The sequence below is a fragment of the Sphingomonas sp. SP5 genome (assembly GCF_058313455.1).
Map to the genome: position 1 here is coordinate 1 of NZ_JBZFLF010000008.1, position 57,671 is coordinate 57,671.

48 protein-coding genes and 3 pseudogenes (1 of these 51 running past the window's edge) are annotated in these 57,671 nt (G+C 66.0%); 13 read left to right on the forward strand and 38 right to left on the reverse strand.

Going from position 1 to position 57,671, the window contains the following annotated elements; genetic code table 11:
• Positions 1-100, forward strand: a pseudogene (locus tag AC4GY7_RS16415) (IS5/IS1182 family transposase); the annotation flags it as partial.
• Between the two features lie 58 nt (positions 101-158).
• Positions 159-692: an EAL domain-containing protein gene (locus AC4GY7_RS16420; protein WP_491116053.1), complete on the forward strand. Its 534-nt coding sequence runs from the start codon at positions 159-161 to the stop codon at positions 690-692.
• A gap of 226 nt (positions 693-918) precedes the next feature.
• Here AC4GY7_RS16420 and AC4GY7_RS16425 read toward each other — a convergent pair whose 3' ends face one another.
• The gene (locus AC4GY7_RS16425; RefSeq protein WP_491116055.1) at positions 919-1,272 is read right to left on the reverse strand and encodes a hypothetical protein; all 354 of its coding nucleotides are present in this window, start codon (positions 1,270-1,272) and stop codon (positions 919-921) included.
• 186 nt (positions 1,273-1,458) lie between these two features.
• Between AC4GY7_RS16425 and AC4GY7_RS16430 the strand changes: the two genes are divergently transcribed.
• Positions 1,459-1,884 (forward strand): hypothetical protein, encoded by a 426-nt coding sequence (locus AC4GY7_RS16430; protein WP_491116057.1) that lies wholly within the window; start codon positions 1,459-1,461, stop codon positions 1,882-1,884.
• Positions 1,885-2,038: 154 nt separating this feature from the next.
• On the opposite strand, the gene AC4GY7_RS16435 is transcribed toward AC4GY7_RS16430, so the two are convergent.
• On the reverse strand, positions 2,039-2,386 hold the full coding sequence (locus tag AC4GY7_RS16435; protein ID WP_491116059.1) for a lysozyme inhibitor LprI family protein: 348 nt from the start codon (positions 2,384-2,386) through the stop codon (positions 2,039-2,041).
• Positions 2,387-2,508: 122 nt separating this feature from the next.
• Entirely contained in the window at positions 2,509-3,354 is an 846-nt protein-coding gene (locus AC4GY7_RS16440) for a helix-turn-helix transcriptional regulator (RefSeq protein WP_491116061.1), read from the reverse strand.
• A 95-nt stretch (positions 3,355-3,449) separates the two neighbouring features.
• Between AC4GY7_RS16440 and AC4GY7_RS16445 the strand changes: the two genes are divergently transcribed.
• A complete protein-coding gene (locus AC4GY7_RS16445; RefSeq protein WP_309658604.1) occupies positions 3,450-4,352 on the forward strand; it encodes an SDR family oxidoreductase in 903 nt (300 codons plus the stop codon).
• Here AC4GY7_RS16445 and AC4GY7_RS16450 read toward each other — a convergent pair.
• The 5 genes from AC4GY7_RS16450 to AC4GY7_RS16470 form a co-directional block, all read right to left on the reverse strand.
• A complete protein-coding gene (locus AC4GY7_RS16450; RefSeq protein WP_491116063.1) occupies positions 4,328-5,896 on the reverse strand; it encodes an FAD-dependent monooxygenase in 1,569 nt (522 codons plus the stop codon). The two genes, AC4GY7_RS16445 and AC4GY7_RS16450, sit on opposite strands and share 25 nt — an antisense overlap.
• A 400-nt stretch (positions 5,897-6,296) precedes the next feature.
• Positions 6,297-7,091 carry an NmrA family NAD(P)-binding protein gene (locus AC4GY7_RS16455; RefSeq protein WP_491116189.1) on the reverse strand — a complete coding sequence of 265 codons (795 nt, stop codon included), beginning with the start codon at positions 7,089-7,091 and terminating at the stop codon, positions 6,297-6,299.
• Between the two features lie 260 nt (positions 7,092-7,351).
• Entirely contained in the window at positions 7,352-8,830 is a 1,479-nt protein-coding gene (locus AC4GY7_RS16460; RefSeq protein ID WP_491116065.1) for an aminotransferase class I/II-fold pyridoxal phosphate-dependent enzyme, read from the reverse strand.
• 156 nt (positions 8,831-8,986) lie between these two features.
• A complete protein-coding gene (locus AC4GY7_RS16465; protein ID WP_491116067.1) occupies positions 8,987-9,385 on the reverse strand; it encodes a LuxR C-terminal-related transcriptional regulator in 399 nt (132 codons plus the stop codon).
• 487 nt (positions 9,386-9,872) lie between these two features.
• On the reverse strand, positions 9,873-10,652 hold the full coding sequence (locus AC4GY7_RS16470) for an SDR family oxidoreductase (RefSeq protein ID WP_491116069.1): 780 nt from the start codon (positions 10,650-10,652) through the stop codon (positions 9,873-9,875).
• Positions 10,653-10,880: 228 nt separating this feature from the next.
• On the opposite strand from AC4GY7_RS16470, the gene AC4GY7_RS16475 reads away from it, so the two are divergent.
• A complete protein-coding gene (locus AC4GY7_RS16475; RefSeq protein WP_491116070.1) occupies positions 10,881-11,438 on the forward strand; it encodes a DUF1993 family protein in 558 nt (185 codons plus the stop codon).
• 281 nt (positions 11,439-11,719) lie between these two features.
• Here the strand turns inward: AC4GY7_RS16475 and AC4GY7_RS16480 are convergent, their stop codons facing one another.
• The 3 genes from AC4GY7_RS16480 to AC4GY7_RS16490 all read right to left on the reverse strand — a co-directional run bounded on the left by AC4GY7_RS16480 (position 11,720) and on the right by AC4GY7_RS16490 (position 13,396).
• The gene (locus tag AC4GY7_RS16480; RefSeq protein ID WP_491116072.1) at positions 11,720-12,124 is read right to left on the reverse strand and encodes a hypothetical protein; all 405 of its coding nucleotides are present in this window, start codon (positions 12,122-12,124) and stop codon (positions 11,720-11,722) included.
• Complete coding sequence (locus tag AC4GY7_RS16485; protein ID WP_491116074.1) at positions 12,121-12,885, reverse strand: spermidine synthase family protein; 765 nt, start codon at positions 12,883-12,885, stop codon at positions 12,121-12,123. Before AC4GY7_RS16485 ends, AC4GY7_RS16480 begins: the two co-directional genes overlap by 4 nt.
• A 304-nt stretch (positions 12,886-13,189) precedes the next feature.
• Positions 13,190-13,396, reverse strand: coding sequence for a cold-shock protein (locus tag AC4GY7_RS16490; RefSeq protein WP_491116076.1), 207 nt, complete (start codon positions 13,394-13,396; stop codon positions 13,190-13,192).
• Between the two features lie 218 nt (positions 13,397-13,614).
• Here AC4GY7_RS16490 and AC4GY7_RS16495 point away from each other — a divergent pair, with 218 nt between their 5' ends.
• Positions 13,615-14,469, forward strand: coding sequence for a transglutaminase family protein (locus AC4GY7_RS16495; RefSeq protein WP_491116078.1), 855 nt, complete (start codon positions 13,615-13,617; stop codon positions 14,467-14,469).
• 579 nt (positions 14,470-15,048) lie between these two features.
• Here AC4GY7_RS16495 and AC4GY7_RS16500 read toward each other — a convergent pair.
• Positions 15,049-15,222, reverse strand: coding sequence for a hypothetical protein (locus AC4GY7_RS16500; protein WP_491116080.1), 174 nt, complete (start codon positions 15,220-15,222; stop codon positions 15,049-15,051).
• A 642-nt stretch (positions 15,223-15,864) separates the two neighbouring features.
• Positions 15,865-16,638 (reverse strand): alpha/beta fold hydrolase, encoded by a 774-nt coding sequence (locus AC4GY7_RS16505; RefSeq protein ID WP_491116082.1) that lies wholly within the window; start codon positions 16,636-16,638, stop codon positions 15,865-15,867.
• A 346-nt stretch (positions 16,639-16,984) separates the two neighbouring features.
• Here AC4GY7_RS16505 and AC4GY7_RS16510 point away from each other — a divergent pair, with 346 nt between their 5' ends.
• The 3 genes from AC4GY7_RS16510 (at position 16,985) to AC4GY7_RS16520 (ending at position 20,177) form a co-directional block, all read left to right on the forward strand.
• Complete coding sequence (locus tag AC4GY7_RS16510) at positions 16,985-17,500, forward strand: hypothetical protein (RefSeq protein WP_491116083.1); 516 nt, start codon at positions 16,985-16,987, stop codon at positions 17,498-17,500.
• Positions 17,501-17,823: 323 nt separating this feature from the next.
• Positions 17,824-19,359, forward strand: coding sequence for a cation:proton antiporter (locus tag AC4GY7_RS16515; protein ID WP_491116085.1), 1,536 nt, complete (start codon positions 17,824-17,826; stop codon positions 19,357-19,359).
• 281 nt (positions 19,360-19,640) lie between these two features.
• Positions 19,641-20,177, forward strand: coding sequence for a J domain-containing protein (locus tag AC4GY7_RS16520; protein ID WP_491116087.1), 537 nt, complete (start codon positions 19,641-19,643; stop codon positions 20,175-20,177).
• Positions 20,178-20,319: 142 nt separating this feature from the next.
• Here the strand turns inward: AC4GY7_RS16520 and AC4GY7_RS16525 are convergent, their stop codons facing one another.
• On the reverse strand, positions 20,320-20,709 hold the full coding sequence (locus AC4GY7_RS16525; RefSeq protein ID WP_491116089.1) for a barstar family protein: 390 nt from the start codon (positions 20,707-20,709) through the stop codon (positions 20,320-20,322).
• Positions 20,710-20,718: 9 nt separating this feature from the next.
• Positions 20,719-21,207 carry a DUF4232 domain-containing protein gene (locus AC4GY7_RS16530; RefSeq protein ID WP_491116091.1) on the reverse strand — a complete coding sequence of 163 codons (489 nt, stop codon included), beginning with the start codon at positions 21,205-21,207 and terminating at the stop codon, positions 20,719-20,721.
• Positions 21,208-21,399: 192 nt separating this feature from the next.
• Here AC4GY7_RS16530 and AC4GY7_RS16535 point away from each other — a divergent pair, with 192 nt between their 5' ends.
• Positions 21,400-22,512, forward strand: coding sequence for an AI-2E family transporter (locus tag AC4GY7_RS16535; RefSeq protein WP_491116092.1), 1,113 nt, complete (start codon positions 21,400-21,402; stop codon positions 22,510-22,512).
• Between the two features lie 38 nt (positions 22,513-22,550).
• Here the strand turns inward: AC4GY7_RS16535 and AC4GY7_RS16540 are convergent, their stop codons facing one another.
• From AC4GY7_RS16540 to AC4GY7_RS16575, 8 genes and pseudogenes are all read right to left on the reverse strand, one after another.
• A complete protein-coding gene (locus AC4GY7_RS16540) occupies positions 22,551-22,844 on the reverse strand; it encodes a hypothetical protein (RefSeq protein ID WP_491116094.1) in 294 nt (97 codons plus the stop codon).
• A gap of 330 nt (positions 22,845-23,174) precedes the next feature.
• On the reverse strand, positions 23,175-24,527 hold the full coding sequence (locus tag AC4GY7_RS16545; protein ID WP_491116095.1) for a DUF4403 family protein: 1,353 nt from the start codon (positions 24,525-24,527) through the stop codon (positions 23,175-23,177).
• A gap of 207 nt (positions 24,528-24,734) precedes the next feature.
• Positions 24,735-25,076: an SWIB/MDM2 domain-containing protein gene (locus AC4GY7_RS16550; protein ID WP_491116097.1), complete on the reverse strand. Its 342-nt coding sequence runs from the start codon at positions 25,074-25,076 to the stop codon at positions 24,735-24,737.
• A 144-nt stretch (positions 25,077-25,220) separates the two neighbouring features.
• Entirely contained in the window at positions 25,221-25,598 is a 378-nt protein-coding gene (locus tag AC4GY7_RS16555; protein WP_491116099.1) for a hypothetical protein, read from the reverse strand.
• 168 nt (positions 25,599-25,766) lie between these two features.
• On the reverse strand, positions 25,767-29,348 hold the full coding sequence (locus AC4GY7_RS16560; protein ID WP_491116101.1) for an ABC transporter permease/M1 family aminopeptidase: 3,582 nt from the start codon (positions 29,346-29,348) through the stop codon (positions 25,767-25,769).
• A 6-nt stretch (positions 29,349-29,354) separates the two neighbouring features.
• A complete protein-coding gene (locus AC4GY7_RS16565) occupies positions 29,355-30,245 on the reverse strand; it encodes an ABC transporter ATP-binding protein (protein ID WP_491116103.1) in 891 nt (296 codons plus the stop codon).
• A gap of 184 nt (positions 30,246-30,429) precedes the next feature.
• Positions 30,430-31,061, reverse strand: a pseudogene (locus tag AC4GY7_RS16570) (tyrosine-type recombinase/integrase).
• Between the two features lie 343 nt (positions 31,062-31,404).
• Positions 31,405-32,070: a PilZ domain-containing protein gene (locus AC4GY7_RS16575; protein WP_491116105.1), complete on the reverse strand. Its 666-nt coding sequence runs from the start codon at positions 32,068-32,070 to the stop codon at positions 31,405-31,407.
• 62 nt (positions 32,071-32,132) lie between these two features.
• Between AC4GY7_RS16575 and AC4GY7_RS16580 the strand changes: the two genes are divergently transcribed.
• The gene (locus tag AC4GY7_RS16580) at positions 32,133-32,387 is read left to right on the forward strand and encodes a hypothetical protein (protein ID WP_491116107.1); all 255 of its coding nucleotides are present in this window, start codon (positions 32,133-32,135) and stop codon (positions 32,385-32,387) included.
• A 179-nt stretch (positions 32,388-32,566) separates the two neighbouring features.
• On the opposite strand, the gene AC4GY7_RS16585 is transcribed toward AC4GY7_RS16580, so the two are convergent.
• Positions 32,567-32,848 (reverse strand): HU family DNA-binding protein, encoded by a 282-nt coding sequence (locus AC4GY7_RS16585; protein ID WP_491116109.1) that lies wholly within the window; start codon positions 32,846-32,848, stop codon positions 32,567-32,569.
• Positions 32,849-33,069: 221 nt separating this feature from the next.
• Between AC4GY7_RS16585 and AC4GY7_RS16590 the strand changes: the two genes are divergently transcribed.
• Both AC4GY7_RS16590 and AC4GY7_RS16595 read left to right on the forward strand, forming a co-directional pair.
• Positions 33,070-33,666 (forward strand): PEPxxWA-CTERM sorting domain-containing protein, encoded by a 597-nt coding sequence (locus tag AC4GY7_RS16590; RefSeq protein WP_491116111.1) that lies wholly within the window; start codon positions 33,070-33,072, stop codon positions 33,664-33,666.
• Between the two features lie 181 nt (positions 33,667-33,847).
• Positions 33,848-34,563: pseudogene (locus tag AC4GY7_RS16595) on the forward strand (IS6 family transposase).
• Between the two features lie 478 nt (positions 34,564-35,041).
• Here AC4GY7_RS16595 and AC4GY7_RS16600 read toward each other — a convergent pair.
• The 14 genes from AC4GY7_RS16600 to AC4GY7_RS16665 all read right to left on the reverse strand — a co-directional run.
• Positions 35,042-36,967, reverse strand: coding sequence for an AI-2E family transporter (locus tag AC4GY7_RS16600; protein WP_491116112.1), 1,926 nt, complete (start codon positions 36,965-36,967; stop codon positions 35,042-35,044).
• Positions 36,968-37,167: 200 nt separating this feature from the next.
• Positions 37,168-37,752: a methyltransferase gene (locus AC4GY7_RS16605; protein ID WP_491116114.1), complete on the reverse strand. Its 585-nt coding sequence runs from the start codon at positions 37,750-37,752 to the stop codon at positions 37,168-37,170.
• Positions 37,749-38,366, reverse strand: coding sequence for a PIG-L deacetylase family protein (locus tag AC4GY7_RS16610; protein WP_491116191.1), 618 nt, complete (start codon positions 38,364-38,366; stop codon positions 37,749-37,751). The genes AC4GY7_RS16605 and AC4GY7_RS16610 overlap by 4 nt, the downstream gene beginning before the upstream one ends.
• Positions 38,367-38,398: 32 nt before the next feature.
• Positions 38,399-39,373, reverse strand: coding sequence for an acyl-CoA dehydrogenase (locus tag AC4GY7_RS16615; RefSeq protein WP_491116116.1), 975 nt, complete (start codon positions 39,371-39,373; stop codon positions 38,399-38,401).
• A complete protein-coding gene (locus AC4GY7_RS16620; RefSeq protein ID WP_491116117.1) occupies positions 39,370-40,413 on the reverse strand; it encodes a glycosyltransferase family 2 protein in 1,044 nt (347 codons plus the stop codon). The genes AC4GY7_RS16615 and AC4GY7_RS16620 overlap by 4 nt, the downstream gene beginning before the upstream one ends.
• Complete coding sequence (locus AC4GY7_RS16625) at positions 40,410-40,844, reverse strand: pyridoxamine 5'-phosphate oxidase family protein (RefSeq protein WP_443585722.1); 435 nt, start codon at positions 40,842-40,844, stop codon at positions 40,410-40,412. Before AC4GY7_RS16625 ends, AC4GY7_RS16620 begins: the two co-directional genes overlap by 4 nt.
• A gap of 278 nt (positions 40,845-41,122) precedes the next feature.
• Complete coding sequence (locus AC4GY7_RS16630; protein ID WP_491116119.1) at positions 41,123-41,956, reverse strand: Brp/Blh family beta-carotene 15,15'-dioxygenase; 834 nt, start codon at positions 41,954-41,956, stop codon at positions 41,123-41,125.
• Positions 41,953-42,666: a bacteriorhodopsin gene (locus AC4GY7_RS16635; protein ID WP_491116121.1), complete on the reverse strand. Its 714-nt coding sequence runs from the start codon at positions 42,664-42,666 to the stop codon at positions 41,953-41,955. The genes AC4GY7_RS16630 and AC4GY7_RS16635 overlap by 4 nt, the downstream gene beginning before the upstream one ends.
• 173 nt (positions 42,667-42,839) lie before the next feature.
• Positions 42,840-44,063, reverse strand: coding sequence for a DUF2254 domain-containing protein (locus AC4GY7_RS16640; protein WP_491116123.1), 1,224 nt, complete (start codon positions 44,061-44,063; stop codon positions 42,840-42,842).
• 459 nt (positions 44,064-44,522) lie between these two features.
• Positions 44,523-44,972 carry a MarR family winged helix-turn-helix transcriptional regulator gene (locus tag AC4GY7_RS16645; protein ID WP_491116125.1) on the reverse strand — a complete coding sequence of 150 codons (450 nt, stop codon included), beginning with the start codon at positions 44,970-44,972 and terminating at the stop codon, positions 44,523-44,525.
• On the reverse strand, positions 44,969-46,156 hold the full coding sequence (locus AC4GY7_RS16650; RefSeq protein ID WP_491116127.1) for an HlyD family type I secretion periplasmic adaptor subunit: 1,188 nt from the start codon (positions 46,154-46,156) through the stop codon (positions 44,969-44,971). The genes AC4GY7_RS16645 and AC4GY7_RS16650 overlap by 4 nt, the downstream gene beginning before the upstream one ends.
• On the reverse strand, positions 46,153-48,291 hold the full coding sequence (locus AC4GY7_RS16655) for a type I secretion system permease/ATPase (RefSeq protein ID WP_491116129.1): 2,139 nt from the start codon (positions 48,289-48,291) through the stop codon (positions 46,153-46,155). The genes AC4GY7_RS16650 and AC4GY7_RS16655 overlap by 4 nt, the downstream gene beginning before the upstream one ends.
• Positions 48,288-49,607, reverse strand: a complete 1,320-nt coding sequence (locus AC4GY7_RS16660) for a TolC family protein (RefSeq protein WP_491116131.1) — start codon at positions 49,605-49,607, stop codon at positions 48,288-48,290. Before AC4GY7_RS16660 ends, AC4GY7_RS16655 begins: the two co-directional genes overlap by 4 nt.
• Before the next feature lie 112 nt (positions 49,608-49,719).
• Positions 49,720-57,671, reverse strand: the 3' portion of a protein-coding gene (locus tag AC4GY7_RS16665) for a BapA/Bap/LapF family large adhesin (protein WP_491116133.1). It continues 736 nt past the right edge of the window; the window shows 7,952 of its 8,688 coding nt (coding positions 737-8,688); its start codon lies off the right edge, out of view — the gene reads right to left on this strand; its stop codon occupies positions 49,720-49,722.

The window sequence follows — 57,671 nt, forward strand, 5'->3', positions numbered from 1 at the left end:
CCTCAAAGACTGGCGCCGGGTTGCTACCCGCTACGATCGATGCCCGACCGCCTTCCTCTCCGCTATTGCCCTCGCTGCCACCGTCATCTTCTGGCTGTGATCAACGAGTCCTGACCCTAGGTAAATGGGTTCTCGAGACGGCTTGCGCACAAGCGGCATTGTGGCCGGACGAACTTAGCATCGCCGTCAACCTGTCCCCTGTTCAGTTCCGCGAGTCAGCTCTGGTCGAAATGGTTGCCGCCGCTTTGTCGCAAGCCGGGTTGGAGGCTAACCGTCTGGAGTTGGAGATCACCGAGGGCGTGCTACTCAACGATGAAGTGCGCACGTTGGAGGTGCTGGGCGCACTCCGGAGCCTTGGTGTTCGGATTTCGATGGATGACTTTGGGACAGGATATTCGTCGCTCAGCTATCTCCGCAAGTTCCCATTCGACAAGATCAAAATCGATCAATCGTTCGTGCGACAGGTTCCTCACGACGCCGAAAGCGCAGCCATTGTTCGTGCGATCATTACGATGGGATCGTGCTTGGGCATGTCGACAACAGTCGAAGGCGTCGAGACGGATGCGCAGTTTGACTTCTCAGTCGCTGAAGGCTGCGATACCATTCAAGGATATCTGATCAGCCGCCCACTCAGCGGCCAGGACTTCGCAAACCTCCTTACCGGCGACGCGCGCACCGCCGCAGCCGCATGAGTGAGGTCTCGCTACTCTGCCGCGGGCCGGTAGGCGCGGCGAGAGAGACTTCTATTCCCTCACCTGCGTAAAATCGACGGCCCTATGCCGAGCAGCCCTATCCTTCCGGCCACAGCGGCTTTGGACCTATTCATCGCTATCGCTATCGAATCGCGTGATTCACCAGCAGCGCACCGCCGACGAAGTTCCTCATGGTCAGAGTCCTGCCAGACGCGGTAGCCGGGCCTCATTGCGCCGCTTCCAGCTGCTCAAGTGCAGCAACGTGTTCCAGATAGGCTTCGGTGATAGACAAACCCTTCGCGGTCAGACGGGCATATCGCGATCGTCTGTCGGCAACGTCGGCTGCAAACGCAACCCAGCCTCGACGTGCCAGATGATTGAGGTGCCGCATGCATGTCGTCCTTGGGGCAAGCCCGGCGTGACAGGTTTCACCGATGTTCGTGTCGCGGTGCTGCTCTGCAAATAGGAACATCAGGATGTTCCAAGCTGGATCGTCGAGGGCTTCAGAGCCGAAAAACCTAGCACGGGCTGAACGTCTGGCCATCTCTGACCGAGCTGCTGATGCTGCGATTTCAGACACATCCTGGCCCTCCGTACAGTGCGACCGGCCACTGTCGGTGCAATAAGGTGGAATACAACATTTTTGGTTTGGCTTTACGAATAATTGGGGATCCTAGGGCAGAGCATTTTTCTACACCTTCTTGTTAGGGTCAGGACCATTGATGCGGGCGTTGCGAGCTGATTCAGGCTCCGCACGAAGACCGGAATGGGCGACGTGTTTTGGCTGGCGGATGAGCAGATCGAGCGGCTGCGACCGCTCGTTCCCAAGAGCGAGGAAGCAAGCATTCGGATCGCGCTGAACGATGCGGCGCCCTTCTACCGCGATGCGCCCGAAGCGGCGGAAAACCATGCCGAGAGCGCTCACATCGTGCACGCCTTCCTTTTGGAAAGTGCGCCGCATGCCGATGATACGCAGTGCTCGCTTGCGGGCGATCTTATCAAGACGACGCTGAGTGCGGTCGGCAGTAGTCTCTCAGCGGTTCCGCGAACGCTGGAGGGAATCCATGCCTATGTCGATCCACTGGCGGACATGCTGTGCGCGTGTTTAGAGCGCTTGGCGGAAGTTCCGTTAGATCAGACACGGGATTGGTTTGAAAATAGTCGCCGTGGCACTGGACGGCGGATCGTATGATCAGGTTAGCATCCCCTACATCCCATTTTCTTGCCGCGGATAGATTGAGGAAAGTCGAGAGCTGAACGAGCGGCCGCTGTCGTAATGGGTGAAGGCGCAGCTGAACAGCCAATAGTGGTCCGTCGCGTCTGGCCATAGGTGGGCCTCGGCGACGTTAACGGAAGCGCGGCAGCCACAAGGTCCGGCGTGCGGTCTGCTTTGTCAGGCACGCAGGATGGTTCAATATTTCGATCGTGCCAGCGCCGACACGGTCGTCGAGGGGACAAGCCGCATCGCGCGTTTTGATCCATGCGCGTTGCGATGCGCGCAGAGCGGCCCGACGGGCGACCGGAATGCGCTTCATCACCGCAATATATGTGGCGTTCAGTTGCGCGTCGGCTCGCTGGTAGTCCGCAACGTAACAGGTCGACATGGCGGGGGTCACGCCGCGCGCCGCCTCGCCTTGATTAAGGCATCGATCGAGTTGGGTGGTGGCGGCAAGAGCAAGTGCGAGGGCTAGCATCGGCAATCTCCGTAACGCCGTAAACGTCGGGCCGCAGCCGCAGTTGCTCCATCAATGGCTGAAAAGCCGATGATATGGGGGAACGGCGCGGGTTTGAGATCGGCCAAGCCGTGCAGCGCTCGTCAGAATCTCTCACCTTGGCGCACGTCCAGTAACATGTGCAGGCGATCGGCGTCGTCGGGGGAAGCGGGATTGTAGATAATCATCCCGAGTTCCGGCCTGCCTTCGACGGCGAAGGAGGAGAATTCCATCGCAAGTAGCCCTGCGTCGGGATGATGGATGCGCTTCACGCCTTCCCCGTGTGCGACGACGTCATTGTCCTCCCACAACGCCTGGAATTCGGCACTGACCCGGCAGAGCTCGGCGACCAGCTTTGTTGCCTCTGCGCTGTTGTTGGCCCCCGCGCGCGCCACGTCGGCGCGGAAGGCGCCAACCACGAAGCGGGCGATGCTGTCCCAATCCTCGTTCCGTGCGCGGACATGGTCGTTGCCGAACATTAGCCGGAGAATGTTGCGCCCCTCGCGTGGCAGCTTGGCATAGTCGGTCAGCAGGATCGCAGCGGCACGGTTCCAGCCGACGACATCCCACATTGCCGTCTTGATGACCGCGGGACTCAGCGCCATCCCGTCGAGAACACGCTGCAGTCGCGGAGTGATACCGTCGACCGGCTGATAGCGCGCCTCGGGCAAACGACCGAGACCGAGCATGTAGAGGTGCTCGCGCTCGGGCTCGGTCAGCATCAGGCCCTTGGCGATGCGATCGAGCACGTCGGCCGATGGGGCGCCGCCGCGTCCCTGTTCCAGCCAGGTGTACCACGTCGGACTAATGTTCGCCCGGCTCGCCACCTCTTCGCGGCGGAGGCCGGGGGTGCGCCTGCGGCCGCCGCCAAACCCGAACGCTGCCGGATCGAGCCGAATGCGCCGATCGCGCAGATACGTGCCGAGCTGGTTGGGTGCCTTGCTGGCCATGATCGATCCTGTTGCAGATTATACCACGATAACGTCACTACTTTAACAGGGTGCACAGGGTCGCGAAATAGCCGAGGACAAGAAGGAGACTTTCCATGCGCGTGTTCCTGACCGGTGCGACCGGTTTCATCGGTTCGCATATCATCCCCGAACTGCTCGCCCGCGGCCATGGAGTGCTGGGCCTCACTCGATCCGATGCCGGCGCCCGAAAACTCGAAGCGGCTGGCGTCGAGGTCCATCGCGGGGACCTGGAGAGTCCCGAAACGCTGGCTAGCGGCGCAGCGGCGGCTGATGCCGTGATCCACTGTGCGTTCGACCACAATTTCGAGACCTTCTTCGAAAACACGAAAAAGGACGAGCGCAACATCGCCGCGATCGGCGAGGTTCTGGCGGGGACGCACAAGCCGCTGCTGATTACGTCCGGGGTGGGCATCGGCACGCCGCTCCAGGGCGGACCGGCAATCGAAGATGTGCTCAACCCGCACCACGCCAATCCGCGCATCGCGACCGAACTCGCCGGCGCCGCGCTGATCGGGCAACGGATAGACGTGCGCACCATCCGACTTCCGCAGGTGCACGATACCACGAAGGCCGGGCTGATTACCCCGCTAGTCGCCCAAGCGCGCCGCGCCGGAGCGGTGGCGTACGTGGGTGAAGGGCAGACGTGCTGGTCTGCGGCGCATGTCAGCGACGTGGCAAAGCTTTACGTCCTGGCCCTTGAAAAAGGCGAGCCGGGTGCGCGCTATCATGCTTCGGTCGAGGAGGGCGTCCCCGCACGTGCCATCGCCGAGGCGATCGGAAGGGGAGCCGGGCTCCCCGTCCGCTCGGTCGCGGCCGATGAGGTCGAGCGATACTTCGGTTGGATGGCACCGTTCGCGGCACTCGACATGACCGCGTCCAATGCTTGGACGCGGGCACGATTGGGCTGGGACCCTTCAGGCCCCGATCTGCTCACCGACCTTGCCGCGATGGACTATTCCGCGGGCGGTACGGCCTGATCTTTCTCCGGCCGCTGTCGGGCGGGCTCGCCAAGCCAGCGGTCAATGGCTAGCTGCAACTCGTCGCGATCGGCTTCCCCGCCGGCCCAGGCGACCACGCCGTCGGGCCTCACCAGTATAGCGGCGCAATCCAAGTCCGGCGTCATAGTGCTAGCGAGGTAGCCCAGCTGCCCGGCCCACTCGGCAGCGACCGCGCGCAGCGGCGCGGCGGGGTCAAGATCGAGCAGCCATGCTCGCCCGTCGCGTAGAACGTTGTTCAGCCGCTGGCCGTTCGCGAGCGCAATGTCGGGCACATTCCGGCCGAGCAGTGGATGAGCTGCCGCGTCGTCGTCGTATTGCAGCCCGGCGCCCCAGACCCGCCCGGCAAAGTAAGTGGCGCCATCGCGCGTCTCCATGAGCTCCCGGACGATCGACCGCAGTGCGGCGGCTCCCGGATCCGGTCGCAACAGAGAGACTTGTGCGCGCGACCAATCGAGCACCTGCTCGGCCACCGGTCGTCGCTCTTCTTGATAGCTGTCGAGCAGCGCCGGGGGCGCCAGCCCGCAGATCGTCGCAGCGAGCTTCCATCCGAGGTTCATTGCGTCGCCCAGCCCCAGGTTGAGGCCCTGCCCGCCGAGTGGGGCGTGAACGTGCGCGGCGTCGCCGGCGAGCAGCACGCGACCCTTGCGGTACTCGGCCGCGAGGAAGGCCCGGTCGGTCCATGTCGTCGCCAGATCGAGCGCCGTCACGATCACGTCCGTACCCGAGATGCGGCGGAGCACCGCCTCGACATGCTCTCGCGACAGCGGCCCTGCGCGGTGCCGCGTGCCGCCGTCGAAATCCACCATCGTGACCGTGCCGGGCGGGGCAAAAGTGTACATGCCCGGGGCGGTGTGCTGACGGCCCGGCCGCAATGGGTTCGGCTCGGCGAGGCGAAGCGACATCGAATAACCGGTGAACTCCGGCTCGGTGCCGGTAAAGCCGATCCCCGCGGCCTTGCGTACCGTGCTGCGGCCGCCGTCGCAGCCAACCAGCCACCCGGCACGAAGCCGCTCGGTTCCGGTATGGACGACCACGCCGTCCTCGACCTGCTCGAGCCCGTCGACCCCACTATTGTAGCGGATCGTGACGCCGAGCGCTGTCGCCCGTGCCGCCAGCACCGCTTCGATGTCCGCCAAAGCGACGGCCAGCATCTCGGACGAACCCGCCGGTCGCCACGGCCATGCCGTATCGTCGACCCGATCGCGGAAAAACTGCAAGCCAGCGAAATGGCCGGCGGGACGGCGCGCTCCAGCTGTCCAGGGCGCCGCGGCTGCCGTGCCTCTTGCGCTCATCCGGGCCTTCAAAGGCGCGAGAAGGTCATGGCGGTCGAGGCTGGCGATTGTCGGCAGCGTCAGGCCGCGCAACCCGAACGGCAGCGCTTTCAGCGGAGATTGCGGCTCAGGAGCGCGCTCGAGTACGAGCACCGAGCAGCCAGCGAGCCGCAGCTCGCACGCAAGAAACAGGCCGACGGGGCCAGCGCCAGCAATGATGACGCTGTGTTTGGAATGATGATCGGAAGACATAGCAGGCGCTCCTCAGTCGAGTGTTCGACCGGAGCGTTCCTCGTCCAGGCACCCTCGCAGACGAACTGCCGAACGCCCGTCTTGGACGTCCGCTGTTCGTCGTGGGGATCCCGGCCAAGGCCAAAGACCAGAGCTTCCGTTACCAGAAGGGCTTGGGCTGACCACACCAAGCCTGCCTTTTCCGACATGTCCGGTTTAGCGGGACTGAGGCGACTTTCAATCGCGTCGAAAGCCGTCGACGACTTTGTGTCTGACACCTGGACAAGGCTGTCCGATGGATCGTCAGCGGATTAACGAGTGACCGAAGTTGGGAGGCCAGTGAGGCAGCCTGAATGGCGGGTTGTGGGTCCACCTGTCGCCGGACGATGCCAGCACAGGTGGACGGATTCATGGTGGAAGCTCAGGCGCCGGCGATCCGCGACGCGGTCTCGCGATAGCTGTGAAGCGGGCGGCCCAGCAACGTGGTTAGGCGCTCGACGTCGCCAGCCTCGGGGATCATGCCGTCGCTGACGTAGCGCTCGGCCATCAGCCGCATTTCATAGGCGGTCCATTTGGGCATGAACGTCGCCATGTTGGCCTCGAACCCGCTGGGATCGTCGCCGCCGTAGGCAACCGGGCGGCCGAGCACGTCCGACCAGATCGCGGCCACCGTCTCGCCGGTCAGCGTGTGCGGCCCGACGACATTGATCGTCTCGATCGGCAGAGCCGTCTCCGCTGTGTCGCGGCGGATCAGCTCAATCGCGGCGACCTCGGCGATGTCGCGGGCATCGACCATCGCGACACCCTTGCCCCCGATCGGCATTGGGTAGACGCCATGGTTGAGGATCACGTCCTTCACCATCACCTCGTTGTCGATGAAGTAGGTCGGGCGGAGAATGGTTGCGCCGAAGCCCATGGCCTCCAGCATCCGCTCGGCGCCGTACTTCACCGCAAAGTGCGGCACGTTGACGGCCCGGTCGGCCTCGAAGACCGAAAGGTAGACCATGCGCTCGATCCCGGCCTCGCGTGCCAGGTTGAGCGTGATGATCGCCTGGGTGAACTCGTCGCCGGTGACGGCATTGAGGAGGAACAGCGTGCGGACGCCAGTGAGAGCGGAACGCACCGCGTCGATGTCGAGCAGCTCGCCTTGCGCCACCTCTACGCCGGCGGGAACGGACGCCTTGGGGCGACGTGGCGGGCTCCGACATCGCGCTATGGGCTCTTTATCCGAGCCGCAGGCTGCTCAACGCCAGGGTGGCTGCATTACTGACTTTTCTGCGGCGGTCGTTCCCCACCGGGACGCCGGAAGAGCTTGCCGCCTACATCGAGGGGTGAAGGCAATCGCGGCACCGTTCAAGATGGGAAAGCTATACGCAAGGAGAGAGCAGGCTTTGTGGAGCCTAGGCGTTGCCGTCGACATTAACGAGCGGTTGAAGTTGGGCAGTCAATCTTGGGCGGCGAATGGCTACAAGTGGGTCAAAGCGCAGATGAAGCGCCTCCGGAGGTACATCGGATCGTCCTCTCTGTAGGGTCGATCGGGTCGAGCAGGAACATGCCGAGTGAGCGGTTCGCCGTCAGCCACGCAATGTGTTCTGCGGTGATCCGCTGGCCGGGTACGAGGCGAGGCACGCCGGGCGGCGCTGGCGCGATGGTCTCTGCCGCTATGCGACCCGCCGCGTCTCTCAGCGCGACCTGCTCAACACACCCGAAGAAAGCGTCCGCCGGATCCGCCGCCATCTCCGTTGCTAGCGTCGCAATGCGCGGAGCGTTCGCGGCGAACGGCAGTTCCAATTCGCCAGACCGAAGCCGTGCAACGCAGTCGGCAAGCCCCTTGGCCAGCGCGCGAACGTCGCCGGACGTGGTGCCGACGGTGATGATCGCCAGAAGGTGGCGCGCGTCGGAGAGGCCGACGCAAATACGGTAATGCTCGTTCAGCCAGTCGTCGATCGCGTAGCCCGAAACGCCAAGCGACGACACGTCGATCAGCACTTTGGTGCGGTCGAGCTCCGCCCCCGCCGGGATGTCGGGTTCGCCGAAGACGCGCAGACCATCGATCGCTGCCAGACGTCCGCGCAGGTCCTCCGCCCGCGCGATCGTCGCGCGCCATGTTGCCTCGCCGTCTAGGGCGTGGTCGCGTCGCGCGGCATCGAGACTGGCGAGGATTGGCACTGACGGGCTGGTCGTCTCGTACAACTCGTAGGCCATCCACAGCCGCTGCCGATCGACCAGATCTCCGCGCGCGAGTAGCGCCGAGCCCTGCGTCAGCGCGCCCATCGTCTTGTGCAGGCTGTAGACCGCGACGTCGGCACCCTTAATCAGCGCATCGTGCGGCAGCGCCTCACAAAAGGCGAACGCGCCGCCCCAAGCAGCATCGCAAATCAGGGGCACGCCGCGGCGATGGCACAGGTCGGCCAGGGCAGCGATGTCGCTGGTGACGCCATAGTAGGTGGGGGATACGACGACGAATGCCTTGGCGTCTGGGTTCGCGTCCAGCGCGGCGGCGAGCGCGGCTGGATCAACGCCGTGCTCGATGTCCCAGCCGTCGTCAACCATCACCGGCACGACGCGGGCGTCCACCCCCGCCGCCAACGCGTGCGCGCGCTCTGCCTTGTGGACGTTGGCAGCGAAGAGGACGGTGTCGCCGGCCCGGGCGACCGCGGCTAGAGCCATATGAAGGCTGAGCGTTGAACCCCCAGTGACAAACCTGCAGAAGTCCGCTTTCCACGCCTCTGCCGCGATCTCGTGCGCGCGCTGGACGACGTGGCCAGCTTCCGTTCGGTCATCGAGCCCCTTGGGCGTGATGACGTCCGCCTCGAAGACGCGCGACCCGAGCAGCCTACGGACGTCGCGCGCAGCGCCCCTACCCAGATTGTGGCCGGGAGCGCCGAAGCCGCGGACCGGCCGCCGCTCCATCGTCGTGAGCGCCTCGATGATGGGTGTCTGCTTCTGATCCATGCCTCTTCAAACGCGCGATTGCGCCTGACGCCTCATCTTGAAGCAGCTGCCGCACCAACGGCCAAGATGAACAGGCGTCCGCTTCGGACAAGCGATCGTGTGACCCCGAACGCCTGGTTCTGGATCCAAACCGCCAATGCTCGTAGTGCCGCCCGCCTACGACTTGGTCCCCATTCCACGCTCACGGCCCCATACCACCGCCCCGCTACGCCGGTTGACTCGGATCTTGGCGTAAAGCCGGGCGACATGGTTGCGCACCGTGTTGCGCGCGATCGACAGCCGCGCGGCGATCGCCGCGTCGTCTAGGTCGTCGCAGATCAGGTCCAGGATCTCGCGCTCTCGCGGACTCAGCTCAGTCGCAGGCGGGTGATGTCCGGGACGACGCAGGTTCGCCAACCGATCGAGGATCGAACGGCTGAGCCAGCTTGCGTCCTTGAGCACCTCGTCGATCGCTGCGCCGAGTTCGGCCTCGCTGCGCCGCCGCTCGGTTACGTCCTGATAGACCCACAGCACACACGGCGCGCCCTGGACGTCGATCGTCTCCGCCGAGACCATGCAGTCGATGGACGTGCGGTCCTTCGCTGCCAGCCGGCCCTCGCGGGCGCGGATGCGACCCGCCCGCGCGACCTCTGCCTCCAGCGCCGCGCGCTCCTCGGAACGTTACGGCGACACGCTCGGCCGTGGCGGCGTCCTCGTCTCGGTGGACACGAGCGCCGGCACCGTCTCCGCGGAGACGGCGTCCGATATCCTTTACCGCAACGGCGGCCACAACTCGCGACGGTCTCGCGCAACCGCTTACTGAAGCGTTTGACAGGTTCGCGGCCGGCAAGCGCGATTGCTTGCCGGCCCTTCTTTGTAAGCTGGTCCTGTACTTGCCGTCAGGACACCACGCCGAGCAGCTGAACGGATGTCCCATCTTGGGAAGCCCGGATGAACTCCTCACTGTCGTCTTCTGGGTCAACCGGCACGGGAGGTCAGATGGGTCGTCTTATGCCGGCCCATCTAGGAACCGTTCGTGGCCGACTACCTAATGGCAGCACGATCAGCTCAGTCGGTTAGCCTCCTCACGCTGCTTGGCGGCGCGCTCCGTCAGCGTCTTCAAGGTCTCGTCAAAGCGGCCTTCACGTTCGGCCTGACGAAGAAACTGTACCTCCTCGACGAGAATTTCGGAAGGCGTCGGTTGCTGAGCAAATTGCGCGGCGACAGCGTCGGCGAACGCGTCGAGCGGCATATAGCCCGGTCGGTTCGCTTGTCCCGGCGTCAGGTCGGTCTGCACGCCCGGAGGCGCCAGCTCGATCACCTCGATCTTGCCGGCTAGCTGCGTCCGGAGCGAGACGGTGTACGAGTGGATCGCCGCCTTGGTCGCCGAGTAGGTCGGCGCTGCCACCAGCGGCACATATGCGAGGCCCGAAGTGACGGTAACGATCGCGGCATCTGGCTGGCCCTTGAGATGATCGATCAGCGCGTTCGTCAGCCGGATCGGGCCAAGTATGTTGATCGCCAGCGTTGCTTCGGCGTCCGCGAGGTCGCGCCGCCCCGTCAGGTCCTCTAACCTCATGATGCCGGCGTTGTTGAACAGCACATTCAGCGATGGGAAGTCGGCGACGACCTGCTTGGCGAACTCGTCGACTGCCGCGGCGTCCTCCACGTCGAGCGTCATGACATGAATGCGGTCGCGCCCCTCGGCCGCCTGCTGGAGGGGCTCCAGACGCCTCCCGGCGATGATGATGGTGTCGCCACGATCGTGGAAGCGGTGAGCCAGCGTTTCACCGATGCCGCTGCCTCCGCCAGTCATCAGGATCGTATTGCCGCTGGTCTTCATGGTTGATTGCTCCGCGCCGATATGAAGTCGTTGGCTCACAATGATCGTCGCGTCTGAACGTTCATTGCTGGATGGACGAGTGCGGCAACAACCCTGAACGAGCAACCGAACCCATGAACGCGGCAAGGCCATCATCAAGCATCGCCACTGGATCGACGTCGCTGCCTTGGTCAGATGCGCGCTCCGGGCCTGCTTGACGCATTTGGCTAAACCCGGAAAGCAACCCCCATGATGCTGTCAGACATGCTCCTGCCCACCTACGTCCAAATGCTTGGCGCGTTGTCCTCCTGGCTGATCAAGGCAGAGGCACAACGGCCTGAAGTCGAGGCGAACGCGCTTCTCGCAGCGCGGCTTGCGCCCGACATGTTCCCGCTATCGACGCAGGCGCGCTTTGCGTGCCGGCAGGCGCAGGAGGGCGTATTCCGGTTGCAGGGGCGTGACTTCCCGGCGTCGCTCGAAACTTTGCTCGAAGAGGGACGCAATGGCGGGGACGCGCCCGGTACTATGGCCGCAGCGCAAGGGAGGATAGCCGAGACGCTGGCGGTGATGGCAGCGGCTGAGGCAGAAGGCATCGCGATCGACCCGGCAAGCGGCATCGCCCACGCACTGCCAATCGACATGGTGCTCGACGTGACGGCGGAGCGGTACGCGCGCGACTGGGCGCTCCCGCAGTTCTATTTTCACATTGTAACCTCCTACGCGATCCTCCGCGCCCAAGGGATCGAACTGGGCAAGGCTGATTATGCCGCGCACATGCTCGCTCATCTGCGCCAGCCTGACACCTGAACCAGTGTTCGATTGAAAGGACTGCTTCGAAGGCTCGGAACGTCGCCTTGTGGGGCAGCGCCCTGAAAGGCTCAGGGGTGTCGTCGAAAGCACGAAGTGGTAGCTGGGACGGTGCTATTTAACGTATCGCGCCATTCCAAACCGTCCATGCATCTCGATCATGCAGCGGATGGGCTATCGCATTCAAATGAACGAATGGCAGAAGTTGGGAAGCGCGGAGGGGGCGTCTAGCGACCGCATCTGGGTCAAGTAGGCTGAGGCGGCTTAACGTCGATAGTCGGTCAACGGCGCCCACGTAAGCGCGTTGCATTCCCGGTCGCCGCAGCATGTATCGGTTCCAGTGCTCGTCCGGCAGCCCCAATGGCATGGTGCCCAATGCGGGCTGATGAGGCGGCAGCGCTCCCCGCTGATCGCGTCGACCTCATGATCTCGGCCTGGATCGCCTGCATGTCGCGCGTGATCGACAGGCCCGCCTGTGTGAACGCTTCGGTCTTCTCGGCCACCATCGTGTAGAGCTCGGGCCAGTCGCCCGTCAGAGGACTGACGGCAGCCGCCCCGATCATCGGCATGCGGGCGTTCACGACCGCCGGCACAGCGGCCATTGTCTCAAACATGCGAAGGGCGGTCGTGCAACTCTCCATCCACATGTCGAACCACAGGAACGACGAAGGCGTGCGTTTCGTCATACCTCAACTCCTACACAGGAACCGGCCGCGGCCGTGCCGCTCGACCTATTGCCTGATTGACCCGCCGTTACGAGCCAGATCGTGTGGTCCGGGTTGCCGTCCCCTCCGTCTGTGTCGATGCTGAACTCTTCGACTTCGAAGCCGGCCGCACGGACGCGATAGGAGAAGCTGTCGTCCGGGTAAGCCGACCAGATCGCGAGCACGCCGCCCGGCCGTAGCGCCGCGCTCGCCGCGCGCAGGCCCCAGTCGGAGTAAAGCCGCTCGTTGGCGAGGCTGATCAGCCCGTCCGGGCCATTGTCGACATCGAGGAGAATGGCGTCGAAGCCGGCAGGTTGCTCGACGATCAGGTCGTGTACGTCCCGCACCTCGACGGATACCCTCGGATCAACGAGCGAGCTGCCGAACAGATGGCGCAGGTGTCCGCCAGCCCATGCCACGATCGTGGGCACGAGCTCCGCGACGATGATGCTGGCGTCGCTCGGGAGAGTGGCTCGCGCTGCTGCGAGGGTGAACCCCATGCCCAAACCGCCGATCAGGACGCGCGGCGCTTCACCCAGTCTGCCGAGGGCAAGGGTCGCGAGCGCCTGCTCCGACCGATAGGACCAGCTTCCCATCAGTTGTTCGTTCCCGAACATGATCTCGTAGTGCGGTCCATGACGCAGGAGGCGCAGCTCGCCTCCGCCGGGTATCTCGGCCGTGTCGACGAGCAAGCCTGCTCGCGTCCGACCGCGGCTGCTGATGGCGGGGTCGATGGTCGTCAAGCTCAGCTGCCGCGACGATCGGGTGCGACAAACCCGCGGTCCGGGTTCTCGCTCGTGTCGGCCAGCAGCTTGTCAGAAACTGCCTTGATGCGAGCTGCGTCGGCTCGCTCGCTGCGGACGGCGAGTGCATCCCAGGCCTGCGCTGCACGCTCGCACCGCTCGCGTACGTTTTGGAGGGGCGATGCCTCGGCGGCCAACCGTTGTCGAGCAGCCTCGCCGCGATAAAGAGGTAGTGATGACATGGCGGCTCCTGAGCTGTGAGAGTTCGGCGGTGACCGTGCTGGCCACCGCCGATCGACCCTGCTCAGGCAGTCTGGAGGTTCACCGCAGATGTTTTGACACGACGATCCGTCTCCAGCTCGTAGGAAACGCGCTCGTCCGCGTTGAGCGTGCGCATTCCGGCGCGCTCTACCGCGGTGATATGGACGAAGGCGTCGGTGCTGCCGTCCTCAGGCGCGATGAAGCCATAGCCCTTGTCGGCGTTAAAGAATTTGACGGTGCCGGTAATCATATGGGTATCCTCTGTCCCATGCGTGGTCGGGCATGCGCCAACAGAGGCGCATCCCGGCTTCGTGAGGCTAGAAAGGGACAAGGGGAGCCTAAGCGGCCCAATATCCGTCGCAGGCGACGTTTAGCTGTCCGAATATAGGTGATCGGTGCCGGAAAGATAGTCCGGCATCCAGAATATCTCCGTAGCTCCTGCATGCCGTCTGATGCGTTCACCCCGGCATGAAGTTTCGCATTCGTCATAGCACCACCTATCGCTACCACCGTCCGGTGACGCTCGGGGCCCATCGATTGCTGCTGACGCCGCGTGGCGATCATGACCTGCGGGTGCTCGAAAGCGAGCTCAACTGCGTGCCGACAACTGATCTGGTATGGACGCAGGACGTGTTCGGCAACGTCGTCGTCACCGCCCGCTTCACCGAGCCGGCCTCCGAGCTCGTCATTGCGGTCGATAGCTTGGTCGAACAATCGGCGCCGGAATGGCCTGTGTTCCGGATCGCGCCGACCGCGCATGCCTACCCGTTTCGCTATTCGGACGATGAGGCTGCCGACCTTGGTGCGTTACTACGTCCCATCCACGCCGACGAGGACGGCGCGCTGGCACGCTGGGCCGAAGGTTTCGTCCTCAGCTCGCCGACCGACACGCTCTCTCTGCTGAAGGACATCAACGCTGGCATCACCGCCGCGGTCGCCTACCGCACGCGCGACGAGGAAGGCACGCAGGCGCCGCTCGAGACGCTCTCCGCCGGCAGCGGCTCCTGCAGGGATATCGCCGCGCTGTTCATCGACGCGGTCCGACACCTTCGCTTCGGCGCGCGAGCCGTGTCCGGCTACCTCTTCGATCCCGATGCAGCGAGCGACGATGGCGGGTCCACTCACGCCTGGGCGGAAGTCTACCTGCCCTGCGCGGGGTGGATCGCGTTTGATCCGACGCATCAGCGGGTTGGATCGGCCAACCTGATCCCCGTTGCCGTGGGTCGCTGCAACGGACAGATCATGCCGGTTACCGGTGGCTACACTGGTGATGTCGGCGACTTTGCTGGGATGGAGGTTTCGGTAACGGTCAAGCAGGAGTGATGCACCACGACCCGTCGACGACTATGTGGATGCCATATCGGATGGTGCAGCCGAAGAGCTGTCGCACCATCCATCGGCCCGCTGGCGGGCACATCGCAGGCGCGCCGTAACCAACTACCACCTACGCGGATGGCAGCAGCCATAGCCCCGCTGCTACGACGACGTACTCGCTCAAGAATGTGCGTGCGCCGTAGCGCCATCAGCGCGCGTTTTTTTGGTTTGGGCTACGTTGCCCTCTTCACTGCGCAGGCAGCTGCGCGCTTCATCCTGTAGGTGACGGCCGCCGAGGTGGCGCGGATCCCTGCGTTCTGGAGCGCCTCTATCGACTCCAGGTTCTCAGCGGAGCGCGCTGGACCTGGCCCGTGAGAACCCGCTTGCCGAACGCCTTACGCATCGTTTCTGCCGCTGCACTGCTCATCAGGACGACTCTCGTCCCGCCGGACTGAAGCACCTCTATGGCGCTGATCGTGGCTCCATGATTGGCACAGGCGGCACGCACATTTTTCTCGTCCATGCCCAGGTTGATCGCGCGCGAGGTAGAAGGTCGGTCGCCTGCGCTGCTCGTTGCTTGGCGCCAGCTCATGCAATCGGTGCCGAGTTGGCAGTGGCACCTGCGTCCTGCTGGAACCTGCGGATGCGCGCGGCATAGCCTTGAGCGAGACCGAGATGAGCGGCACGAGCTTCAGAGCCAGCGGCAGTTTCTGCTGCGACCAGCGACAGCTGATGGCGGCTCAGGATGTAGTTCAGGTCCACGAGTGGTCTCCCGTTCGTAAGCGGGAGCGCGATAGTCTCTCAGCCGGCAGCGCCTACAATGGGGTTGCTGCAGATGGGATCATTTAACACGCCTTCGCCGGGAAAGCGACAACTGAATGAAATCGGCTGCAATTGCCTAAGATCGTGGATTGCCGCGCCATGCGGCACACGTACGGAACTTGGTCGAACGCCGGAGTGTCAGGATAAAGCTCGGCTTGGAATAGACCGGGGTCGATCTTCGTGCGGGCGAACTTCTGACTGCGGAGCCAGCCCCTACCAGCAGGTTACTCCTCCGTACTCTCGGCCAGAATCGTGACATGGCCGATCAGACCGTTGCCGAACATCACCAAGCGAACGTCGAGAAGGAGCGGTGATATGCTACGGAGGTGACAATGGCGAACATACGAGCGTTCCACACCCGCGCCGCCGGCCGCAGATGGCGGCGAGAGCGGAGAAAGCGGGGTTACGGTAATTGCGGGGCTCAGTCGCCCCGTTTGTAGCAAATCTTAGCACAGATTTGTCGGGCCGTGAAAGGACCTTAGCGGACGGCCGATTCTGGGTTCGCTTTCCTGCGGCCTTAACGACCGGAGCTGGGTCGATGCTGCCATCATTGCGCAAACGAGTCGTCCAGCGGGTGGGGCATCACCTCGTTGCGTTGAGAATGACGGCAACTGTCTCCTCCGGCGTGTCCCACATTGGGAAGTGCCCGCTAGCATCAAACCAGTGGAGCTCGGCGCCGGGAAAGGCTGCCTGCGCGCGCGCAGCCTGTCTGGGGAGACAGAGCCGGTCGTGCCTGCCCCACCCAATGACGACACGGCCGGTGCCGGCAGCGGCGGGACCGGACTGCTCAGGTCCCGTGGCAAGGCTCCGGACCAGCGCATCGAACGTCGGCGTTTTACTGAGACCTTCCAGCTCGGTCGCGACGGTCTCCCCGTCAAGCGCCCAAGGACGCGCGGAGAGCTGAGCGAGCAGCGCCGTGCGCGACGCTGGGTTTCGGCTCAACGCCGGCAAGCCGGGCCGGATGGCCCGCAGAAAGCGACCGGAGGCGCCGATGGTAGTTCTGAAGAAGTTGCGCTCCCAGCCTCGCCAGAAGCCGCCAGGATCAAGCGCGACGACGTTGCCGACGAGCCCGCGCCGCGCGAGCTCAAGCACAATCCGCGCGCCCATGGAACTGCCGACGACATCGACGCCAGACAAGCCAGCCTCCGCGATGTAGCGCTCGACGCTGCCGACCAAGCCATCGAACGTCTCGCTGTCGGGCTCGGCAAGGGTGGCCCCATGGCCGGGAAGGTCGACCGCGATGACCTTCCGCGAGGCGCTGAGTGGGTCCAAGACGGTGCTCCACGATCGCCAACTCCCGCCCAGGCCGTGGATCAGAAGCAGCGTGCGGCCAGTGCCGCGCTCAATCGTGTTCATGCCGTCACCGCCTCGTCATTGTGAGAAGCTCAACGAGCACGGTCGCTTCGCGGGCCCGGCCTTTATTGGCTGACTGCGGTACAGATCGGCCCCTATGCCCACGCCGAAAGGCGGTGGGGCCGGGTAAGGCTACCTGTTCAGAAAAGGGTCTTTGGCATGAACGAGCGGCCGCTTTCGGGCAGCGTCTGCCTCACTGCGAATGTCGGCTTCTGGGTCTGGCCAGCCGCAGAATGCACAGCCGTTTACGCCCATGAGCGGACATTCGGTATAACAGCGCGACGCTGCAATCACCGGTGCACTTGCCGTCTACTTCCTGATGCCTCAGTCTCGCAGAATGGCAAGAATGATGAACGCGATCGCTTTTCTCGTGGCGTGCACGCCCGTGTCGATGTCGATGGCGCAAAAGCCTGTCGAAATGGCCGCGCGCGCAGAGCATCCCGGGGATGCTCTGCGTTCAAGGTTAGGCATTGCTCTGCCGCCGTCCGACACGATGATCATTGTGTACGGGGTTGCACAGCATCACACCAGGACGGAATGGAGTGTAGTAGCGTCGCGGAGCAAGGACGGAAGCTGGACGATCCAACGAGCCGGTGAAGAAGGTCCGGGTTTGCTCCAGATCGAACCTCATTCCCTTCCAAAGTCCAGCTCTACGCTATCTGCTGCGGACGCCGGCAAGCTCGACCGCCTGCTGAAAGATCGAGGTGTTTTTCGGGAGAAGCCGACTGGTGGAGAACTAACCATTGGCGGCTATGGGTCTACAATGGAGATCATTACGCTAAAGCGCAGCCGCACAGTCGATTGGGCTGGCAGGCTGACAAGAAAACTTGGAGAGGTCGCCAATCTGGTAATTGGTACTGGTTAGTAGGCGCGGCGAATGTCCGCTTTCACACCCAGAAGCCACCATTCGCTCAGCCTGGCGAGGCAGGAGCTTCTGTGCCGTCATTAACATGAACGGATGGTAGAAATTGGGAAGCGGACAGGGCGTGTCGAATGACCACTTCTGGGTCGACTGCGACGTATCTCATCTATTGTGGCAGATGCGCATCTAGGTTGACCTTGCGGTAGCAACGCACACCGATGCGAAGATCCAGCGAGCACGCTATCGCTTTTCGCCGTCCTTGGCTCTGCAGGTGTCTGACCCACGGCGCTACTAACGCTGTATCCATGTTGATGGTACTCTCGGCCATGACCTTCTTCGAGAGCCTGCTGGCGCTGTTATTGGTTGCCATCCTCCTGCTGCAGATCGCTCGCCGCATCGGGCTACCCTACCCGGCGATGCTTGCCATTGCGGGCATGGCTGTGGCGTTTGTGCCAGGGGTCGCCGCGATCCGACTGGATCCGGGCACCGCACTGGCACTGTTTATCGCTCCGGTACTGCTTGACGCGGCGTTCGACTTCCCGCTCGTGACGGCCGGGCGGCTGTGGCGCCCGCTGGTGATCCTGATCGTCGGCGCGGTACTCGCGACGACCGCGATAGTCGCATGGATCGGATGGGTGGTGGCCGGGCTGCCCATCGCAGCGGCTATCGTGCTCGGTGCGATCGTGGCGCCGCCCGATGCCGCGGCCGCGACCGCGGTGATCGGCGCATTGGCCCTGCCGCGAACGACGGTGTCCGTCCTGAAAGGCGAGAGCCTACTCAACGACGCCACCGCACTGCTGTTATTTTCGGGCGCGCTCGCGTTTCAAATGGCGGAGGGATCGCTCGGCGCAATCGGACTGCACGTGGCGATTGCGGTACCCGGTGGGATCTTGCTCGGCATCGCGCTCTCATGGCCGGTGCGGTGGATCCAGCGCTTCGCGGGCAAGACGCTCGGCGCCAACCTCCTCCAGTTCGTCACCGCCTGGGTGATCTGGCTGATCGCGGACCATCTCGATTTGTCGGCTGTGCTGGCAGTCGTCGCGTTCGCGGTGACGGCGGCCCATTCGCCAAATGCCGGCTCGTCGCCGCGGATGCGCGTTCACTCCTTCGCGGTCTGGGCAGCAGTGGTCTTCCTGCTCAACGTTACCGCGTTTCTGGTGATGGGGATGCAGGCGCGCTCGATCCTGGAGCGGCTGCCAGGCGATGGGATCTGGCCTGCGCTACGGTTCGCAGGACTGATCGTGCTGGCAGTGATCGGGACGCGCTTCGTTGTGGTGATGGCGTGGGGTCAGGTCGCTCGTCGATCGAGAAGCGCGCGCGGCACGCTGCCGCCCCCGACGATCGGGCAAAGCGTCCTTGTCGGCTGGTGCGGGATGCGCGGGCTTGTCACGCTGGCGACGGCCTTCGCCCTCCCCGCGACGTTTCCTCAGCGCGACCTTGCGGTTCTGACGGCGTTCGCGGTCGTGCTGGCGACGTTGGTGGGGCAGGGGCTGACGCTCGCACCGCTAATTCGATGGCTAGGGTTGGACCAGATGGAGAATCCCGCGGACGAAATGTGGGTCGCCCGTAACCGACTGGTTAATGTCGCGCTCGACGAACTGCGGCTCCATCCCCAGGCCGAGGATCTCGCTCGGTTGTTCAAGGCCAAACGAGATAAACACGACCGTCCAGAATTGTTGGACTGGATCAAGGGGCAGCACAGCGCCGGGCTTGCCGTGGTGTCGGCACAACGGGCGGAGCTAGCCCGGCTACTGGATGGCGAAAAGGTCGGGATCGACAGCTTCTACCTACTGCAAGAGGAACTCGACTGGAGGGAGCTAACGTTATTGCCTGAGGAGGAGCGGCGTATCGCTGAGACGTGAACGTCTCTGTTCACCGAGATGTGTTGGATTCGGCTCACACGTATTCACCCCTAAACGAATGGCTGTTTTCGAAGCCCGAATGCGACGCCGTGAATGTCGTCTATTGGGTCAGCTCCGAGGGGGCGGCATGGTGTCGTCGGCACCAGGAAGTTGCGGATAGGAAGGGTAGTCACCTGACCGTTGGCGCGTAAAGCCGCTCTTCGGATCACCGGGACGGCCGATTAAGATCGTGCGCTAGGCAGACTTTCCTTTTTCGTGTTTTAGTTGCAAGTAACGGCTAGATGGCTCTCTCACCCGACTATTATTCTGTTTTAGGGGTGCCCTCGACGGCAAGTCGCGACACTATCCACGCCGCGTGGAAAGCGCTACTCCGTCAATATCACCCTGATGCCAATCATGGTGTGGATGTTTCTGCTCGTGCGAAAGAGATCAACGAGGCATATTCCGTTTTGGGAAAGAAGGAAGCACGCGCCGCCTATGATCGGTCGCAGATCAGGCCGTCTGCCCACCGAGCGACGGCGGACCGCCCGTTTCACCCCAGGAGAGCCGGCAGACGCCAGATGCGACCTAGCCCGTCAATGCAGCCCAGCGGTAGCTTCTCGCAGCCGCTAGAGACCAACGAATGGCTGATGGGCCTTTTCCTGCTGATCCTTACCGCCGCACCGATCGCTACAATCCTGGTTCTATGGAATGAGGACTCCGGATCGGCACCTACGGTCCGACGTAGCGGCACCGCTCATCCCGCGCCTGAGCCTCGTGCAAAAGCCGTCCGCATCTCATCGGGCACAAAACTCGGACTTGGGCAGCCTGCTTCCTAAACTAACGCCCGCCCGCGACATTCAAATTTGCAGAGTCTGGCGGCAAAAGCGGCCGTGACGCGGAGATGAACGAGCGGCCGAAGTCGGGAAGCTGGGGAGGGGGCGGGAACGTCTGATAATGGGTCAGGGCAGCCTGCTGACGTTACCGTCTTTTCAACTCCAAGTTGGGATGATCGCGGATAATGTCGAGGATCGTGTCGAAGTAGGTCGACCCTTCGCCCTCCTCCAGCTGATCCAACTGCCGCTGGATGATTGTCCCGCTGTACAGCTCGGGCTGCCGCAGCTTCGCCGAAAGGTGCGCACGGGTCGTCTCGATGCCGAGCGCAACCCTGCTCGCTTCGATGTCCTCCCAGACGAGATCAACGGGCTCCAGTCCCGAGATTGCACCATAGCCTCCGAACAGAAGGTCGTTGAAGGCGTCGAGGCTCTCACCGAGCTTCCAAGCCTCGTCCGCCATGAAGACGCGGTTGATCTCGGTGTAGAACGAGGGGATGTCGCGGATGTAGCGCCCCCTGATCGTCAGTGTCTTCATCGCAATGGGTCAGTTGGCAGGCATGCCTTCGACGGCCCGCAGTGGAGGCTGCTCAAACGTGAGGCGTTGGCCGCGCTCTCCATTGAGGGTGGCGGCCATCCGCGACGTGAGTGTCCCTGCCCCGATCTTGATCCGCAACTTCGTGGCTCGCACGCTCTGGTTCTGGTTGAAGACGGGTCCCGCGACCCAGCGGATGGCGGTCGCCGCCTGGTGGCCCGCGGCAAGCCGGATCGGAACGATCACGGGACCTGGGTGCATTCCGAGGGGCGACTGACGGACCGCTGGCAATGGACGGTTGTGCGCATCGAGAAGCTGCACGATAGGAAGTGCGTTCAACGTGCAGTCCGGTCCGATATTCCTGATCGAGAGCTCCGTGCCGGAATGCGACATGCCGTTGAATTCGCCGTCCCGGCCATCGAGCGTCAGGCGGAGGCGATCCGCTCGACAGGGTGGCAGCGATGGCGAAGGTGCGGCGAGAAGCATGGCGAGGATCAGCATCGTTCGTCTCCGGGAGGCGCTTGGTTTTCGTATCATTGAAATGAACTGCCGATGACGCTGTCCAACGGCCGACGTACGATGACCACCTCTCCCATTTCGATCTTCTAAATAGCGAAAGACCGTCGCGTCGCTTGTGGACCCGTGCCGGCTATCGGCGTAGCGTCTATGCATAACGGATGGATGCAGAATTGCATGACTTTGAGAGGCGGCGATCCAACTTCCGATCCAGTTGCTCTCGACGATCGTATCCGTCAGCGGCAGGTTTGGCTCACCATCGTCATCGTCGGGCTGTCGATATGGGTGGCGTTGGAGTTCCTGACCCCAATCGCCTGGGCGGCCGTGCTCGCCATCGCGGAGTGGCCGTTGTTCCGACGCGCGCTCAACCGGTATCCAGGCAAGGCAGGCCGGCTCGCCCTCGGCTTCACGATCGCGACCGCGCTCCTCGTGATCCTGCCGCTCTCGCTTGCGGCGGTGTCCCTCGCCCAGGAGAGCGATAGCGCGCTCGCCTGGCTGAACCATGCTCAGCAATACGGCATCCAGATGCCGACCTGGTTGCCGGGCCTGCCGCTGATCGGCAGTCGCGTCGCTGCTTATTGGCAGCAGCATGTCGGTGATGCGAAGGCTGCGCATGCCCTCCTTGGCACGATCAGTGCGGCCTCCGTGATCGCCTGGATCCGGTCGATCGGCGGCGAGGTCGCGCGCGAGTCGGCTCTGTTCCTGGTGACGCTCCTCGCCTTGGTGTCGCTGCTCGCCCGAGGCGCGCAGATCGCTGAGAAGGCGAAGCTGATCGCCGTCGGCATGTTCGGCGGGTTCGGTGGCGAGTTCGTCGAGCGCATCACCGGCGCCGTCCGAGCGACGGTGAACGGCACCATCCTGGTATCCGTCCTCGAAGGGTCGATCATCGGCGTCGGCTATGCCGTCGCCAGCGTGCCCCAGCCGTTGCTCTTCGCGACGTTTACGATCATTCTCGCTTTGGTCCCGTTCGGCGCTTGGGCAGCCTTCGGTCTGGCGAGCCTGATCCTGATGGGTACAGGCCATATCCTCGCTGGAGGGCTGCTGTTTGGCTTTGCTGCCTTCGTCATGACGATCGGGGACAACGTCGTGCAGCCGAGCGTGATCGGCAGCGCCGTCGAACTGCCGTTCCTCATGGCGTTGGTCGGCGCGTTCGGCGGGCTTGCCGAGATGGGGCTGGTCGGATTGTTTGTAGGCCCCGTGATCATGGCTGCCCTGCTGCTGGTCACCAGGGAATGGCTGGAAAGATCGCCGTCATCGCGCTTTGGCGACCGAGGCACCGGTCATCGGTGATCTTCGCCCTGCGACGTGGAACCCTTATCGAATGGGTTTCACTTCGCGCGGCTCAGTCGCCGGTGGTTGGCCGCAACCTTGCCTCGGTAATGCCGTACGATCCCTTTGGAGCCGCTGAGCGGCGTCGATCCTAGCGTTCCGGTCATAAGCTTGAGTTGAAGGTCCAGGACCGCGCGCACCTTTTCGACCACCATCAGTTCTGCCTCGGCCGCTCCTGTCGGGCCGCCGCCGGCGATGCGCTCCATTCGAAGCGTCATTACGGTGACGGCCTCCGTACCCAGCCTCCAGTAATCGAGGTAGAGGCCCAGCCATGCTTTCGACAGGTCGCTCATGCGTCGGGGTCGTGTCGACGTCGGTTCCGCCTGTCTGCGGTAGCGACCAGATGGGCCAGCATTGCCACGGCTTCACGTCGATCTCGGTAGACGACATCGATCCAGCATTGTTTCCCGTCCGACCACAGGCTCCAACATCTGGAACCGCCGGAATCAGTCCGCTCTGCGACCCGATACGCGTCTATCGGCATGGCTTCGCCTCCGGCCTCGGAGCATCGGCATGTGAGCCCAGCACGAGCCTAGCATGGTGTCCGCGGAGACGCGATGGGCGTCGTTGCCGGCCGGCGCATGATGGCTGAACCTCCCGCAACGATCGAAGTCGGTTCGATCCTACCCCCGCGGGCGGTACGCAATCGTCGCGGTCCCACTCGCATTAACGGGTAGGAACAATCCTTTACCGGTTGCGACGATGCTTCCGTTCCGTACGTCGTCGATGGTGGTGTAGAACACGAAGTCGCCTTCGCGGCGCTCGCCGATCTCCTTTCGCACGTCGACGAGGAGCCGCGTGAAGTCGGTGCCGAAATCATGCGTGAGCGATTGCTGGATGCTGTCCTGGACGCCGGAGTCGCCGAACAGCGTCAGTAGCAGGTTGGCGACACCGCTGTCCGTATCGCCGGCGATGCGGACGTCCCGCGCCTTCACGACCTGGGAGTTCGGTTCGTTGTGCGGGATCGCGGTCAACCATATCGTCCCTTTGGTGGTGAGAGCGGCGCTGCCTTGCTTTCGCACCTTGGCGGCGACGCCGACGGCGAGATGGTTGTTGGACGTCGCATATACGGTGACCTTGCCGAACTCGGCGTCGACGGGGCCGACGCCCGGAAGCGTGATCCCCTTAACGGCGAGCCTGTGGAGGGCTCGCGCGATCACGGGTTCAAGTTGCGCGTAATCCGCCAGCACCGGGATGAAGAAGCGCAATCCCTTGGGGCCGAGGCGAGAACTCGGCGGCGGGAGGGGAGTGGGTTGCGTCGGTTCGGGGCGAGCTCCGATGAACGTCTCCGTCACGGCTTCCGCGGCCAGGACCATCTCGATCCTGTTGCCGGTCACCCGGTATCCACCGAAGCCAAGCCGCTTGGGGGTGAGTCGCATCCAGGCGGGAGGGTCATCGCGATTGAGCGAGACCGACGTGAACCCCTGGCGCCAGGCGACTGCAAGCTGCTGCTGCAACCGCAGCTTCGCCAATTCGCGGGGCAGGGTGCGCTCCAGATCGGCGATGATCGGCTTGAGCCGTTTGTCGGCCATGCCGACGAATTCGATGCGTTGACGGAGGATGTCGATGCCGGGAGGCGTCGACCAGTCGTAGTTGATCGCGATCCGTGCCTTTGGTGACCAATTCGAAGCGATGGAGAGATGCGCCACGGCGTGCACCATCGCTGCGCCCGTCGCCGTCTCGCTCACGATGCCGCCCACCTTGCGTGCCGAGATGCTGGCCTTGACGGGGAGGTCGATGAGAAGAACGTTGTCTCGCCCGGATAACGAGATGCGCCCGCGGGTCACCTGTCCCATGATCCTGCAGCCGAGCTTCGGGACGACCTTCAGCCTGGCGAAACCAACATCAACGCGCTTGGCGGCGACGCAGTCCGGCTTGCGCTCGTCGATCGACCAGAGCTTCTTGGGGAGCTTGGCATCGAGGACGCTGGAAACCGAAGCCAGAGACGCGGTCACCGGCACGACGATGGTGGACATTTGCTGTGGGAACTCGGCTGCCTGTTCGACCCTTGGGGGAGCCTCGTTTCCACTGCTTCGACTGCACGCCGAGGCGGCGAGGCAAAGGCATATCGCCGAACCCCAAGGCCTTCTGCGGCGTATACTCGGATCACGCACTTGCGCGATCCGCCACCGACCTTGCTGCCGTGTCAGCCGATCGTGCCTGAGCACCGAACCAAGCCAAAATCAGCCTTTCGGAGCGGCGAGGTGGCGGCTCAGATGCTTGTTCATCTCGAACATGCTGGCCGACTTTTTCCCGAACACCTTCTCGAGCTTCTCGTCCGCGTTGATCTGGCGCCGGTCCTTGGCATCCTGCAGTTCGTGCTTCTTGATGTAATCCCAGACCTTGCTGACGACCTCGCTGCGAGGCAAGTTCTTGGTCCCGACGATCTCGGCCAGTTCCGGCGACGGCGTCACCGGCGCCGTGATGCCGCCGCGCGCGCCGCGCGCCGACTTGCCGGTCTTCTCGACCTTCTTCCCGGCTGCCTTGGTTTCGTCCTTGCCGCGCTTCGTCGCCGTACGTGCCATCTGCCTGACTCCCTCGATCTCGAAGCCGCAATAGCGACCGACATTTCCGCGAAAGGTGAACCGCGCTGTTCATCGTTGTCAATTGGAATGATGCCGAGCTTCGGCAGCTTACTGGTTTAATAGCTCCTCCCCGCTTATGGAGGTTCAGTCAATCGGCCGCCATGCCGATACTTCCGCAAGGTGCTTACGCATGGCGACTACAAGGTCGTGACAGCCGCTGCAATATCCTGTCCAGTCTGCCTTGATCGTCGAAGCGGAGTACAGGCCGATATGCTCTGAATACTTTGCGCGAAGCGCAACTACCTTCTTGTGAGCCTCTTTCCAGAGCCGCAACTGCGGATCACCGCCGGCAGGCTCAACAATCGATCCGAGATAGGCGATGTAAGCATTGACGCATTGCACAAGAACGACCCTGGCTCTGCCTAGCGTCTCGAAATCGGCAGGCGTCTCGGTCGCTACTAGGTGCTCGAACGAGCCGATAGTCGTGCTAACCTGTTTCGCAAGCTGACGGTACTGGCTCATCCGCTCGGTTTATCATGATCATTGTCACCAAAACGTTAGGTTAAAACGCGGCTTGCTGTGTCGCCTACGACCTACCGTGGAGCCCTCCGCCGCGATGAGTCTAGAAAAGATGAACAAGTGTCCGCTTCGTGAAGTTGGGCATACCGGTGCTGAACGACCGCAAATGGGTCAGGAAGGTGCCACTAAATTGTCGTCGCTATTTCGGTCGATATACTTGTTGTACGGGTCGACCCCGACGAACGCCGGCCGCGCCGCGGTGACGATCCGCACCTGCTGCCCGCCGCTGCGGAGCGGGCGGCGCTCCATCGCCAGCACGTCCGCCCTTGAGAAGGCGGCGAGCCCCGGCCGCGACGCGAACGCGCCGACGTCGATCGTGTCGGCGAAGGGAACGGGCGTCTCGATCCCTTGGCCGTTGGCGGTGAACTTGGCGGCGTTCACGGTCAGCAGCGTCTCCCACCTTCCGTCGGGCAGGCGGCGGGTGGTCGCGTCTTTCGCCTCGAAGTCCCACATCACAATCCGCTCGAACAGGTCGGCGACCAGCTGCCGTTCCTGCCCGTCGCGCGCCAGCGACGCGAAGCCGGCGACGAGGTCGGTCGAGCGCGCATAAGGCCGCCCCTTGAACCGGTAGCGGTCGAGCAGCCCGCGCAGCATCGCGTTGACCCGTGCCTCGCCCAGCCGGTCCTGGAGCAGGTACAGCGCCACCGATCCCTTGTTGTAGTGGATGTAGGGCTGGTTCTCGACGCGGGCGAGCGGCAGCTCCTCCACCGCCTCGCCGCGGCGGCCACGCAGATAGTCGTCCAGCTCGTACTTCAGGAACCGCCTGATCTTGTCGGGGCCGTAGAGCCGCTTCATCACCATGAGCGCCGAATATTGCGCCATGGTCTCCACCCACACGGTGCCGCCCTGCATGTCGGCGCTGATCACCTGGTGCGCCCAGTATTGATGCCCTAGCTCGTGCGCGGTGATGTAGGTGACGTAGTCGATCCGGTCGGCCGAGCGCGCGTCGGCGATGAAGCCGATCCGCTCGGAATAGGGCACCGTCCCCGCGAACGCCTGCGCGAAGCTGGCATAGCCGGGGAACTCGACGATCCGGGCATACGGGAACTGGTAAGGCCCGAAATTTTCCCGGTAATAGCCAAGCGCGGCCTTCATCGCAGCCAGCATCCGGTCGACGTTGTAGGCATGGGCGGGGTGGTAAAGGACCGACAGGCGGACCCCGTCGGCGACCCGCGCCTTTTCGGCATAACGCGCCGACTGGATCGAGAAGAAGGACAGGATTGGCGCGCCAGACACAAAGCGCGCGGTGCGGCGGCCGTTAGCGACCGCGTCCGCCACCTTGCGGCCCGGCGCAATCGGCACCTGGTCGGCATCGGTCGACAAGGTGACATCCGACCGGACCCAGTCGGTGTGAACGTAGTTGCTCCACTGTGCGGAAATATCCTCCAGCTTGGCTGGGCGCAGTTCCGCCGGGAGGCCGTACCTGCGGCGCTTGGTCCGATCCTGGAGCAGCCCACTGCGGTCCATGCCGAGGGTCGGCGCGAACTCGCGGTTGTTGAGGAAGGTGCCGTTGGCGACCAGGCGCGTGTCGTCGTCGTTGGCCGCGAAGCCGCGGTCGACCCGCTCGGTACGGAAGCCGAGCGTGCCGATCGCCCCCGGTGCGACCGGCCGGTCGAAGCGGTAGATACGGTACTGGTTGTCGTCGTCGTCGCTGACCAGCCGCGCACCGGGGATCGTCACCGCGACCAGCCGGGTGCGGTCGTCCTGCAGGCGGACGTGCAGGTCGCGGAGCGGCGCGCCGGTGTCGTTGACCCAGGCGTAGCTGCCCTCCGCTTCCATCCGCCGCGCGGCGGGGTGGAGCGCGATGGTCAGCCGGATGTCGGTCAGCGTCGGCTGGCGCAGCCCCGCATAGCGGAGATACTTCTTCTCATAGGCCGCCGCCCGCGCGTCCTGATCGGGGGCGCTGCGATAGGTGTTGAGGACGTCCATTTGCCGCCAGGCACAAGCCCCGCTCGCCGCGACGGTGACCAGCGCGACCGCTAGCACCACCCCCGGCGTCCCCTTCAGCCGCCGCGGCGCGAGGCGGAGCCGGTGGCCGAGCTTCACGTCGGTCCCGCGCCGCCAGAGAAGGTGCGCCGCCACCGCCAGCGCCAGCGCCCACCCGCCCCAGTAGAGCCGCAGCCACCAGCCGCGTGCTGCGCCGATTTGGTCGCCGTTCATGTCCGACAGCCGCAGCGTCCCGGTCGAGCCGTACAGGTAGAGCGGGTGGTCCCAGCCGATCGTCGTGAACACGCTGGTCGCGACTAGGTAGACCACCATCAGCGCCCAGCCGACATATTTGTTGGGGCTGAGCGCCTGGATGAACACCGCCAACACAGCGAGGATCACGAAGTCCGCCGCGAACGGCAGGACGTACCAGGCGAGATACTCACCGAGCGCCGGCGTCACCGGGCCGCGGAACAGTTGCACGGAGATCCCGGCGATCACCGAGGCGAGCAGAGTCGTGACCAGCACGCCGGTCACAGCCAGCACCTTGGGGATGAGGTAGGCCCAATTCGGCAGCGCGGTGGCGTCGACGATCTCGTGCATGCCGCGCTCGCGGCCGCGCCACACCAGTTCGCCAGCGTAGTAGATCGCGATGATCAGCGGCATAATCGTGAACGCGCCTTGGAGGATGGCGATCACGGTGAAGGTCATCGGGTAAAGCGGGGTGCCGTAGCGCTCGCCCGCGACCAGCAGCGAGGCAACCGTGTTGGCGAGGCCGATCGCCAGCATGATGACGAAGCCAGGGCTCCTGAAGATCAGCGCCATCTCGAACCGGACGCGCGCGATAAGCTGGGTGGGGCCCGCATGCGCCGGGTCGGTCGCGGGCAGCGCGTCGGCGACGCGCGGCGGGGTGGCGGCGAGCTTCGCCGCGCGGCGCTGCTCGCGACGCAGGCGGCGCATCGACGCGCCGCGCTCGGTGAAGGAGAAGCGCCACCACGCAACCGCGAGCGCTAGCCCCCCCAGCATCACGGCGATGACCCGGTTAGCGGCGAGCACGCCCGCGAAGGCGGGCATGGCCGCGTTCGCCTCGGCCGGGGTCCAGTAGCGGGTCAGCCAGCCAAACGCCCCGATCCCGAACGGTTCAAGATAGGCGATCGTCTCCCGCCATTCCGGCTTCTCCGCGGTGATACCGATCAGGGTCAGGTAGACCACCAGGAAGGCGATGACCGCGAGGTAGCTGTAGGTCATCGACCGGGTCATGGTCGCGACCGCGAAGAAGATGCCTGCGGTCAGGAACAGGTTAGGCAGGCCGAGGAGGAAATAAGCGTAGAGATAGTCGCCGACCCGGTTCGGCTCCAGCGTCTCGGGATCGACCCACGGCATCAGCGTGCCGAGCCACATCGCCAGCGGCACCACGACGAAGGCGATTGCCGCCGCCCCGTAGGCGCCGAGGAAGCGGGCGAGGAGATAGGCCGCCTTGGTGACCCGGGTCGACCGGACCATCTGCCCGAAGCCGCTCTCGTCGTCGCGAACCACCACGTTCGCCACAAAGGCGGTGGTCACGAACATGAAGAACAGCGACATGATGAAGTGCGTCCGCGCGATCGCGGTGGCGGCGTTCTTGTGGACGTTGCCGCCGCTGCCGAGCGAGATCTGCTCCACCGTCACCGACCCGAAGGTCAGGAGGAAGAACAGGATCGCGACCGCCCAGAAGACGGGGTTGCGGAACTGGTAGCGCAGCTCAAAGCGGGCGATGGCGCCGAACATCGCGGGTCAGGCCGCGACGGCGGCGGCGCGGCGCGAGCGGGCGAGGGTGGAGAAGTACACGTCCTCCAGGCCCCCCGCCGCAGGGGTGAAGCCGTCGCCGGGATCGTGGTCGGCGAGGATGTGGACCACCGTGCGCCCCGCGAACAGCCGAGTGGAGATGACCTCGTGCGCCTCCCGCACCGCGTCCAGCGCGCCCGGCGCGACCGTCTTCGCCCAAACTTGCCCGCGGGTCCGTTCGATCAGGTCGAGCGGCGCGCCCTCCAGTTGGATGCGCCCCGCCGCCAGCACCGCCATGCGCGGGCACAGGTCCGCCACGTCCTCGACGATGTGGGTCGACAGGATCACGACGACGTTCTCGCCGATCTCGGCCAGGAGGTTGAGGAAGCGGTTGCGCTCTTCGGGGTCGAGGCCGGCGGTGGGCTCGTCGACGATGATCAGGCGCGGGTTGCCGATCAGCGCCTGCGCGATCCCGAACCGCTGGCGCATGCCGCCGGAGAAGCCGGCGATCGCCTTCTTTCGGTGCGTCCAGAGGTTGGTCTGGGCGAGCAACGTCTCGACGGTCGCGCGCCGGTCGGCGGCCGAATGCACCCCCTTCAGCACCGCCATGTGGTCGAGCATGTCGTAGGCGGAGACGCGCGGGTAGACGCCGAAATCCTGGGGCAGGTAGCCGAGCGTCGCACGCAGGTCCTCAGGGCTGGCCACCACGTCGATGTCGCCGAAGCGGATAGTGCCCGCAGTCGGCGTTTGGAGCGTCGCTACCGTCCGCATCAGCGTCGACTTGCCGGCGCCGTTGGGTCCGAGCAGTCCAAACATACCCGCCGGGATCGACAGGCTGACGTCGTCGAGCGCGCGGGTGCTATTGGCGTAGACGTGGGTGACCCCGGTCAGTTCGAGCATGTGTTTCGTCCCCCCCCCCATCCAACAAGTTTAGCAAGGTGTACCAGGGAAGCAATACAGCGGTCGAGCGAAAGCCGGCATAATCCCCTGCGGGCCAACCAATCCCGAGCGAAGCACGGCTCGTGAACAAGCGGCGGCTTTTGGGGGCACCCGGGTAGCGCTGGATGTCCGCTTCTGGATCGGCTCAGACCTCAGTGCGTTCGGCCAGTTCCAAAGCGTTCTCCACGTCAACGCCCAAGTCGCGGACCGTGCTGTCGATCTTGGCATGGCCGAGAAGGATCTGAACGGCGCGGAGATTACCAGTCGCCTTGTAGATGATCTATGCTTTCGTGCGCCGAAGCGAGTGCGTCCCGCAATCCTGAGCCGGAAGGCCGATGCCGACCACCCACTCGTGCACGGGGCGGGTATATTGCCGCGTGCTCATGTGAGCCATGTAGTCGTTTCGACTTGGGAAAACGAAGTCGTTCAGTGTCCCGCCGCGCCGCTCCAACCACGCCCGCATCGTCTTTCGTGCGGTGTCCATCAGCTCGAACTGGACTGGTCGTTTGGTCTTCTGCTGAACCACGATGGCGCGGTCACGGACGCGTCCGCCGGAACTACATCGCCGATCCGCAACCTGACGACATCGCAGCCGCGCAGCTTGCTGTCGATGGCGAAGTCAAACAGCGCTCGGTCGCGCAGTCGTCTATGCTGGTCGAGCCAGAAGCGAATGGCCCAGACCTGTTGCTGTTTCAGCGCCCGCTTCGCACCGATAAGCCGGCCCTCGTTCCAGGGTCGAAGTTCGTGAAAGGCGGGGTCCATCGACGAGTGCCCCATCGATCAACTCCATCGGGACGGACCGCCAATCGAGCGTACGCAGGCGCGGTAAACCGACGGTTCGGAGATGTGGTTGATCGGCCGTCGGCGATGCTGAACGTGCGGCCGGTTTCGGGCGGCGCCTCGTAGTCTCTGAGCGGCCGGAAATGGGTCGACGCCGCCTCGGCTTGGAGCAAGATCTGCCAACCGATATGACAAAAGCGCTTCGTGCTATGACGCGGACAACCTCCTATCGCTGCATTCATGGTGTCCGCTGAGGGTTAGACAGGGCCCCGCCCGCGTGTTTTTACGTGCGGATTGCTGCTGCTCTGGTGCGCAGCGAACTCGAGTGCTATGTTGGGTATCACCCGTAGGATGTCCGCTGGCGCGGTCCGCTCGCCCATTCGGCGAGTAGAGCGGGGTAGCTGCTCACGGCTTCCACCGGGTGTCGGTCGACCAAGTTCTCCAACACGCCAAGGCTAATAGACTGCAAGAACTGCAGTCCTCCTCGTGCCTCCTCACTCCAGATGACGCGTGCTGCCACGGGGGCGAGACCAGGTAGTGTGATGAGCAGTATCGTACCCAGGGCAAAGCGGCAGCGTGCCTCGAAGCGACAGCCCGAACGGGAGAGGTTGGTGACGACCACAAACAGCGGCCGCATCGCAGAGCTGCTCAGTCGAGCAGGCATGGTTACGAGGCGCCTCGGCCCTCGTCTGCCTGCATCGGGCGGCAGCGGCTCGATATAGCCAGCAGGCTGGAGCTTCATGGTGACCTCACCGCGGGTTGTCCATCCATACCGTCTTGTCGCTTTCGCTTGAAATGACCTACGATAGATAACGGTTGATAGACGGCGTATCGAACGAAGCGCGAAGCTCCGCGATGAGCAAGCATTCGACGCCTGCTTAAGCACCGCCTTCGCGAGGGTGAGATCGGCAAGCGTGACAGCTAGCCGGCATGCCAGCGTGAGTGGAGTCGTTTGGCCACGAGCTCGGCATCGCTTTGACGCCGACAGCTTTTGTGGAAACGGCATCGATGGTGATCGCCGAGGGTTGAGACCTCGCCATGCCCGCTCCAACACCAGTCTGCTCTGACTTGATCACCGACGCCGATTGCCAGTCCGTCTTCCACCAGTTCCAAAACGGTGAAGCCGCGCGGATGATGAACAACGAGGATACTGCAAGCTGGAGTGAACACGACAGTCCCATTGGTATGCATGGCTGCATCAACCAGCGGGATGCTTGCAAGTTCAATGACTTAGAGCGCAAAATCCGTTTGGTACGCTATCGTGCCGATATGGGACGGCCTTCGCAGCGTCGTCCAATCCACACCTTTTTGCACGGCTTATAGTGAGGCAGGACTACGGATCTTTGAGCTACGCTGCATCGCACGGTGACATAAGGCAGAGGTCCTAAGCGGAGAATTGTCTGGATGCAAAAGTGGCTAACCTTGAACAACGCGCATTACGGGTTGTCTGGAATTTGCATTTCTATCGGCGTCCGTGACCACCAATAAAACATCTTTCCTGCCTATTTGCAGGTAAGCGCGTCCGACAGTGTACGTGACGTTTTGAACCGGATGCGGCATCTATGGTTCCCGACCGTGGGGCGCCCCGTAGCGGGGTTGCGGGTAGCGCCTGTGATAGGCCGCGCGATCGAGAAAGTGGCGAAGCCTCGCAATTCGATCCGTCCATGTTCTTCCAGCGTTGCTGCCATTGTTTCGAAAAACGCCTTCACAAGGTCATTGGCGATGTCCGCCGGCAAGCCGGGGTTCAGCAGCGCGATCCGAGTGGCAAGGTCGCTTCGCAGCATGTGCACCTCCTTGCGAATGGCATGACCCAGTGCATTGCCGATCCTCAGATTGCCCTAACGTGAATTGTGCTGGATCGATGGCCGTTGCAACGCCCGCAATGACGGGGGGGCGACTGACGCCTGTGTCCGGAACGGCGCAAAAAAGGTAATGCATCTTTACACTTTTTTAACCGTTCCTTCGCGCGACGCGTAAGTGCGCGTCCCGATCAGGGAGTTCCCAAATGAAGTCTGTTTACCTCGCGGCGTGTGCCGCCGTGGCCGTTGTCGTAAGCGCACCTGTACAGGCGGCACCAATCGTCACCACTGTGAATGCAGACCTTCTAACCGCTCCAATCACTGCCATATTTAACGGCGCGACTTTCACGTTCAGCGCCACGAACAGCCTTACGCAGCCTCTCTCGGTCCAGAGCAACAGCACCGGCGCTTTTTCGGCCTTCGGTGGCTTTGCTGGTATCGCGCTGCGCCCTTCGACCAGCTTCACAAATCGCGGGACCGTGACTTACGGCCCGTCATTCGGACAGTTCGCTTCGTTCACCAGTCCATCGAAGCCGTCAACTTCGAATGGCGATAACTTCATCGGCCTTCGTGCGGCGGTCGGAAATGACTTCTACTACGGCTATGCTTTCACGACGAACAACATCCTGAATAGCTATGCTTTTGAAACGACCGCCAACACGGCTATCACTGCCACGACCGCAGTAGCCGCCGCTGTTCCTGAGCCCGCTACGTGGGCGATGATGATCCTCGGTATGGGCGTGGTTGGCTTCGCGATGCGTCGCCGCAAGAAAAACGTCACTACGACCATCCGCTTCGCCTAAGTCTCAACTCCTTAGGCGTTTGAGAAGCCGTCGTTCTCACCCCCATGAGAGCGGCGGTTTTTCGCGATCCGATCAGGGAACGGCAACTGATTACAGATCAATATCGGATTCTTATATGGGTTCAAGGGGCTGTGTCAGGCCAAATGCACCGGCTGGTAATCAGGGCAGGATAAGTGAGGGCATGCCTCGCCCGCGCAAGCCAGCCAGTCCGTTCCGGTACTTCAACTCATCACCTGAGGTGATCCGCCTGGTGGTGCTGATGTACGTCCGCTTCCCGCTGTCGCTGCGGAATGTGGAAGACCTGCTGTTCGAGCGCGGCATCGACATCTGCATGAGACGGTGCGGATGTGGTGGAACAGGTTTGGGCCGGTGTTTGCCGGCGAGGTGCGCCGCAGGCGGGTAAGCCGCATGCGTGGCTTTCGCCACTGGCGCTGGCACCTGGACGAGATGTACGTGAAGCTGAACGGCGAGATGGTCTACCTGTGGCGAGCGGTGGATCATGAAGGTGAGGTGCTGGAAAGCTACGTCACCGGAACGCGGGACAAGGCAGCGGCGCTCACCTTCATGAAGAAGGCGCTGAAGCGCCACGGCTCGCCTGAGGCGATCACGACGGATGGTCTGCGCAGCTATCGTGCCGCGATGAACGAGCTTGGCGATGCTGATCGTCAGGAGGTGGGCCGCTGGGCCAACAACAGGGCGGAGAACTCACACCTGCCGTTCCGACGACGAGAGCGGGCGATGCTCCGCTTCCGACGGATGAAGAGCTTGCAGAAGTTCGCTTCTGTCCACGCCAACGTCCACAACCACTTCAGCCTGGAGCGCCATCTCACCGACCGACAGACCTACAAGGAACGACGCTCAGCGGCACTGGCTGAGTGGCAGGCGCTCGTCAGCTGATCTGTGGCCTTGACCATCCAAGCTTTGGCACCGGAGACGCGTCCGCCTTAAACTGACAGCTCCGCCAGATTTCGTTGTATTCGTGGCTTTTTAGTCGATCTTGAATCTGTTGCTCACGCTTGGCGTGGTGTCTGTGCAACTACGAGCGGCCACAGGCGGATTGGGGTGGTGCTTCAGCGAGAACACGAAGTCGGGTCCCTGATTCAGCGGCGTGGGTTCGTAGGAATGCGCCTGCACCGGCCGCTTGTTACTGTGTTGCGGGCTGCTCCGCGCGATCGCGGGCGCGCGACGAGGAGGAGTGCGGAAGCGAGCGGTGCGACGTTCATGGCGCGCCACCCCTTGTGGTGGAGCTGCACCACGCGAGCGGGTGAACGGGCGCAGGGGAAAGGGATCACACCGAGCGCCCGCTTTCGCGATCTGTGCCGCTCAACGACCGTAGATGGGTCCTGTCTGCGCGATTTCGATGCTGCTGCCCCCCTCACGCCACAGCCTTGATCGGCGCTGCGGAAGCGGTTGCCAGGCATGTCTCGACGGCGCTGCCAAGCGAACCGACATAATGGTCGGCACCCAGCGCACGTTGGATCTGCGCGTCGCTCAAGGCTGCCTCGCCCTCCGGCCAGAGGCCGACCAGGATAGGGGCGTCACCCGTCCTCGCGCGCAGTCGCCGGACAAGGTAGCGCAGGTGGGAGGGCGCCCCGCCGATCTCGAGATAGGAGACGCAGACCAGCCTCGCGGTCGATGCATCCAGGTTGCCGATGTTGGCACGCGAACCTGCATCATGGGTCACCCGGCGTACACCGAAACCGCGCTTGGTGAGCAGCTGCGCCATCATCGCGGTCACCGCATCGTCCAGGGCGCCTCGGCCTGCGACACACAGGATCGATCCGTCCGCGCGCCAGTCGGCCGGCGCTTCTGGAAGTACGTGGGGCGCAGTTTCAGCAAAGCCCGCGGCGGTCTCCGGCACCGGATTGAGCGGCGGCTCGGGGGCATTGGCGGTGCTGGCCGTGTCATCGGCTTCGGAAAGCTCACCGACCAACTCGAGCATGCCATCCACGATGCGGCCCACCTTGGCGCGGTCGATCGCTCCCCGCGCGACATCGGCCGCAGCGAGTTTGAGCGCCGGCAGGGCGACTTCGTCATAATAGGCCGTCAGCGACCGTTCGCTGAGTTGCGTCTCCGCTTGTGCGAGGGCCTCGTCCGGATCGCCCGCGAGCATCCGCTGGTAGAAGCTCTCGACCGGCGTCAGAGCCGGCCGGTCGCCGAGCAGGACATCGAGAAACTCGAGGCTGGGGATATGCCGGCCAAGCACGACGAGGCACAAGGTCAGCGGCATCGAGAGGACGAGGCCTACCGGCCCCCAGATCCATGTCCAGAATACCGCCGCAAGCACGACGGACAGCGGCGAAAGGCCGGTGGAGTGGCCGTATAGCAGAGGCTCGACGACATAGCCGATCAGCGGTTCGAGGATGACGAACAGTGCCACGACCTCCAGCATGGTCGTCCAGCCGGGATCGGCACCGGCGGCGATCGCCAGCGGCAGCGTCGCGCCCAACAGCGCACCGATATACGGCACGAAGCGCAACACGCCTGCCAGGATTCCCCACAGGGCCGGCACAGGCAGTCCGATCAGCCACAGCCCCAATCCCACCACGAGGCCGAAGCTGGCGTTCACGGCGAGTTGGGAGAGGAAGTAGCGGCTGAGCCTTTTACCGGCATCGTCCATCGCGGCGGTGGTTCGATGCAGGTCGGAGGAGCCGAACAGCCGGATGAGTCGGTCGCGTAGATCCTCCTTCTGCATGAGGATGAAGATGGCGACGACCAGTACGATCACGAAGGTTTCGAAAGGCGCGACGATCGGTTCCAGGTACCCGCCGACCTGCTCGAGGATCGGCGTCTTCTTCTCGCTGATCCTGACCTCCAGCGGATGCGCCCGGGTGCCGCGTATTTCGCCAGTGCCAAGTGCAGGCGGAAGCTGCACAGGCGTCGAAGGCGTAAAGATGCGGAGTTGGTTGGCGGCGAAGTGCTGGGCGCGATCGATTTTCGCCTGGATTGTTTCTGCGTAGGTCGGTGCATTCCCGGCAAGCGAGGCAGCTTGCATTCCGACCATGGTGCCGATGCCGCCCAGTGCCGCCAGCGCGCTCAGCACCGCGAGCATGATGGCAAGGGCGCGTGGAACCCGAAGTCGGCGCAACGCGGCCACGATCGGCGAAAGGACAAACGACAGAAGGACTGCGAGCGTGATCGGGATCAGTACGTCCTTGGCGAAAAACAGTCCGGCGATAACGACCACGCCCACCGCCAGGCCCAGCAAACCATTGAGCCCAGGCACCTGCGCTGGTGTGACGGTGGCACTCGACGCGCCTTCGGCATCGCTACCGTCATACCTGGCTTGCAATCGGTCCATCTCGCGCTCCTTCGAAGCGCTAACCCTCCGGAGCTACCTTCGTGCCGTTGATGGCTGAAGAAGCGGCTGCGAGCGGTGTTTGCCTGGCATGGCGAGCCGCCGCGAGGCTGGGGCACTACCGATTGCACGAACCGTCACGAATGGCGGACGTTGAACGCGAGCAGAGCCCGCCGATGCCCATGATGGGTGCGGCGGTCGATCTACGCTCGGGCGACGCTACAGGCGAGCACGACCCAGCGACCGGTCCTTCGCACGATCCGGCATCGCCACCTGCGCCTCGTCTGGTGGAGGAACGTCCGTTGCAGATGCGCGGCGTGCTGCGCGAAGTCGTGGAAGTCGATCCGATGATGCGCCAGGACCAACACGCCGCCCGGCCGCAGTGCCGATGTCACGTCACGTGCGGTTTGGCGCATCGCCTGCGGGGACAGGTAGTAGAGCAATTCAGCGATGAGAATTATGTCGTAGCGCTGGCGTGGGAAGCGTGCAGGCACCGCCAAACGGATGGCCCGGGCGCGCCTTTTGTGTTCGCGCAATGCCGCGGCCACGAGCCGGGTCCCCGAGCCTGTAGCCTCTGTGGCGTCGAGGCGTAGGGTACGCGCGGCAAGGGCGCGGCTGTTGGACCCATTACCCGCAGCCAATTCCAGGATGCGGCCGTGCGGGCCGGGTCCGATCGCGTGCAGGATCGCGGCACGCTTGATCGCCTCGTCACGGTTGGTGAAGGTCCGCCACGGGTCGGGATCATCGGTAAAGGTACGCTCGAACCCGGAGAGGCCGATCGGCTTCATGATGTACCTCCAGGTGCGAATATCTCCTGAGGGCGGCTGAAGGCGGCAATCTGTTGCGCGGTCATGGCAAAGCCGTCGGGATCGTCCACGATCCGTCCGGCCTGCGTGCGGTAGCTGCGGATCGCGTGTCGCTTGGCCATGCGCTCCTGTGCGGTCAGCGACAGGGTGCGGGCGCCTGGCAGCCGCTGGCCCGTCGGCCATACCGGATAGCGCCACCAGTTCACGCCTGGCTGGCGCGTCGCTGCCGCCGCGACGACGCGGTGGTCGGGATGGGCGTCGGCTTGCGATGGTGCGAGCGCAAGCAGGGGGCGCGGAAGGGTACGGGTCGCACGGACGACATGGCGGCGGACGGCCGGCGCGTGCGCGTCGAGGCGCCCGTCCGGCAAAGCGAGGAACGTAACGGCACCCGCCGCCACGCCCAGCCGCCGCATCACGCGCTTCGTCTCGCGCTGGCGCTCACGGATCAGGCGCGCAGGTGGCCAGGTTGCGCTGCCGGGATGGGACGCGGCACCATCGCTGACGACGAGAACCACGACGCGAACGCCCCGTCTTGCCAGCCGTGAGATCAGGCCGTGCGCGGCGATAGCCTCGTCGTCAGGGTGCGGCGCGATCACCAGCAACGCGCGTGGATGGCCGGGACGGAATGTCACAGATCGGGTCGGAGAATACCGGCGGCGACCGCTGCGCCAACCTGCATCCGTTGCGCGTCGGGGCCGGGCTGCCTCAGATACATCGACAGATCCGTGATCGTCGCGGCGAGTGGCTGGTCGAGGAACAGGGACGTCACGCCCACCGCTTCCTGCGCGAGGGGGATGGCTTCGCCGCCGGCGGCGAAGATCGCAGCGCGCGCCGCTGCGACCAAGGGCAGGCGGGCGGCCTCATCCTCGAACCAGCCAGCCGCGGCACGACGCACCGCCGCCGCTGCACCTTCCGCAAGCGCGAAAAGGCGGGCGAGGCGCCCGGCCTGATGCGGGTCCGTCGCGCGATCGAGTGTGACGAGATGGTCCCGAACCTCATCGACCAGTCGCGCGATCCCGCCCGCCTGTACCGCGGCGAAGCGCAGGGCACCGCCAGAGAACCAGGGCTCCCGCACATAATCACCGGGCGTGCCGATCATCGCCTCAGGACCGATCGCCGCCCCGTGCCAGCGTACGACGTGCGTTTCCGAACGCTGCATGCCGACGACGTGCCAGACGCTGCGATCGATCGCCGGCGGTGTCGTCGCAAGATCGAGCAGCACCAGTTGCCGCCCGTCTGCCACGTCCATGGTGACGAGCGCGTGCGTCAGTATGCCGGCCCCCGACGCGAAGCTCTTGCCGCCGCTGAGCCGACCATCTGCCAGGTGTAGCGGCTCACCGCGCAGATCGGCGTTCCACACCCCCAACATCGCGCCCTTCCGGATCGACGTCGCCAGCGCATCGTGCTGTGCGCGGGTGCCGTAGCGCATCACGATCTGAACCGCGTCGACATGCCCTTCGAACAAGCGACCGAGCGGCAAATCCTCGCGACCGACACGGTAGAGCAGCCGCAACAGTGCCAAAAGCGAGGCGGCGTCCACCGGATCGCCAGCCGCTTGCTGCTCCTTCGTGAGCGTCGCAAGCCGGATGCGAAGGTCGGTCATGCCGCCTGCGCCGGCGGTGCGGCGGTGAGCATCGCAAGTGCGGCCTCAGCAACCTCGAACGGAATCTGCCGCATACCGCCCGGCGCCTCGGGAACGGCGCGCATGGCGAACGCCTCGGCGTTGGGACAATCGCGGGCGACGCCGCGCAGATGATCGGTGGTCAGCCCGATCGCGGCAGCCAAGGGTGACCATTCGGCGGTTCCAAAGGCGCGCCGCGCCAGCGCGTGCTGCCGGTACTGCCAGAGTTGATCGACCGGATGCGTGACACGCACGCCGTCGAGGCCGATCCGATCGAGCAGATGCAGCGCCGTCGCAAGGCCTCCCCGCGCACGCCCCTGCCGCCGGGCGGAGGTATGGACGACACTCGCGGCATCACGCCGGACGCGGAAGCCCGCGCGCGCCGCGTCGTCGGCCAGCTGTGCGTCCTCGCCACTGATCAAAGGTGGAAAGCCGCCAAGGGCCGCGTAAACCTCCGTGCGCATCGCCATGTTCGCGCCGCTGGCATGATGGTGCATCGCCTCGGCCTCCCACGCCACCGGGTCGACGCGGCGGCGTAGCAGGTGGAGATGTGCGTAATAGCGCTCGATCCGATCCTGCGCCTGATCCTGCGGCCCGTCGCTGCGAAGAACGTTCCCCGCCATCAGGTCGGCCGCGGCAAGTCCGTTGACGGTGGCGCCGAGCCAGTCGGCGCGAGGCCAGCTATCGGCATCCGTCGTCAGCAGGATGCCGCCAGCAGGTCCCAGCACCGCCCTGCCGAGCGACATGGCGGCGTGGCGCGAGATGCCCGCATTGGCTGAACCGCCGTCATGTGTGGCGATGTGCACCGGATGGCGAGCGTGCGCAGCATAGTCGGCCGTGACACCGGCGCTGCCATCGCTGCAACTGTCGAGTAACAGGCATATCACGACCTGCGTGCCCGCCGGAACCAGCAAGCGGTCAAGCGCGGCGAACAATCGCGGGAGCCGCTTCGCCTCGTTGCGGGCGGGGATGCAAATGGCAAGCGCGGGCGGCGGGTCGACCGGAACTGCCGGGCTGCTCAAGCCCGTAGCTCACCTTCGTCGCCACCATCCCAATAGCGAATGCGATCGGCATGCACTTTGATCATCACGATGCCCGGCGTATCGATTCCGTCCGGAAAATAGCGATCGAGGTCCTTGGTCCAGTGCGCCTCGAATTCGGCTTTGTCGTGAATCAACGATGCTTGGCCTTCAACGGCGACGAACAGCGGCGGGCCGCCGAGCATCCCGGCGGCGCCGGTATAGGTCAGGCACACCTGAGGCGTGCCGCTGATGTCGGCGACCTTGCGCGAATCCGCATAAGCGAAGAAATAGCTGTCGCCGCTATATTCGACATCGCCGTTGTTGCTCATCGGGCGCGCGGTCATCTCCCCGCCGGACGATTGCGTATTCAGCATGGCGAAGTCCAGCTTCGCCATCTTTTTCGACAGCTCATGCAACGTCAGGTCGGCCATAGCGTGAGATCCTCCGTCAGACGCGAGCGGTCAAACCGGAAGAGGCGTCCGCACAGCATTCCAAACGTGTGATACTAACGCTTGTTCAGCGGCGTTCTGCTTAACCTCGATCAGGTTGGGGGTGCGGCCGGCATGCCGGCGCGCCGACTCGCGGTAGCATGCGGTATGGGCAAACGGCAGACGTTGGGAAGCGGGCGGGGTGCCCTTTGGCCGATCCGTGTTCGCCACGAAGAGCTCCAGCCGATCACAAGGACCGGAGCCCCAGTCCGCAGACGCGTCTAAGCCGGCTGGGCGGCGTACGGCGACGCCGAAGCGTTCTGGAACCAGGGCGTTACGAGCAAGTGCGGCACGGCGAGTGCGGCAATGGCGGCGAATAGCGGACGCACACCGGATGGGTCCCAACGGAACATCAATAGGCCTGTCACGGCAACGAGCAGCAGGGCGGCGATTAGAACAGGAGCCGTAGCGCTAAGATAGCCGCCTATCGTCGCGCAGCCCAGCCGGGCCTGACGTTCGAATGTCTGGGGAAGGGCATGCAGGACAAGAAAACCGAAGGAAAATCCTACCAGAGGAGGCAGGATGACGAGGGCCGCCGTTCCGACCAAGAGGCGCAGGTCGTGGCGCCGGCAAGCCCTTACGATCAGGTAGCTCGCGGCCACGGCGCCCAGGAGCGCCATTGCGTGTACCATCGTCGGCAACAGAGTTGTCGAGGTGCCAGCGAGACGAAGTATGTCGGTCAGACCGGCGACGTGGAATGTGGCAGGCGTGGCGACGAGGCTGATTCCCCTCGCAGCCCGCTCTGCCGGTCGATCCGCCGACGCATCTTCAACGCCGAAATGGACTGCCGAAGCGATGAGAAATGCGGGCAGCGCAACTGCCGGTTCGATGATCCACCACCAAAGGCAGCCTGTGCCCACCAGACCGTAAAGAGCCACGAACGAGAGGCGTTGCCGCGGCTCGACGATTGCCAGATCGCTGGCGCCATGTGCCATGCCGATGACGCCGATCGCCACGACCGCAAAGACCAGCTGCACGGTCAACGGACCGAAGGAGGCGGCAACTGCCACCCCCAACACCACGCCCCAGCTCAGCGCCGGAGCGCGTCCGGTCACGACTGATACCTATGCTCGTCGTTGTGCTGTGCGAGCGCCTTCTCGAGATTATTTGCTGCGTAGACGGCGTAGATGACCTTGGCGACGACATCCATGACCAGGATCGCCCACACCGATGTCGGATCCGTGATGATCTTCAGCCCTTCGGGTCCGATCAGAAAAACGATCGGATAGAGGAACCAGATGATGGTCAGGAAGGCCACGTTTCTGTTGTATGCCGTGCCCAGCGCCGTGCCGCGGTTCTGCGCCAGTGTACGCAACGGCCCCCACAACAGGTAGAGAACGCCAAGGAAGGCGACGCACGACCAGGCGTACCAGACCCATTTGACGAGCGAAGGTCCCGCCAACGAGGACACCAGCCCGGTCGCGATCATCAGTACGTCGAGAACGATGATGGCGGTGAGGTGGCCGCCGACTTCGCCGGTCCTGCCATGCTCGTGAAAGGCAAGGAGGACGAGGCTCGACAGCAGGATTGGGGTCGTCACCGACCAGTCGAGATATCGCGCAAGATAGGTGATGGAGCCGTCCGGCTTGACCAGCGTGCCGATCCCGAAAGCCATCGCAAGATAGGCGGTGGCCGCGATGAAGGGCACGCTCGCGTGCAGCAGAGTATGATGGCCGGAAGGGTGACTCTTCTTCCCTGTCGCGTAGATCGCCAGCGAACCCAGCGACATGATCGTGAACCCAAGAAGAAAGGCGGTCTGATCCATACGGTTTCCCCAACACGAGGGGACGACCCGATGCCGGCCCGAACCGAATAACATCGATTGTATCATTTTGTGTCCGACCCGGAGCGAAATTCATCAGGCTGTCATGAATATCGGTCGACCTGCCGCAGCGAGCCCGCCCCGCCCGGCCGAGATCCGGGGCTCGGTCGGCGGGGTCAGAATGCGAAGGCTTGCCGATGCGTGCGTGTGACCACGTCCCGGTCCGCGTCGCTTGCCATTGCGGCGTGCGCGCGATCGGCGGCATCGCGCGCCGCGCGTTCGATCACCGGCCGGGCGGCAGGCGAGTGCCGCGCCACCGCGCCGAGCACCTTCTGCAACCGAACTCCTACTTCGACGATGGCCGCCCCGTCGCGGGCTATCGGACGACACCAGTCGTCGAGCAGGTCGATCATATGGACCGCAGGAATATGAATGAGGGCAGTCGGGGAGACGTCCGTGTCGGGACGATGATCGATGAAGCGCAGCAGCAGGCGGGCACCGGCCTCGATGACCGCGACTGCGGTTCCCGGATCGTTGACTGCCGGCGAGAGTGCGCGCGATGCGATCTCCGACAGCACGACGAGACCGAAGCGTGGGTCATGATCGAAGGCGCGGTGATGCGACAGGGTAAAGGCGCCGCGAACCTCGTCGATCACCGTGTCGTCACAGTCCGCGTCGATCAGCGCCACGGCACTCTCAGGCTCAACCAGCTTTCCGGGCAACGCGAGGACATGGATATTGGCCCCGATCGCCTCCGCGGTTTTGCTCAGCAATGCAAAGTCGACGTGGGTGACCCGCGCCATCGTCGGCGCCAGGACCCGCCTCATGTCACATGGGTCGATGGCCGGCATGATTGCCGGTACGGGGGCCGATACCGGGTCGTCCAGCGCCAGGGGCATCGCGACCGCGTCGATCGCCGCAGCCGTGGCGCGTTCGACCCGGTCGATCGTGTCGGACACGCGGCCGAATTGCGCGATATGCTGGATCCAGCGCAACAGCGTCACGACGATGAAGAGGATGACAAGGATGGTGCCGAAGAACAGGATGACGCGGCCGGTGTCGCCGTACAGCCCGGTCGACAGCGCCACGATGCCGACGATGGCGAACAGGAAGCTGCCGAGGAACGTCGCCAACGCGTTCTGCGCGGTGCTGTCGTCGATCAGCAGCTGGACGGCGCGCGGGGTAATCGTGCTGGTCGCGCCCGAATAGGCCGACACCATCGCCGTCAGCGAAAAGGTGGTGACCGCCAGCATGCTCGATGCAAGCATGGTGAGGATGCTGTCGACCGACTTGGCGCCGACCGTCGCGGCGAATTCATAGGAAATGGTGTGGCCGACGAGCGCACCCGCAAGCGCAAGCGCTCCGCCGAAACCGCACACCCACGCCGCCCTGAACCACATCCTGCGGGTGAGAAGGCGTATAAGCCACTGCCACCGTGTCAACGCCGTCCCCTTTCGCCCCGCTCAAGGCTTCAACGACGCAGCCGGTTCCGTCAGTGCTTGGGTGCGCCGGTCCGGGTCAGCTGCCAGCGGTGCAGCGGCGGCGGCATCGTCGGGCCTTGCGCAAAGGTCGAGAAGGCGACGACGATAATCTGTCCCCGTTCCGCGACGCTGGTGCCCAGCGCAACCGCATAGCTGCCTCAAAGATCAGCGGGAGCAGGAACACGTCGAAGATCAGCGCCACGCCGATTTGCCACGATAGTCAAACCCAGATGGGCAGGTCCAGACGCCGGCGGAGCGACCCCGTGGTGGACGCGGCATGACGCACCGGGCGATCACGACGGTCGACCCCGCCTTTGTCGCGGGGCCAGCCTCAGGACCACGAAGGCGCTCAGAGGCGATAAGACCTATTCGAGCAGTTCAGCCGCGCGTCGGGGCTGGCCGGAAGGACTTCGGGCGGGGGGCGTCGTCGGCTGGCGGGGTGGCGGCGTCGAACAGGTGTTCGAGCATCGCCGTCATCGCGGCACGGCCGGTCGCGGTGAGGCGGACGTGAACGCGGCGGTGGTCGGCGGGGTCGGTGTCGCGCTCGATCAGGGCGGCCTTTTGCAGGCGATCGATGCGCCGCATCGCGCTGGCCGCACTTTCGCCGGAGAGCAGGATCAGATCCTTGACGTAGAGCGGACGATCCGTACCTGCGGCGATGAACAGGTCGATCATCATGTCCCATGCCGTGTCGACCAGCAGGTCGTGCGGCAGGAAGGTGCTCATCGTCGCGCGCAGCTGCCGTGCCTGGCGGGCGCGCGCGATCAGTTGCGGGGTGATCGGCGCGGAGTCTGTCGTGGTGCCGTCGGGGGCGGGGCGCTCGCTCATCGTTCGCGCAGCGCCTCGCTGGCGCGATTGAGGGGTTTCAGCAGATATTGCAGCACCGTCTTGGCGCCGGTGTGGATATCGACGGTGGCGACCATGCCCGGTGTGATCGGGAAGCGCTTGCCTGCCTTGTTGACCAGCGAATCTGCCTTGGTGCGCACGTAGACGCGGTAGTAGAGGACGTCGGGCTTCACCTCGTCGCGGATCGTGTCGGGCGAGATGCTGGAGACGGTGCCTTCGAGCCCGCCGTAAACCGAATAATCATAAGCGGTGACCTTCACGCTGGCGCGCTGGCCGGGGCGGATGAAGGCAATGTCGCGCGGTTGCAGCCGCGCCTCGATCAGCAGGCGATCGTCGAGCGGCACGATCTCCATCAGCTTGCCGTTGGGCGGGACGACGCCGCCGATCGTCGATACCTCGATGTTCTTGACAACGCCGCGCACCGGCGAGCGCAGGGTCAGGCGCTGGAGCGTGTCGGAGCGGCCGCGCACGACGGGGGCAAGGCTGTCGACCTCTTCGGTTGCCTTGGCGAGGTCCTGCCGCGCCTCGACCATATATTGCGAGCGCAGGTCGGCCTTCTTGAGTTCGAGGTCGGCGCGCTGGCGTTGCAGGCGCAGCACCTCGACGTTGCTCGCCGCGCCGACGGTGATGAGGCGCTGACCGATCGTCACTTCGCGACTGATCAGCGCAAGGCTCTGGTCGATCAGCGCGACCGAGGATTGCAGGCTGCGGCGGCGCGTATCGTATAGGCGGGTTTCGGAGGCCTTCAGCTCGGGATAGCCGTCGAGCTCGGGCGAGAAGCGTAGCGGCACACCGTTAGCCTCAGCCTGGAGTCGCGCCATGCTGGCGAGTGCGGCGCGGTATTTGGCGGCGCTTTCGTCGACGGTCGATCCGGCCTGCGTTGGGTCGAGCTGCGCGAGCAGCTGGCTGGGGCGGACGATGTCGTCCTGGCGGACGGCGAGTTTCTTGAGGATGCCGCCTTCCAGCGATTGGATCACCTGTTCGCGATTGGTGGGGACGACGCGGGCCTCGCCGGTCGCGACCTCGTCGAGGCTGGCGAACCAGGCCCAGGCGAGCGCCGCGACGAACAGGACGGCGAGAATCCAGACCAGCCGCGTCGCGGCGGTCAGGCGGTGTTTGCCTTCGCCGCCGAAGAGATGGTCGTCGTCGAGGGCGAGGGTGGTCATGCCGCTGCACTCCGGGTTCCGCGCATCGTGGCGAGGACCTGGTCGCGCGGTCCGTCGAGCACGATCGTGCCGTTGTCGATGACGATGATGCGGCTGACGATCTCCAGCATGCGCATGCGGTGGGTGGCGACGATCAGCGTGCGATCGCGGCTCCAGGTGCCCAGCTGATCGATGAAGTGGCGTTCGGCGCCCTCGTCCATCGCGGCGGTGGGTTCGTCGAGCAGCGCGACGGTCGGCTGGCGGAGCAGGAGGCGGGCGAGCAGCAGCGCCTGCACCTGCCCGCCCGACAGGCCGAGGCCGCCTTCCTGCACGACATGGCCGAGGCCGTCGCGCAGGCCGCGGACCATCGCGTCGGCGCCGACCGTCCGGAGGGCGGCGAGGATCTCCGCATCGGTCGCGGCGGGGGCGCCGAGCGTCAGGTTCTCGCGCAGCGTGCCGTGGAACAGGCGGCTGTTCTGGGTGAGCAGGCCGATGTCGCGGCGCACGTCGGCGGGATCGATCTGGTGCAGCGCGAGGTCGTCGAGCAGCACTTCGCCCGACACCGGCTGGAGCATGCCCGACAGGCCCTGGAGGAGCGTCGACTTGCCGGCGCCGTTGCGGCCGAGCAGCGCGATCCGCTCGCCCGCGGCGATGTCGAGGCCAGGGACGGTCAGCGCGGGCGCGGCATTGGGATCGCCATAGGTGAATACCGCCGAGCGCAGCGCGAAGTCGCCGGTGACCGCGGGCAGGGGCACGCGATGGCCGGCATCGGCGCTGTCGACGGGCAGCGCCATGATCTGGTTGAGGCTGCCCATTGCGACGCGGGCATGCTGCAACCGGCCGAGCAGCTGCGTCACCTGCGCCATCGGCGCCATCATCCGCGAGCCGAGGATCGACGTGGCGACGAGCACGCCCGTCGTGATGTCGCTGGCGATGACGAGCGGCGCGCCGACGAAGATGATCGCGGCGTAGACGCCGTTCTGGACGCTCTGCGTCCATACCGACAGGCTGTTGGTGAGGCCGCGCAGGCGCAGCTGCGCCTCGCCGGCGACGGCGTTGTAATGGTTCCACTGGTGGTGGAAGCGATCCTCCGCCTGGAGCGCCTTGATATCCTCGATCCCCTGCACCGCCTCGACCAGCATGGCGTTGCGCAGCGAGGATTCGCGCATCGATTCGGTCGCCAGCATCCTGAGGCGTCGCTGGGCGAGCAGGCCGGGCGCGAGCAGCAGTACGAGCGCGGCGAGCGGCACCAGCGCGAGCGCGCCGCCGATGAACCACAGCACGGCGAGGAACAGGAGGAAGAAGGGGAGGTCGGCGACCGTCGCTACGGTGGTGGAGGTGAGCAGATCGCGCACCTGGTCGAGGTCGCGCAGCTGCGCGATGAACGTGCCGGTCGAGGGCGGCCTGGCGCGATTGCGCACCCGCAGCGCATGGCCGAACACCTGGTCGGAGATGCGCAGGTCGGCGCGCTTTCCGAGCACGTCGACGATGTTGGTGCGCAGGCGGCGCAGGATGAAATCGAACAGGATGGCGATCAGCACGCCCAGAAACAGGATGGTGAGCGTCGGGATCGAGGCCGCGGGTACGACGCGGTCGTAGACCTGCATCGAGAAGAGCACGCCCGCGAGGCCGAGGCAGTTGGTCACCACCGAGGCGACCATGACATGGCCGTAGGAGCGCGCGTCGCGCAGCAGGATGCGGCGCAGCCAATGTTCCTCGAAGGGGCGGATGTAGGTGTCGACGCGCATGTCGGGCGCCGAGCGCGAGGGGCGGGGGATGACGAAGCCGGTCGCGCGTGCGACGAGCTCGCCGAGCGGCCGCCGCGTCTCGCCGCCGTCGCCGGGCAGGACGAGCCGGGCATGCCCCTCCGCATCGATGCCCTCGATCAGCGCGATCTCGCCATCGCCGAGGCGGACGATCGCGGGCAGCCGCCAGCTGGTCAGCCGCATCGCCTGCGGCGCGCTGAACCGCACCGACAGGCCGGTGGCGCGGGCGAGGGTGCGGATGCGCGTCTCCTCGTCGCCGCCGAGGTTCCATTGCGCCGCCAGCCGCGCGCGTCGTTCGGACACGGGCAAGCGGTAATGCCGCGCGACGCGCGCCATGAGGTCGAGCCAGTCGTCGACTGCCGATGCCGGCAGGGCTGCCGCGGTGCTCACAGCGTCACCCCCCGTACCGAGGTGCCGGCGAAGCCGAAGGCGTCGCGCATCCGGCCGGAGAGATAGAGGCAGTCGACCTCCAGCCGGCGGAGGTTGTGCGCGGTGTTCACCGCTTCGAAGCGCACCTGTTGCAGCTCCTGTTCGGCATTGAGCAGGTCGACCAAGGTGCGCGTCCCCATTTCGAGATACTGGATGCGGTAGAGGCGACCGGTTTCGCGCATGTTGGTTTCGCGCGAGGTCAGCGTCGCCACCAGCTGCGACAGGCTGTCGATCTGCTGCTGCGCCTCGGCGAGCCGCTGGCCGGTTTCGGTGCGGGCGCGGCGGGCGGCGGCCTCGGCCGCTTCGAGCTGGAAGGAGGCGCCCCGCATGCGCGCCCGCGTGACGCCGCCGCCGAAGATGTTGCTCGAAACGCGCAGGCCGACATTGTAGATGCTGCGGTCGCCGAACGGCGAGGCGACGTCGGTGGAGGCATCGCCGCCGACCGACAGCGTTGGATAACGATCGGCGCGACTGCGGCGCAGCGCGGCGGCAGCGCGTTCGGCTTCGGCATCGGCGGCCATGACCGCGGGCACCCGGTCCCAGGCGGGGGCCGGGCCGGAGCAGCTGCGCATCAGCCAGTCTGGTACGTCGGCGGACACCGCGGCGGGAGGTGCATCGCGGCCGATGAGGAAGGCGAGGTTGCTGGTCCAGCGCCGCCGCTCCGCCTCGATCGTCGCGAGGCTGGCGGTGGCCGCCTCGACCCGCGCCTGCGCCTGCAGCGCATCGGATTGCGTCGCCGCCCCCAGCGAGGAGCGCTTGCCAACGAGATCGCTGATCTGACGGATGCTCGCCGCCTGATCGCGCGCGATGGCGGTGAGCGCGGCGGCGCGCTGAACCTCGATCAGGGCGTAAGCCGTGTCGCGGATCAGCGTGTCGATGGCGAGCAGCATCTCGGCGCGGCCGACGCGGGTGCTGGCGCGGGCGGCGGCGACGTCGCTCGACACCTTGCCGAAATCGTAGAGCATCTGCGAGGCGCCGATCTGAGGCCGGGGGCGCCAGACCCCCGACACGCGGCTGTCATAGCCGCTGCCCGCGCCGGCACTGATCGTCGGCAGATAACCGGCGCGGGCGGCCTTCACCTCTTCGCCGCGCGCGGCGAGCGAACCCGCCGCCTCGATCGCCTCCCTGGCGGCGGCGTCCAGTGTCAGGGGCAGCGTAAATGGCCGCGCGAGGGGCATCGAGACGGTTTGTCCGGCCAGCGCGCTGCCGCACATCGCCAGCGCTGCGGCCAGCCCCAGGCGTCGTGTCGCGCCGATCGTCCGACGTGGATGGGTCATAATCCCGGTCCTTTCCTGTCACGCAGAAAAGGACCGGGAGATTTAAGAAAGCGTATAACTCACATGCCTATAACATGTTGTAACACAAAGAAATAAGATCGATTTTGGCGGCTTAAACACCATGATTGACAGTATTCCCGATATGGTCCTGATCGGGAAGCGTGACCAGATAGTCGAGCGGATCGACGACCGGGGGTAGCGGCGCATCGATCATCACCGCCGCATGGGCGCTTTCAGTGGTCGTGGTTCCGCCGTCCTGCGGCTGGGTCGCGAGATAGTGTGAAAGCACATCCTCCAGCTCGCCCCTGCCTTCGAACAGGTCGTAGGTGGCAAGTCCTGTCGCCGTGGTGACCGGGGCGTCGGCCGCCGCAACGCCGACGTGGGCGGTCAGCGCATCGAGCGGGATCACATCGGCCTCGACCGCGAAGACCTGCGTCGTCACCAGCGGCGCGGCGGCCGGACCATCGGCGGGCACGTCGATCGTCACCGTCAGCGTCGCGGTGGCGAAGCTGCCGCCCGGCTGGGCGAGCTGGTAGGTAAAGCTGTCGGTGAGGTCGGTCGCCGAATAGCCGAGCGCCGCGCTGGGCTGGTAGACGTAGCCCCCCGCCTCGTCGAGGGTCAGCGTGCCGTAGCGCCCGGTGAGCGTCACCGGCGTATCGCCGACCTCGGCGAAGCCGCTGCCGCTGTCGACGCGCAGGATCGCGAAGGGCGTGTGCGCGGTATCGTTGGCGAACAGATTGCCCTCCGCCGTCTCGCGCGTGGCGAGCGTATAGGCGTCGAGGAAGGTGGTGGTCGACCCCAGCGACACGGTGGTGCCGAACGTGCCCAGCGCCGCGCGGCTGCTGACGGTGTAGCTGTAGGTGCCGCTCGGCAGGTCGTCGAGCGTGAAGCTGACGCCCGTGCCGATCGGCAGCCCGGCGAGCGACGCCCGCGTTTCGGTGAACACCGTGGCACCGCCGGCATCGCGCACCGTCAGCGTATAGCTGGGGAGCAGCGAGAGCGAGAGGTTCGGCTGACGTACCGCGGTGATCGTCAGGTCCGCCGTCGCATCGGGGGCGACGGTGAAGCTGCCGCTGCCGGCACCGGTCGATGGCAGCAGCAGCCCGCCCGGCTGCGAGCCGAAGGTGAAGGCGGGGGCGACGGGCACGCTGGTTTCGACATTGGCGTAGGTGGCCGCGGCGACCGCCTGATCGGCGACGGCAACGGGCAAGCCGGTGATGTCCGGGCTGCCGATCGCGATCGACAGCGTCGCGCTTTCCGTCTCGCCGTCGGTCGGATCGAGCAGGGTGTAGGTGAAGCTGTCGGTCTGGCCGATGCCGGTGGGCGTGGCATCGGGCGTGTAGCTGTAGCTGCCGTCGGGATTGATGGTCAGCGTGCCCCAGGCGCCGTCGATCACCGTGCCGCCCGCCGCGACCGCGGTGGTGACGCCATTGACGGTGACGCTGGCGACCCGCGTGCCGGGGCCGGTCACGTCGACCTCGCCCGCCGGTCCGGCATCGGTGATGACGTTGCCGGTTGCGGTGCCGGGCGTCGTGGCGGCGATGTCGGTGAAGTCAGAATCGACGCCCGCGACATTGAGGCTGCCCAGCAGGCCGACGCCCGCCGTGCCCTGGAAGGTGAGGAAGGCGCGATATTCGCCCGGCCCCAGCGTTTCCGTTGCGCTCAGGTTGCCGTTGAGCAGGCCGACGTCGAGCAGCGAGGCAGGGCCGGTGCCGCTCACCGCCACCCATTGCGTGCCCTCCAGCCGCTGGACGACGACCGCATAGCCGCTGGCGACGCCGAGATCGAGCAGGGCGTCATAGGTGAACACGGCGTCCAGGCTATGGCCGGCCGCCACCTCGAAACGGATGGCGGGCACCGCCAGCACCTCCGCCTGGAGGTTCAGCGCACCGAGCGACACCAGTGCGACGTAATTGGCGGTGCCGTAATTGACCGGGGTGGTGCCCGGCACCAGGTCGATCGTCACCGTATCGGCATTGTCGAAGGCGGCGATATCGAACGGCGCGACGATGCTGGCAGGGTCGGAGACGTTGCCGGCGGCATCGGCCTGGGTGACGACGAGCGTCCCGCCGCTCGCCTGCGCGGGGGCGAGGGGCAGGGTGAAGCTGCCGTCCGCTGCCACCGTGCCGCTGCCGAGCAGCACGTTGCCGGGGCCGCGCACCTCGACCCGCGCGCCGGCTTCGCCCGCACCCGATAGGGTCGTGCCGTCGCCGGAGACCACCAGCGCGGTCGGCGCCGGCGGTGCGGTGAGATCGGGAGCCGCCGCATTGGCCGGCGCGGAGACGTTGCCCGCCGCATCGGCCTGGGTCGCGACCAGTGGCTCGCCGTTGCGCTGCGGGGTGGCGAGCGTGACCAGATAGCCGCCGTCCGCGCCGACGACCGCGCTGCCGAGGATGCCGCCGCCGGGAGCGGTGACGGTGACGGTGGCGCCGGGTTCGCCGATGCCGGCGACCGTGCCGCCGTCCGCGCCGACGCTGGCGGTGGGGGCGGCGGGTGCGGTGAGGTCGGGCGCCAGCGCGGGGACCGGCGGCGATGCGATGCCGGCACCGTCGGTCTGCACGACGTTCAGCAACTCGCCGTTGCGCTGCGCCACGTCGAGCACGACGGTGTAGCTGCCGTCGGCGGCGACGGTGGCGGTGCCGATCGGCACGCCGCCGGGTGCGGTGACGGTGACGCTCGCGCCGGCGAGGCCGGTGCCGGTGACCGCCGCGCCGTCTGCGGTGACGGCGGCGGTGAGGGCCGGCGGCTCGGCGAGGTCGGGCGCGACCGGGTTGGCGGGCGGCGAGACGTTGCCGGCGCGGTCGGCCTGCACGACGGTCAGGGTTTGCCCGTCGGTCTGCGGGGTGGTGAGCGGGACGGCGTAGCTGCCGTCCGGCGCGACCAGCGCGGTGCCGAGCGTTCCGCCCGGGCCGGTGACGGTCACGCGGGCGCCGGGTTCGCCGGTGCCGATGACGAACCCGCCGTCTGCCGAGACGGTCGCGACCGGCGCGGCGGGTGCCGTCGTGTCGGGGGCGAGCGCCGATGTGGTGCCGGAGGGGTTGCCGGCCGGGTCGCGCTGGCTGGCGCCGAGCAGTTCGCCGTTGGTGCGGGGTGTGTCGAGCGCCGCCGTATAGCTGCCGTCGGCGGCGACCACGGCGCTGCCGATCGCTGCGCCGCCGGGGGCAGTGATCGTCACCGTCGCGCCGGGTTCGCCCTGGCCGCTGACGCTGGCACCGTCTGCGGCGACGGTCGCGGTCGGCGCAGCGGGCGCCGTGATGTCTGGCGCGGCGAGCGGCGTCGCGGGCGATGCGTTGCCGGCGGCATCGGCCTGAACGACGGTCAGCGCCTCGCCGTTCGCCTGCGGGGTGGCGAGCGGCACGGTGAAGCTGCCGTCGGCCGCGACCACCGCCGTGCCGAGCGCGCCAGCCGGGCCGGTGACAGTCACCGTCGCGCCCGGTTCACCGGTGCCGGTCACCGTGGTGCCGCCGGCGTCGATTTCCGCGAACGGGGCGTCCGGCGCGGTGGTGTCGGGCGCCGCGTCGGTGGCAGGCGGCGAGACGTTGCCCGCGGCGTCGGCCTGCGTCACCGACAGCAGCTCGCCGTCGAGCCGCGGCGGCACCAGTGCGATCGTGTAGCTGCCGTCGCCGCCGACCGGCGCGGTGGCGATGACGCTGCCGTCGGGGTTGCGCAGCGTGACGGTGGCGCCGGGTTCGCCGGTGCCGCTCGCCGAGGCGCCGTCGTCGGCGACGACCAGCGTGGGCGCGGCCGGCGCGACGAGGTCCGGTGCGAGCGCGGCGGTGCCGGGCGAGACGTTGCCGCCGGCATCAGTCTGCGTCGCGGTCAGCGTGTCGCCGTCGATCTGTGGCGGGTCGAGCGTGGCGACATAGCCGCCGCCGGCATCGACGATAGCGATGCCGACCACCGTGCCTGCACCGTCGACGATGACGATGCGTGCGTTCGGTTCGCCGGTGCCGGTAACGCTGGCGCCGTCCGCGGCGACGGCGGCGGTGGGCGCGGCCGGCGCGACGAGATCGGGGGCGAGCGCCGTCGCGGCAGGCGAGATGTTGCCGGCCGCATCGCTTTGCGTCGCGCCCAGCGTCTCGCCGTTGACCGTCGCGGGGGCGAGCGGAACGGTGAAGCTGCCGTCGGCGGCGACCACCGCGGTGCCGAGCGGCGTGCCGTCGGGGGCGGTGACGGTCACCGTGGCGCCGGGCTCTCCGGTACCGGTCGCCGCCGTGCCGTCCGCCGCGATCGCCAGCGTCGGCGCGGCGGGGGCGGTAAGGTCGGGCGCCGGCGCCGCGATGCCGGGCGAGGCGTTGCCCGCCGGATCGGCCTGCGTCACGGTCAGCGTTTCGCCGTTGCGCTGCGGCGTCGCCAGCGTCGCGGTATAGCTGCCATCCGCGTCGACCAGTGCCGAACCGATCATCGTGCCGTCGGGTGCGGCGATCATCACCGTCGCGCCGGGTTCGCCGCTGCCGGTCACCACCGCGCCGTCCGCCGAGACGGTCGCGGTCGGTGCGAGTGGCGCGGTGAAGTCGGGCGCGAGGACGGGCGCGGCGGGGGACACGTTGCCGGCGGCATCGGCCTGGGTGACGGAGAGCGCCTCGCCGTTGGTCAGCGTCGTACCGAGCGGCACGGCAAAGGCGCCGCCGGCCGTGACCGTGGCGGTGCCGAGCGGCGTGCCGTCGGCTGCGCGCACGGTGACGGTGGCGCCGGGCTCGCCGGTGCCGGTGACGACGCTGCCGGTCGCGTCGAGCGCTGCGACGGGCGCCGCCGGTGCGGTGAGGTCCGGCGCGATGGCGGTCGCTGGCGGCGACACGTCGCCATCGCTGTCGGTCTGGGTGACGCGCACCGTCTCGCCGTCGATCCGCGGCGGCGCGAGCGCGACGCTGTAGCTGCCATCCGCGCCGGCAACGCCCGTCGCGACGATCGCACCGTCGGCGTCGTAGACCGTGATCGCCGCGCCGGCCATTGCGGCGCCGGTCACCGCCGTGCCGTCGGCGGCCACCACCGCGGTCGGCGCATCGGGATCGCGATCGGCGACGAGGTCGGGCGCCGTCGCCGCCGCCGGTGCCGAGACGTTGCCGGCGATATCGCTCTGGCGCACGGTCAGCTGTTCGCCATCGGTCTGCGCCGGCGCGATCGCGGCGGTGTAGCGACCGTCGGCGTCGACGACGGCGGTGCCGATCACCAGACCGAGCGGATCGCGCACGGTGACGGTGGCGCCAACCTCTCCGGTACCGGTCACGGCGGTGCCGTCCCCGGCGACGGACGCGGTCGGGGCGGCCGGGGCGGTGAGATCGGGTGCCACCAGACTGGTGGCGGCGGAGGTGTTGCCTGCCGCATCCGTCTGCGTCACGGCGATCGGTTGGCTGTCGACCTGCGGGGTGGCGAGGACGATCGTGTAGCTGCCCTGCGCGGTGACGGTTCCGCTGCCCAGCACGGTGCCGTCCGCGGCCGCGACGCTGACGGTCGCACCGGGTTCGCCGGTGCCGGTGACGACCGATCCGGTGCCGTCCAGCGTGGAGGCGGGCGCACCGGGCGCGGTGATGTCAGGCGCGGCGAGCGTCAGCGGCGGGGAGGCGTTGCCGGCGGCGTCGGTCTGGACGACACGGATCGTCTCGCCGTTCGCCTGCGGGCTGTCGAGCGGCGCGACGAAGCGGCCGTCAGCGCCGGCGACGGCGGTGCCGATCGGCGTGCCCGCAGCGTCGATCACCGTGATCCGCGCGCCTGGTTCGCCGAGGCCGACGACGCTGGCACCGTCACCGGCGACGGCAGCGGCCGGCGCGGCGGGCGCGGTGATATCGGGGGCGGCGGCGGCGGTCGCGGGCGACACGTTGCCGGCAGCGTCGGTCAGCGTGACCGAGACGCTGCCGCCATTCGCCTGGGCAGGCAGCAATGCCACCGCATAGCTGCCGTCGGCGGCGACGGTGCCGCTGCCGATGGCGGTGCCGGCGGGATCGCGCACGGTGACGGTGGCGCCGGGTTCGCCGGTGCCGGTCACCACGCTGCCGTCGGCACCGACCGCGGCGACCGGCGCGAGCGGTGCGGTCAGATCGGGTACGGCGACCTGGGTCGGCGTGGAGACGTTGCCGGCAGCGTCCGCCTGCGTCACCGCGATCGTGCCGCCGTCGGCCTGTGCCGGGTCCAGCACGGCGGCGTAATCGCCGCGTCCATTGGCGGTGGCGGTGCCGACGATCGTGCCGTCCGCGTCGCGCACGACGATCGTCGCACCCACTTCGCCGCGGCCGGTCACCACCGTGCCGGCGGCATCGAGCACCGCGCTCGGGGCAGCGGGCGCGGTCAGATCGGGGGCGAGCGCGGTGGCAGGGGGCGACACCGCGCCGGCAGCGTCCGTCTGGGTGACCCGGATGGTCTCGCCATCGATGCGCGGCGGGGCGAGGGCGATCGTATAAGCGCCATCGCTGGCCGCGGTGCCGCTGCCGATCACCGTGCCATCGGCTGCGTAGAGCGTAACCAGCGCGCCGGCGGCGGCGGTGCCGGTCACCGCGCCGCCGTCCGCGGTCACGCTGGCGGTCGGTGCGTCGGGGGCGGGTGCGATCGTCAGGTCCGGGGCGGCGGCGGTGGCCGGGGGCGAGACGTTGCCCGCGGCATCGGCCTGGCGCACGTCGAGCACCTCGCCATCGACCTGCGGCGGCGCGAGGGGAACGCTGTAGCTGCCGTCGGCGCCGACGGTGGCGGTGCCGATCACCGCACCGACGGGATCGCGCACGGTGACGGTCGCACCCGCTTCGCCGGTGCCGGTGACGGTCGCGCCGTCGGCACTGACGGCGGCGGCGGGAGCGGCCGGTGCCGTCGCATCGGGCGCGGTCAGCGGCGTCTGCGGCGACACGTTACCGGCGGCGTCGGTCTGGGTGACGGTCAGCGCCTGCCCATCCACCTGAGGATTGGCCAGGGTGACGGTATATTGCCCCTGCGCGCCGACCTGGGCGGTGCCGATCGCGGTGCCGGCGGCATCGCGGACGACGATGCCCGCGCCGGGTTCCCCGCTGCCGGTCACCACCGTCCCGCTCGCATCGAGCGTGGCGGCGGGCGCTGCCGGAGCGGTGATATCAGGCGCGCCAAGGGCGAGCGGGGTGGAGGCGTTACCGGCGGCATCGGTCTGCACCACAGTCAGCGCCTGCCCGTTCGCCTGCGCCGGCGAAAGCGTCGCGGCGTAGCTGCCGTCGGCGGCCACCGTCGCGGTGCCGAGCGCTGTGCCATCGGCGCCGGTCACGGTGATCCGCGCGCCCGCTTCGCCCGTTCCGGTGACGCTGGCGCCGTCGCCGGCGATGGCCGCGGTCGGCTGCGCCGGTGCGGTAAGGTCGGGCGCGATCGTGCTCGCGCCGCCCGAGGCGTTGCCGGCCGCGTCCGTCTGGATGGCGTCGATCCGGCCGCCGTCGACCTGCGGGGGTACCAGCGTTGCCGTGTAACGGCCGTCGGCGCCGACGCTGGCGGTAGCGAGTGGCGTGCCGGCCGCATCGGTGATCGTTACGCGGGCGCCGGGTTCGCCGGTGCCGCTCACCGCGATCCCGCTGGCATCGATCGCGACCGTCGGTGCGGCGGGTGCGGTGATGTCCGGTGCCGTGACGGTGAGCGCGGGAGAGGCATTGCCCGCTGCGTCGGTCTGCCGCACCGACAGCGTTTCGCCGTTCGCCTGGCCCGGCGACAGCGCGACCGTGAAGCTGCCGTCGGCGGCGACGGTGCCGCTGCCGATCACGCCGCCGTTCGCATCGGCGATCGTGATCCGTGCGCCCGCTTCGCCCGTGCCGGTGACGCTGGCGCCGTCGCCGGCGACGATCGCGGTCGGCGTAGCGGGTGCGGTGATGTCCGGCGCGGCAAGTGCGGCCGGCGGGGAGGCGTTGCCTGCGGCGTCGGTCTGCACCACCGACAGCGTGCCGCCATTCGCCGCGGCGGGTGACAGCGTCACCGTATAGCTGCCGTCGGCGGCCACCACTGCGCTGCCGATCACCGTGCCCGCCGCATCGCGCACGGTGACGGTCGCGCCCGCTTCGCCGGTGCCGCGGACGCTGGTGCCCGCATCGTCGATCGCGACGGCGGGGGCGGCTGGCGCGGTGAGGTCTG

Excerpts from the sequence above, each read along its gene's own strand:
- AC4GY7_RS16430 (WP_491116057.1), top strand. The coding sequence starts at position 1,459 with ATGGGCGACGTGTTTTGGCTGGCGGATGAGCAGATCGAGCGGCTGCGA.
- AC4GY7_RS16435 (WP_491116059.1), bottom strand. The coding sequence starts at position 2,386 with ATGCTAGCCCTCGCACTTGCTCTTGCCGCCACCACCCAACTCGATCGA.
- AC4GY7_RS16440 (WP_491116061.1), bottom strand. The coding sequence starts at position 3,354 with ATGGCCAGCAAGGCACCCAACCAGCTCGGCACGTATCTGCGCGATCGG.
- AC4GY7_RS16445 (WP_309658604.1), top strand. The coding sequence starts at position 3,450 with ATGCGCGTGTTCCTGACCGGTGCGACCGGTTTCATCGGTTCGCATATC.
- AC4GY7_RS16450 (WP_491116063.1), bottom strand. The coding sequence starts at position 5,896 with ATGTCTTCCGATCATCATTCCAAACACAGCGTCATCATTGCTGGCGCT.
- AC4GY7_RS16460 (WP_491116065.1), bottom strand. The coding sequence starts at position 8,830 with ATGGATCAGAAGCAGACACCCATCATCGAGGCGCTCACGACGATGGAG.
- AC4GY7_RS16465 (WP_491116067.1), bottom strand. The coding sequence starts at position 9,385 with ATGGTCTCGGCGGAGACGATCGACGTCCAGGGCGCGCCGTGTGTGCTG.
- AC4GY7_RS16470 (WP_491116069.1), bottom strand. The coding sequence starts at position 10,652 with ATGAAGACCAGCGGCAATACGATCCTGATGACTGGCGGAGGCAGCGGC.
- AC4GY7_RS16475 (WP_491116070.1), top strand. The coding sequence starts at position 10,881 with ATGATGCTGTCAGACATGCTCCTGCCCACCTACGTCCAAATGCTTGGC.
- AC4GY7_RS16480 (WP_491116072.1), bottom strand. The coding sequence starts at position 12,124 with ATGACGAAACGCACGCCTTCGTCGTTCCTGTGGTTCGACATGTGGATG.
- AC4GY7_RS16490 (WP_491116076.1), bottom strand. The coding sequence starts at position 13,396 with ATGATTACCGGCACCGTCAAATTCTTTAACGCCGACAAGGGCTATGGC.
- AC4GY7_RS16495 (WP_491116078.1), top strand. The coding sequence starts at position 13,615 with ATGAAGTTTCGCATTCGTCATAGCACCACCTATCGCTACCACCGTCCG.
- AC4GY7_RS16505 (WP_491116082.1), bottom strand. The coding sequence starts at position 16,638 with ATGAACACGATTGAGCGCGGCACTGGCCGCACGCTGCTTCTGATCCAC.
- AC4GY7_RS16510 (WP_491116083.1), top strand. The coding sequence starts at position 16,985 with ATGAACGCGATCGCTTTTCTCGTGGCGTGCACGCCCGTGTCGATGTCG.
- AC4GY7_RS16515 (WP_491116085.1), top strand. The coding sequence starts at position 17,824 with ATGACCTTCTTCGAGAGCCTGCTGGCGCTGTTATTGGTTGCCATCCTC.
- AC4GY7_RS16520 (WP_491116087.1), top strand. The coding sequence starts at position 19,641 with ATGGCTCTCTCACCCGACTATTATTCTGTTTTAGGGGTGCCCTCGACG.
- AC4GY7_RS16525 (WP_491116089.1), bottom strand. The coding sequence starts at position 20,709 with ATGAAGACACTGACGATCAGGGGGCGCTACATCCGCGACATCCCCTCG.
- AC4GY7_RS16530 (WP_491116091.1), bottom strand. The coding sequence starts at position 21,207 with ATGCTGATCCTCGCCATGCTTCTCGCCGCACCTTCGCCATCGCTGCCA.
- AC4GY7_RS16535 (WP_491116092.1), top strand. The coding sequence starts at position 21,400 with ATGACTTTGAGAGGCGGCGATCCAACTTCCGATCCAGTTGCTCTCGAC.
- AC4GY7_RS16540 (WP_491116094.1), bottom strand. The coding sequence starts at position 22,844 with ATGAGCGACCTGTCGAAAGCATGGCTGGGCCTCTACCTCGATTACTGG.
- AC4GY7_RS16545 (WP_491116095.1), bottom strand. The coding sequence starts at position 24,527 with ATGTCCACCATCGTCGTGCCGGTGACCGCGTCTCTGGCTTCGGTTTCC.
- AC4GY7_RS16550 (WP_491116097.1), bottom strand. The coding sequence starts at position 25,076 with ATGGCACGTACGGCGACGAAGCGCGGCAAGGACGAAACCAAGGCAGCC.
- AC4GY7_RS16555 (WP_491116099.1), bottom strand. The coding sequence starts at position 25,598 with ATGAGCCAGTACCGTCAGCTTGCGAAACAGGTTAGCACGACTATCGGC.
- AC4GY7_RS16560 (WP_491116101.1), bottom strand. The coding sequence starts at position 29,348 with ATGTTCGGCGCCATCGCCCGCTTTGAGCTGCGCTACCAGTTCCGCAAC.
- AC4GY7_RS16565 (WP_491116103.1), bottom strand. The coding sequence starts at position 30,245 with ATGCTCGAACTGACCGGGGTCACCCACGTCTACGCCAATAGCACCCGC.
- AC4GY7_RS16575 (WP_491116105.1), bottom strand. The coding sequence starts at position 32,070 with ATGCCGTTTCCACAAAAGCTGTCGGCGTCAAAGCGATGCCGAGCTCGT.
- AC4GY7_RS16585 (WP_491116109.1), bottom strand. The coding sequence starts at position 32,848 with ATGCTGCGAAGCGACCTTGCCACTCGGATCGCGCTGCTGAACCCCGGC.
- AC4GY7_RS16590 (WP_491116111.1), top strand. The coding sequence starts at position 33,070 with ATGAAGTCTGTTTACCTCGCGGCGTGTGCCGCCGTGGCCGTTGTCGTA.
- AC4GY7_RS16600 (WP_491116112.1), bottom strand. The coding sequence starts at position 36,967 with ATGGACCGATTGCAAGCCAGGTATGACGGTAGCGATGCCGAAGGCGCG.
- AC4GY7_RS16605 (WP_491116114.1), bottom strand. The coding sequence starts at position 37,752 with ATGAAGCCGATCGGCCTCTCCGGGTTCGAGCGTACCTTTACCGATGAT.
- AC4GY7_RS16615 (WP_491116116.1), bottom strand. The coding sequence starts at position 39,373 with ATGACCGACCTTCGCATCCGGCTTGCGACGCTCACGAAGGAGCAGCAA.
- AC4GY7_RS16625 (WP_443585722.1), bottom strand. The coding sequence starts at position 40,844 with ATGGCCGACCTGACGTTGCATGAGCTGTCGAAAAAGATGGCGAAGCTG.
- AC4GY7_RS16635 (WP_491116121.1), bottom strand. The coding sequence starts at position 42,666 with ATGGATCAGACCGCCTTTCTTCTTGGGTTCACGATCATGTCGCTGGGT.
- AC4GY7_RS16640 (WP_491116123.1), bottom strand. The coding sequence starts at position 44,063 with ATGTGGTTCAGGGCGGCGTGGGTGTGCGGTTTCGGCGGAGCGCTTGCG.
- AC4GY7_RS16645 (WP_491116125.1), bottom strand. The coding sequence starts at position 44,972 with ATGAGCGAGCGCCCCGCCCCCGACGGCACCACGACAGACTCCGCGCCG.
- AC4GY7_RS16650 (WP_491116127.1), bottom strand. The coding sequence starts at position 46,156 with ATGACCACCCTCGCCCTCGACGACGACCATCTCTTCGGCGGCGAAGGC.
- AC4GY7_RS16660 (WP_491116131.1), bottom strand. The coding sequence starts at position 49,607 with ATGACCCATCCACGTCGGACGATCGGCGCGACACGACGCCTGGGGCTG.